We start from the raw sequence: 55,487 nt of genomic DNA on the forward strand, positions 1-55,487 counted from the left end.
TAGCAGGATTTCGGGCATGTCAGAAGCCCGCTCACCCCCCCCCTCGCACAATGAAAAAGCCCCGGCGCAAGACCGGGGCTTTCCAGATTTCACTGTCCGGGTGTTCAGGCCCGGCGACGGCGCCGTCCACCGCGTCCGCCACGTCCGGCCTCTTCTTCGCCGGCTTTCGGCGGGGCCTTGTTGAACTTGATCCACTCGCCGCCATGCGGGTCGTTGTTGGTCAGGAAGTTGGCGGCGCGGATGGCCTCCATCTCCTTGCCCGCGCGTGGCTTCGTGCTGCCCAGACCGAACAGCTGGCAGAATGTTTCGTCATCCATATCCTCGGGGATGATGATCCCCGCCGCCTCGGCCTCGGCCCGCTTGGCGGCCTTGTCGGCTTCCTTAACGGGCAGGGCGATCGGGTTCATGATCGCGCTGGTCATGCCCGCGCCCATCGCCATAGGCAGAAACGCGTTGTTGATCCCGTGCCGGTTCGGCAGGCCAAAGCTGATGTTGGACGCACCGCAGGTGGTGTTCACGCCCAGTTCCTCGCGCAGGCGGCGGACAAGCGTAAAGACCTGCTGACCGGCGGTACCCATGGCGCCGATCGGCATGACCAGCGGGTCGACCACGATGTCATGCGCCGGGATACCGAAATCGGCGGCCCGTTCCACGATCTTCTTGGCCACGGCAAAGCGCACGTCGGGGTCTTCCGAAATGCCCGTGTCGTCGTTGGAAATCGCCACCACCGGCACGTTGTATTTCTTGACCAGCGGCAGAACCAGCTCCAGCCGCTCTTCCTCGCCGGTGACCGAGTTCAACAGCGGGCGGCCCTCGCAGGTCTCAAGCCCCGCCTCCAGCGCGCCGGGCACCGAGCTGTCGATGCACAGCGGCACATCCACCAGCCCCTGCACCAATTCCACGACCTTGCGCATCAGCGGCGGCTCGGTCTGGTTGGGATCGGGGTTCGAGTTGTAGACAACGCCCGCGTTGATATCCAGGACCGTCGCGCCCGCCGCGACCTGCGCGATGGCGTCTGCCTCCACGGTCGAGAAATCGCCCGCTTCCAGCTCGGCGGCCAGTTTCTTGCGGCCGGTCGGGTTGATCCGCTCACCGATCACGCAGAACGGCTGGTCGAACCCGATGATGGCGGTCTTGGTTTTGCTTTCGACGATGGTACGCGTCATGACTTATCCTTGTTTCGCGGCGGGCACGGTCGAGGCGCCGCCGTTTTCGATCGCCCACTCGGCGTTGGTCTTGATGCCGCCCAGCGGGAAGAAGTGCACGTTGGTGATGTTGAAATCCGGGTTGGCCGCCTTGTGCGCCGCCAGCTTGGTCAGCACGTCGGTCGGCTCGTAGGGCAAGAGCAGCTTCGACACATCCATCGCGCGCTTCTGCAGCACCTTCAGCGACGGGCCCACGCCACAGGCAATGGCGAACTTGATCAGCGTCTGCAGTTTGGCAGGCCCGGCGATGCCGATATGGATGGGCAGGGTGATACCGGCGGCCGACAGGTCGTTGGCCCACTTGATGATCGGGTCGGCGTCGAACGCGAACTGCGTGGCCAGCGCCATCTCGGCGTCGGTCCGCTCGGAAAACTTCTGTTTCCACTGCATCGCGTCGTCGACGTTCCTGCGCCCGCCATCGGGGTCGATGTCCTTGTTGCCCTCGGGGTGGCCCGCCACGTGCAGCCGCTTGAAGCCCGCGCGGTCGAACGCGCCCGATTCCAGCAACTGCATCGAGCTGTCGAAATCGCCATGCGGCTCGGTCACGCCACCGGCCAGCACCAGCGCCTGGTCGACGCCCGCCTCGCCCTGGTAGCGCGCGATCCAGTCTTCCAGCGTCGCCCGGTCCTTGATGATCCGCGCCGGGAAGTGCGGCATCACCTTGTAGCCCTCTGCGGCCACGCGCTTGGCGGTCACCACCATGTCCTCGATCGGCGTGCCTTCGATATGCGCGATGTAGACGCGCGTGCCCTCGGGCAGCAGGTCGCGGAAATTGTCCACCTTCTCGGCGGTGCGCGGCATCACCTCGATGGAATACCCGTCCAGCAGCGCCTCGACCTGCGGGTTCACGGTGCGTGCGCCCGGGGCTTCACGTTTCTTGAAGTTCAAAAGAGCCATCGCGGCCTCCCAGAAAGATTTGCGGGCACCGCTCACTGCGAGCCGGCCCAACCGTCATTCGCGATCAGCTGCTTGATGCGGTCCTGATCGTATTCCTTGTCCAGCCGCGCCGCCTCGGCCTCGGCCACCGCGTCGGCATCGCCCTCCACCTCGTAGGGCGCGGCCTTTCGCCACTCGGCGAGATAGGCATCGGTATCCTCGGCGCCGACCTTCATGGCGGCACGGTCGATGGCCTGCTCGAACCGCTCGGGCAGGGGGCGCTTGGACCCGCGCCGGCCCTTGCCGACGATCACCTGCGCGGGGATATCCCGCCAGTATACCACAGTCACATCGACCATCGCTGATTCCTCTACCTCGATTGACTCTCTCTAGTTCACCAGCCGGGTCCGAAAGGGTCGTTTTTCGACTTAACGGCATCTTCCAGCGACGTCACCCTAACCGGGATGTCGTTTCAAGACCACTGCAAGCCACCGGAAAATGATTCAAGTTTATCCCGCGCATGGCTCAACGCCTGCGGCACGAGGCCGAGCGGTAACAGCCTGAGCCGGTCTTGACCTCATCCGGCTCGTCAGGCGGTCACGATCGAGATGAAGTCCTGGGGGGCAAGTCCCGGCGTGCCCGTCAAGGCACCAAGGTTGATCGTGCCCGAAACACTGTCTCCGGCCTCGTTCAGAAACGACACGACGATCTCCAGAGTGTCGCCATCCTCGCTGTCGCGGATTTCGGTCTCGACCGTGTCGGCCGACCCGGCATTGTCGCTCAGGTCGATCACGATCTGGTCTTCCGCGGGATCGAAATCGCGCAGGTCGAGAATGCGCGCCGGATCCGCGTCTTCATCCGCGCCGTCGCCATAGGCCGGCATGAAGGTCAGGGTATACGTATCGGCCCCGTCACCGCCATAGGCCTGCAATCCGATCTGCGGGCTCTGGTCGGGCACGGCAAGGTCGAGGTTCAGGCTGTCGTCGCCATCGCCCCCCTCAAGGCGCGTGAACTCCTCGTCATAGCTCTCTTGCTGGACTTTGATCTCGTCGTTCCCGTCACCGCCCCGCAGCAGCGAGGCCGACGGGTCGCGGGCCGTGATCACGTCATCTCCCGCGCCGCCATCTGCGTTGACGTTGTAGACGATGGGCTGATCGTCCCCGATGGTGATCGTGTCGTTCCCGTCCTGGCCCAGGATGTCGATGTTATTGACCCGCGTCGCGATGGAATCGTCCCCGCCACCCGCTTCGACGGTTTCGACACGTCCATCGATATCCTCGGCTGCGATCGTGTCATCACCGTCGGTGCCCATGAAAACGGTCTCGGCTCCGGGCATATCGGTCTCATCCTCGGGCGGCACGTCCCCGATGTCTTCCCCCGTGTCTTCGTCGGGGTCGTCCCCCGAGCTGTCCCCGGAGTCTTCGCCGTCCGTCGACGGGTCCTGCGCACCATCGTCACCCTCACCAGGCGTGGACACATCCCGCGCCGGTTCGTCGTCATCGTCGTTGACGAACTCATCAATGATAAACGCACTGGCCCCGATACCCAGCAGCGACAAGGCGATAATCGTAAACATGGCACCCCCCAATGGCCTGAGCAGACCGCAGCCTTCAAAGGCTACGGGCAAACATCTGCCGAAGTCAAACGCGACCCGGCCCATCAACGCCGAGGGGAATGTTGATGAGTAGCAAGTATTGCGTGACGGCCTTGGAAGGACTACCTTTATATCAACTCGAAATGGAGGGCGTGAGTTATGGCGCCCAAGCGTCCCGAAAGTGCGGGCGCGGTCCCTCGTTCACCAGAACGGCCAAAGGTCGAAAGCCCCGCACTGATCTCGCCCGAATCCCGCCCGCTCTACGCGGCGCTGGATCTGGGAACGAACAGTTGTCGTATGCTGATCGCCCGACCCGACGGCGCTCAGTTCAAAGTCGTGGACAGCTTCTCGAAATCGGTGCAGCTGGGGCAGGGGCTGGAACAGACCGGCAAGCTGTCGCGCGCCTCGATCTACCGTACCATCCAGGCCCTGCGCGTCTGCCAGCAAAAGCTAAAGCGCAACAAGGTGCGCCGGATGCGGCTTGTGGCGACCGAGGCGTGCCGCCGCGCCTCCAACGGCACCGCCTTCATGAAAAAGGTCGAGCGGGAAACCGGCCTCAGGCTCGACATCATCGAACCGCAGGAAGAGGCGCAGCTTGCCGTCGTCTCCTGCGCGCCCCTGGTCGGCAAGAAGACCGAGCAGTTGCTTGTCGTCGATATCGGCGGCGGCTCGACCGAGCTTGTCTGGATCGACCTGACCAACGTGCGCCCCCGCGACCGAGCCTCGGCCATCATGCGGATGCATGGCGGCTTTCCCGACGCCCGCCGCAGCGACGGCCCCTCGGCCCGCGTGGTCGACTGGATCAGCGTGCCGCTCGGGGTCGCGACCCTGCGCGACCAGTTTAACGATGTCGAGGATGACGCCGCCCGCTTCGCTTTGATGAGCTGGTTTTTCGAGGAAAACCTCGCCGAATTCGCCCCCTACAAGGACGAACCCCCGCGCGACGGCTTTCAGATCGTCGGCACCTCGGGCACGGTGACGACCGTGGCGGCCAGCCATCTCGGGCTCAAGCGCTATGACCGCAACAAGGTCGACGGGCTGCGCATGACCTCCGAACAGATCGACAAGGTCATTCGCGACTACCTCGCCATGGGCCCCGCCGGCCGCCGCCGCGACCCGCGCATCGGTCTTGACCGGCAGCCGCTGATCATGTCTGGCGCGGCGATCCTCCAGGCGCTTTTGCGCTGCTGGCCCACCGACCGGCTGTCGGTGGCCGACCGCGGCCTGCGCGAGGGCATGCTCTACGCCCAGATGGCCGCCGACGGCGTGTTGATCGAAGGACAGGACTGATGGCCAAGAAACCAACCGGCAAGGGCCCCACGGGCAAGAACACCTCCGGCCGCGGCCAGCGCGACCTGACCGTCAAGGTCAAGACCGCCAAGGGCCGGCGCAGCAGTTCCACCCGCTGGCTGCAACGGCAACTCAACGACCCATACGTGAAACGCGCCCAGGCCGAGGGCTATCGCGGCCGTGCCGCCTACAAGATCATGGAGCTTGACGACAAGTTCCGCTTCCTCGTCCCCGGCGCGCGTGTGGTGGACCTTGGCTGCGCCCCCGGCGGCTGGTGCCAGGTGGCCGTGCCCCGCGTCAACGCCCTGGGCGAGAAATCCGGCAAGGCGCAGGGCTCCATCCTCGGCATCGACCTGCAGGAGGTCGAGCCCATCGCCGGCTGCGAATTGCACGTGCTGGACTTCATGGAAGACGACGCCGACGACAAGGTGAAGGAATGGCTCGGCGGCAAGGCCGATGTGGTCATGTCCGACATGGCCGCCGCGTCTTCCGGCCACAAGCAGACCGACCACCTGCGCATCATCGCCCTCTGCGAGGCCGCGGCTTACCTCGCCTTCGACGTCCTCGAAGAGGGCGGCACCTTCGTCTCCAAGGTTCTCGCCGGCGGGGCCGAGGGCGACCTGCAGAAACTCCTGAAACAACGCTTCACCAAGGTCGCCAACGTCAAGCCGCCCGCGTCCCGCTCCGACAGTTCCGAGAAATTCGTGGTGGCCACGGGCTTCCGCGGCTAAAGCCTCGCCGACCCCCCGATCAGCGAGCGCTCCGCCGCCTGGCGAAACCTCAGGGCCGCCTGTCGATCATTCGGTCTCGGGGCAGGGGGCATGGACCGTATTTTCAGCGCCATGTTCTCCTGCCGCAGCAGTTCGAACAGGCGCGCATGGCGGGCCATGGACATTTGATCGGGGCTGGTCTGCATGTGGCCTCGATGGGGGATTGCGACATTCTCCTGCAAAAAACCTGCCATCCCATTAAGGCAATTCTGGCCCGGACATCGTTCGATTTGCGGGCACCGGGACGCAAGGGCGTCCTCGGGCAAAGATCCCGGATCAAGTCCGGGAGTCCGCGCGACCGGCCGCATAGGGTGGGTGAAAACCCACGCGCCGCCGGGGCCGTTGGCTTCACCCGATCTTAACGCTCTCCTGATCGCGCGGGTCGCACCGCACGCCCGGTTAATCCCAGGATCTGGGCAGAAATCGCACCGCCGCGATACCACCTGGATACCGACGCGATACCGACGTGCCGAATCCGGTCGAGTCGCAATCCTTAACCGTCCAGTGCCCTCAGGCCTCGCGCCCGTGCCGCACCAGCCGCGAATGCAGGCTCCGAGCCGCCGGCGCCCCGGCCTCCAGCGCGAACACATATGCATGTGTCAGGTAGAAACACGACGCGTCCAGGTCATTCGCCGTATCCGCCGCCTGCGTGTAAAGCCGGATCAGGGCGGCACTGTCATACGCCTCGTGCGCCGCGATCATCGCAGTGTCCAGCGTCCCGCTCATTCCGCGGCCTTTCCCATGCCGCGGTAGGCCTCGACCTTGCCGGCAACCCAGTCATGAAAACAATGGGTTGGGCTGTCCATGACGGGCGAGAACCGCCCCCCGTCGAACTGGTCCGCATGGCGCCCGCGCTGCATGCCTTCGACCACGAAGAGATCCTCTTCGAAGACCGTCTTCCAAAGCTGCGTGTTGCGCATCCGCAGCCCTTCGTCGCTGTCGGGAACGGAATAATACAGATGGATATGCTCGACCGTCTTCTCGGGGCCCTTCGGCTCCAGGATGATGGCGAAGGCGTGGTCGCGATGCACGCCCAGAAGGACGTTGGGGTAGACCGCGATATATTCCGCCTGTTCATTCCACTTGGCGCCAACCCCTTCAAAATCAGGGAACTTTTCGCCGTTCTCGTTGGTCAGCTGACGATAGACCATCGTGCCCTGACCCGAGAACGCGCCGGGCTTTTCGATGTTGTAATGGTCCTCCAGCTTGGAATAGCTGTTGAGGCCCGGATGTACCCACGGCAGGTGATAGCTCTCGCAATAATTCTCGACCGCCAGCTTCCAGTTGGTGTTGACCTCGAACTCGATCTTGCTGTCGAATCCACCGTGATAGACGGGCAGTTCAAACTCCGACCAGCGTTCCATGACCTCGCTCATGGCCTCCTCGAAGGCCGGCGCATCGCCCGACACGTTGACCCACACGACATCGCGCCACACATGGCTGCGCACCTCGATCAGGCCAAGGTCGTCGCGCTTGATGGCCTCGTGCGTGTTGTGCCCCGGCCCGCCCACATGCGGGGTCGAGACCAGCTTGCCCTTGGTGGAATAGCACCAGGAATGGTAGGGGCAGCGGATCGCGCCCTCGATCTTGCGCGGCTCTTCCACCAGGATCATGCCCCGGTGGCGGCAGATGTTCTGGAACACCCGGACATCGCCATCCTTGTCCCGCAACAAGAGCAGCGGCATGCCCAGGAACTCGATCGGCTTGGCATCCCCCGGCTCCGGCACGTCGGCGGCCACGGACAGCCCGGCCCACTGCGTATAAAGCAGCGCCTGACGCTCCTCGGCATAGACGGCGGGGTCGATGTAATGGGCGTTGGGCAAGCCGTTGGCCTGTTCCACACTGGTGCGAACGGCGGAAAGATCGGAAATCGTTGCGGACATCGGTGGCGCATCCCCTTGGCTGGTTACGCGTTCCGATTGCCTGAAATCCGCGTGCCGTAACCGACAAATCCCGACATGACCTCACGAAATGCGACGCGCGTGGCGCTCGGTTTGGAAGGCGCTCTAGCGAAAGGTCTCGTTCAGGCGCAACAGCCTTGCATGGAACAGGGGAATATCCTCCAGCGCCGCCAATCCCGCACGGCGCGCGACCGGCAGTGCCCGTTGCAGACCGGGACCGAGATACTCGTAGACCATGCGCGCCGCCCGTCGCCCGGTGACCTTTTCGCGCACCGTCCGCGTGGCGTAACCTTCCCAGATATTGGACTGGAAGGAGGTCTCCCGCGTCAGGAAGTTGAAGGAACAGGCCAGCGAACTGCGATGCGTGACAAGCGCCATCACACCTTCCTCCTGGCGCATGACAAGGCCGCGGTATTCGCGACTGCCAGCCGCGGTGGACAGGCCCTGGCTTCGCAGGGCGTCGCGCGGCTCGAACCCCCGTAGGAAGGTATAGGGCTCTTCGCGATGCACATAAACAAGACCTATGGTAAACAGCGCGTCGTCGATAAAGGACCGCCGGACGAAACTGTAGAATCCACTGGGAAAGGCATCCTCCGGCACCGCTGTAGGCCCGCTGCCGAAGAAGCCCGACAGAAACGGATGGCTCAGCAGTTCGGGAGAGGTTGTGTAGATCGCCTCGACAGGTTCGAGCAATATCCGCGCATCGACATTGAAGAACCGGCAAATCTGATGCAGCACGTCCGGTCGTGGAAAGCTTTCGCCCGACAGGTAGCGATTGAATTGCGTGCGGTTGATTCCCAGTTCTCGGCACAGCGCCGAAACCGACCCGTACGGCGCGGTAAGGGTTTTTAGGTTCTGTCCGAATATTCCTCTCAGCGCGGCCGGGTCCTCGGGATGATGCGGACTTGCGCCTGTTGCGGTTTTTTTTGTCAACTTGGCATCGTTTCCGTTTCCAGCCGACACGCCCCGCAGGGTATCGGATACATGATTTGGCAACTGATTACACGAACCCGAACAGTTCTGTCCAGAAAATGACGCGAATTAGCGTCAGGCCAAGACGCATCTGACACAAATGGATGTAGCCGATGCGTCGATTTTACAGTGAATGCAGCGTGGCACTGTCCTATCCTTAATTCAGGATAGTTGCGGGGACGCTATGTACGGTGCTGTATTGTGGACTGATCGATGCACGAAACGGGCGCTGATCTGGTGCGAGGACCACGGAAGCCTGGCCTTTTTCGACGGCGACCAATCGCAGCTCTCCGAAGCGCCGAGCTTCGAAGAAGGCGATCTTGTTTCATTCAAGATACGTGACGGGCGCGGTGTGCGCATCGCCTACGAGATAGAAATTGTGTCAAGCGAGCAGTACCCCTTTCTGGCCGCAGATCTGCGCGGCATGACCGAGACGCAACTACTCGCGCCCCAGTCAGGCCAGGCAGGCGCTGCCAGCAATATCCTGCCCTTCATGCCGGGCCGCGACCGCCGCAACGTCGCGCCCCCGGCGGGACCGGATACCAAGCAGGCGATCGTCAAGTTCAGCTAGGCAAGACCTCCGCGAGGCTCAACTGCCGCGCGACAGGGCCGCGACCCCGGTGCGGGCAATCTCTTCCAGCCCGAGGGGGCGCATCAGGTCGGCGAACGCGTCGACCTTCTCGGACGTGCCGGTGATCTCGAACACGAAACTGTCCAGTGTGCTGTCCACCACGTTCGCTCGAAAGATATCCGCCAGCCGCAGCGCCTCGACCCGCTTGTCGCCTGTCCCGGTGACGCGCAACAGCGCCAACTCGCGCTCGACCGTGCGCCCCTCGACCGTCAGGTCATGCACTTCGTGGACCACCACGATACGGCCCAGCTGGGCCTTGATCTGTTCGATGATCTGCGGTGTGCCGGTGGTGACGATCGTGATCCGGGACATGTGCCCCGTATGATCGACCTCGGCCACGGTCAGGCTGTCGATGTTGTAGCCGCGCCCCGAGAACAATCCGATCACGCGGGCCAGCACGCCCGGTTCGTTGTCCACGATGACGGCAAGCGTGTGACGCTCTTCGGCATCCGAAAAGGTCGGGCGCAAGTTGTAGGCCGAATGGCTGGACGCGCCTTTTTTGATTTTGAGAGCTGACATGAGCTTCTGGTCCTTTGAAGTTTGCCGGGCGACAGTGCTGGTCTACACCAGCACCGCGCCGCCTGCGTCGATGGCATCGGCCGTGGACGCATTTTCGCCCAGCAGCATCTCGTTATGGGCCTTGCCCGACGGGATCATCGGGAAGCAGTTCTCGTGCTTCTCGACCAGGCAATCGAAAATCACCGGCCCGTCGTAGTTCAGCATCTCCATGATCGCATCATCCAGATCGGCAGGATCCGAGCACTGGATTCCCTTCGCCCCGAACGCCTCGGCCAGCTTGACGAAATCGGGCAGGGCGTCGGACCACGAATGCGAATAGCGCTCGCCATGCAGCAGTTCCTGCCACTGGCGCACCATGCCAAGGCGTTCGTTGTTCAGGATGAACTGCTTGACCGGCAGGCGGTACTGTACCGCGGTGCCCATCTCCTGCATGTTCATCAGCCATGACGCCTCGCCCGCGACGTTGATCACCAGCGCCTCGGGATGCGCCACCTGCACGCCGATCGAGGCCGGGAAGCCATAGCCCATGGTGCCCAGCCCGCCGGAGGTCATCCAGCGGTTCGGGTCCTCGAAGCCGAGGTATTGCGCCGCCCACATCTGGTGCTGGCCTACCTCGGTGCAGATGTAGCGATCATGCCCCTTGGTCAGCTCTTCAAGACGGTGCACCGCGTGCTGCGGTTTGATCGTCTTTCCCTTCTGCGTGAACGCCAGGCAGTTGATCTTCTTCCATTCCTCGATCCGGCTCCACCAGTTGCGGATGGCCTCGCGGTTGACCTTGGCCCCGCGTTCCTTCCAGACCGAAAGCAACTGGCGCAGCACTTCCTTGACGTCGCCCACGATGGGAAAGTCGGTGCGGATCACCTTGTTGATCGAGGACGGGTCGATGTCGATATGCGCCCGCTGCGAGCCGGGTGAGAACGCATCAAGCCGTCCCGTGATCCGGTCATCGAACCGCGCGCCGATATTGATCATCAGGTCGCAGTCATGCATCGCCATGTTGGCCTCGTAAAGGCCGTGCATCCCCAGCATCCCCAGCCAGTTCTTGCCCGAGGCAGGATAACAGCCCAGACCCATCAGCGTGGAAGTGATCGGGATGCCCGTGGCCTCGACCAGCTCGCGCAGAAGCGCGGTCGCCTCGTCGCCCGAATTGATGACGCCGCCACCTGTGTAGAAGATCGGCCGCTCGGCCTGTTCCAGCGCCTCGACCAGCTCGGTGATCGTATCGATATCGCCGGTGGTCTGAGGCTGGTAATGCGAGGTCTTCGTCTGCGCCGGCTCCAGATACTTGGCCGAGGCGAACTGCACGTCCTTGGGAATGTCGACCAGCACCGGCCCCGGACGGCCCGAGGTCGCCACGTGAAAGGCCTCGTGGATGGTCTGGGCCAGCCGCTCGGTTTCCTTGACCAGCCAGTTGTGCTTGGTGCAGGGGCGGGTGATGCCCACGGTGTCGGCCTCCTGGAACGCGTCGGAGCCGATCATGAACGTGGGCACCTGGCCGGTCAGCACGATCAGCGGTATGGAGTCCATCAGCGCGTCGGTCAGGCCCGTGACCGCATTGGTCGCGCCGGGCCCCGAGGTCACCAGAACGACGCCCGGCTTGCCGGTCGAGCGTGCGTAACCTTCGGCGGCATGGACCGCGCCCTGCTCATGCCGGACAAGGATGTGCCGAATGTCATTCTGCTGAAAAATCTCGTCATAAATCGGTAGCACGGCACCGCCGGGGTATCCGAATACGACGTCCACACCCTGATCCTTCAAGGCCTGAACCACCATTTTCGCTCCGGTCATCTGACGTGTCATCTTGTTGCTCCGTTCATGACATATGTCTCATTGCGTTACGCATAAAAAAGCCCCCGGAGGGTTCCGAGGGCGCATGGGGTACCGTTATGGTGTCCGTTACCGGCCCATGCGCCATTCACCTACGATTACGATTAGCGATGCCATTCTTGGCGACTCCTTGCTGCGTTTGGGGACCTTATGTGCGGCTTTCGGGAGCGTCAACAGGATTTTGAGCGAAAAATGTCGCTCGAAGGGGCTGTTTCTTTGCATTTGTTGCGCAGAACGCGGCGCGGCAAAGACGCGCAGGGTTGAGGGACTGTCACCAACCCGTCCGAAGGTTGTTACAGTCACGTGGCAATCTTGGGATGTCCAAACGCCACCGCCTGCCGGAGACCTGCCATGAATGACGTCGACCTCACTCGCCTTTCCGCCGACGATTGGGACGAACTGATAAACCCGCGTCCGGTCGAAAACGACTTCGACCGGGTGGTCGAGGCCGCGATTTCGCGGCGGGGTTTTCTGGGCGGGGTGCTCGCCTTCGGCTCGGGTGCTTCGGCGATGGGCACAGGTGTGATGATCCCTGCGACCTCGGCCCAGGCGCAGGCCACCAGCCGGTTCGCCTTTGATCCGATCGGTATCCAGACCGATGCCACCGTGCACGTTCCGGGTGGCTATCGCTGGGACGTGCTGATCCGCTGGGGTGATCCGATCTTTCCCGACGCGCCGGAGTTCGACCACGAAACCGGCGGTGACGCCGACAGCGCCGACCGCATCTTCGGCGAGAACACGGACGGGATGGAAAGCTTTCAGGTGGGCGGGCGACAGCTTCTGGCGATCAATCACGAGTATACCAACCGTGAGATAAACCTGCCCCATGCAACGGGTGGCGTTCCGACAGGACTGGATGACGTGCGCAAGCTTCAAAGTCTGCAAGGCGTCGCCGTGATCGAGGTGGCCGAAGACGCGGAGGGCTGGCATGTGGTCAAGGACAGCCCCATGAACCGCCGCATAACGCACCTGACGCCGATGAAGATCGCCGGCCCGGCCGCGGCGCATGACCTGCTGAAGACCGAGGCCGATCCTACCGGCACCGAAAGCCTCGGCACTTTCAACAATTGCGGTTCCGGCAAGACGCCCTGGGGCACGTACCTGACATGCGAGGAAAACTTCAACGGTTACTTCGGTGCCACAGGTGCCGTCGAGGTGTCGGACCCGGTCGATGCAGGCTACGAGCGCTACGGCATCGGCGCGGACGGTTGGGGCTATGACTATCACAAGTGGGACGACCGTTTCGACATTTCGAAACATCCGAACGAGCCGCACCGAGCCGGCTGGGTGGTCGAGATCGATCCGGCAGACCCCGACAGCACTCCGGTCAAGCATACTGGCCTAGGGCGCTTCAAGCACGAGAATGCCGAAGTGGTGCTGGCTTCTGACGGACGGGTCGTGGTCTACATGGGCGACGACGAGCGGGGAGAGTTCCTCTATCGTTTCGTGTCGAACGGCACCTACACGCCCGGCGGCCCGACCGAAGGATTGCTGGACGAGGGCACGCTTTACGCGGCGAAGTTCCACGATGATCAGAGCGGCGAATGGCTGGCCCTGACGCCCGAGACCACCGGGATGGCCAGCCTGGCCGAAGTCCTGATATTCGCCCGGCAGGCCGGTTCGGCGGTGGGGGCCACGACCATGGACCGCCCCGAATGGATTGCCGCCAACCCGCACGCGGTCGAGGCCTATTGCTGCCTGACCAACAACAAGAACCGCGGCGTAAAGCCCAATGCGGGCGGTGACGAGACGCCGGTCAACGGCCCCAATCCGCGCGAGACCAACAATTACGGTCAGATCGTGCGCTGGCGGCCGGAAAACGACGATCATGCCAATGATCGTTTCACCTGGGATCTTTACGTGATGGCGGGCAACCCGGAGATTTACGACAATATCTACGGCGGCTCCGAGAACATCACCGCCGGGAACATGTTCAACTCTCCCGACGGCATGGCCTTCGACAGCGCCGGGCTGGTCTGGATCCAGACCGATGGCGACGACAGCAACGAAGGCGAGTTCGAAGGCATGGGCAACAACCAGATGCTGGTCGGAGACCCGGTCACGGGCGAAATCGCCCGGTTTCTCACGGGGCCCAAGGGCTCAGAGGTCACGGGCCTGACATGGTCGACCGATCGGCGCACGATGTTCGTGGGCATTCAGCATCCCGATGCGCCGTTCCCTGATGGCGAGGGCAAGTTGCCCCGCTCGGCGATCGTGGCCGTCAAGCGCGACGACGGCGCGCCGCTGGGTTGAAGAAAATTCGTACGAATTTTCTGACACAAGAATCTTTGGACGAAGACTCTTGGGTCACAAGCCCTACATCATGTGGCCCAACGTACCCATCATGTAGTCGCGGTTGTAGTGCAGCGACTGAACCCGCGGATCATCCTGCGATTTGCGCATCACCGTGTCGTAATCCGCGAAACAGATCAGCTGCGCCTCGTTCTGGATGATGCGGATGTTCAACTCGTTGAGATAAGCCGTGCGAAACCTGTCGGCCAGCCGCTCGGAGGAGAAATTGATGATCGTCGTGGTGCCGCCGGCGTTGTTCTGAAGGCCGTAGCAAACGGCTTTCTGGCGGTCGAAGGTGAAATCGGCGAACTCGACCGTGCTTTCGCCATAGTCTTCTTGAACGTCCTGCATGGTGTCCCCCATGGCCAAGAATGTCTTAACGATGACAGAATTTCGAAATTATGGAAGGGGTGCAGCATAAATTTTTCTGCGCCGCGGCATGTGGTGCCGCAAAATTGGTCCACGACCGGCCGGCGCTACAGGGAAACGCCGGTTCCCTGCAGCACCCCGTGCTCCAGTGCGTAACGCGTGAGGCCGGCGGTAGAACTGATTCCAAGCTTTCGCTTGATGTTCTTGCGATGGGTTTCCACCGTGCGGACCGAGATATCCAGAGCGAACGCAACAGCCTTGTTCGACTTGCCTTGCGCAAGTTGCAGCAGAATTGTCTGTTCGCGGTTGGTCAGCTGCGGGCGGGTTTCGCCCGTGTCCGGCGCAAGCGAGCCTTGTGCCCCGGTGCAGAGATATCTTTCGCCAGCATTGACGGCGTCGATGGCGCGCTTGATCTCTTCCGTGGGTACATCCTTCAGAACGTATCCGCTGGCGCCATGACTGAGAGCAGAGCTGATGTATTCGGGGCTGTCGTGCATCGACAGGATCAGGATTCGCGTATCGGGCTGCCGTTCCAGCAGGATTTCCGTCGTCGACAGCCCGCCAAGGCCCGGCATGTTTAGATCCAGCAGGATGACATCGGGCGTCAGGTCGGGGGCTTGCTCGATGATCTCCCGACCCGAAGACAGGGTCGCGACCACCTCGATATCGTCGTAGCTTTCCAGGATCGCTTCGATCCCCTCGGCGACCATGGGATGGTCATCGACAATGGCGATACGGATACAATCGGTCATGCGCTGGCCTTGGTCTGTTTCGGGGACCCGGTGCCGCCTTCGGGTTGCAGTATGTGGGTGAGCGGTACGTTGGCCTCTATCACGGTTCCGCTTCTGGAACTGAGTATGCGCAACGTGCCGGCCAGTTGCTCGATGCGTTCCTGCATGTTCCGAAGGCCCAGACCCGAAGAGGGCGACGCTGCGGCCCGGTCCTGGTCCAATCCCCGTCCATTGTCCGAAATGCGCAAGGTGGCGCCGTTCTTGTGGCCGCGAATATCGACCGAGATGCGGCTGGCACCAGCGTGGCGTTCGATATTTGTCAAGGCTTCCTGGGCAACGCGGTAAAGGGCTGTCTTGGCATCGTCGTCGAGCCGGTTGCGAAACGGCACGGTGCTGAACTCGGTCTTGATGCCAGTGCGGTGTCCGAAATCCTCTACCAGGGATTTCAATGCCGGGCCCAAGCCGAGATCGTCCAAGACCCCCGGACGCAGGTCTCGCGAAATGCGCCGGACCTCATGAATCGCACCGGAAAGATGCGCGATGCCACGATCCAGCGTCTCACCGGCGCGGGCGTCGTCAGACGCGAACCGTCGACGGGCACTGTCCAGCGCATAGCGGACCCCGACAAGGATCTGGCTGATCCCGTCATGCAATTCGCGCGCGACACGACTGCGCTCTTCCTCTTGCGCGTCAAAGACCCTTTGGGTGAGTTTCTTGAGTTTGGCATCCGCTGCGCGGCGTTCGCGCAGGTTGATGAACATGCCTGAAGTGAACACGAGCAAGAGCGCGGCCATCGTCAGCCCGCCGATATAGAGGAACGTTCTTTGGATGCGGCTTTCCACCGTGGCACGGGCCGAACTGACCGCAGCGATCACGTCGTCGATGAAGACCCCTGTGCCGATCACCCACCGCCAGTCCTGCAGGCCTATGACATACGTCACCATCTGGGCCCTCTCGCCAGTGGAGGGTTTGGTCCACTCGTAACCGTGATATCCGCTGCCGGTCCGCGCGATGCGAATCAGCTCGTCGGTGATGGGGGTGCCGTTCGGGTCCTCCATGCCTGTCCAGTTGCGCCCGATAAGCTGGGTGTATCTGGGGCTGACCAGGTTGTTGCCGTCGTAATCGTAGACGAAGAAATATCCGTCCTGGCCATATAGCATACCGGCGAGGATCTGCGTGACCGCGAGTTTCGCCTCTTCGTCATCGGGTGCAGCGCGGCCATATATGTTGATGATGGCCGTTCTGGCGAGCGACAGATAATTTTTCAGCTCGTCGCGCTTGGCTGCGATCAGCTTTTCTTCGAGCGTGTGGATCTCTTGTTCCGCCATCTGGCGCGACTGCAATGTAACCAGTACGGAAATGGTGACCACCGCCAGGACAAGGGGCAGGGTGGCCGTCAAGAACAGTTTCTGACCGTAATTCATCTGAAGTCTGATCATCGATTCTCCCGATGCGAATCGTTAATGCCAATTGGGCTCGAAGCCCAGAGCCGCGGCAAGCCGGTTTTCCGGCGCACTCTCCCCGAGTTGCCCGAAAAGTAAGCACCGTCAGCGATGTCCGCGACGCATCGGGGCCAAACCTACGCATTACTCGGTATTTCCTTTGATCGAGGTCCGCGATAGTGTCCCGGCACCTGCAACGGTCCGCGCGCAGGCTGATAGGGACGGCATGCGCGCTTCATCAATTGGGAGGATTTACCGAATGGATCGTCGTTCATTTCTGAAGAATACCGCATTGGGCGGGTCGGCTGCGGCCGCCACGTCGCTGGCCGCACCGGCTTATGCCCAAGGCAACCGCACGCTGACCATGGTCACGACCTGGGGCCGTGGCCTTGCCGGTGTGCACGATGCCGCGCAATACTGCGCCGAGCAGATCACCGCGATGAGCGACGGTCAGCTGACCGTGGACCTGAAAGCCGCTGGTGAACTCGTTGGCGCGTTCGAGGTTTTCGACGCCGTCACCGCCGGTCAGGCCGACATGTACCATGGCGTGGACTATTACTTCCTGGGTCAGCATCCGGCTCTGTCGTTCTACTCGCAGATCCCGTTCGGCATGACCTTCCAGGAATATTCGAACTGGTGGTACATCGACGGCGGCAAGGAACTGGGCGACGAGCTCTACTCCATCTTCGGCCTCAAGGCATTTCCGTGCGGCAACACCGGCCCGCAATCGGGCGGATGGTTCGCCAAGGAAATCAACTCGCCCGAGGACTTCCAGGGCCTGCGTTTCCGCATGCCCGGCCAGGGTGGTGAAGTGCTGGGCAAGCTGGGCGCCAGCGTCCAGAACCTGCCCGGATCGGAAGTGTACCAGGCGCTGTCTTCGGGTGCCATCGACGGCACCGAGTGGATCGGCCCCTGGGCGGACGAGAAGGCCGGTTTCCAGGAGATCACCAAGACCTACTACACCGCCGGCTTCCACGAGCCCGGCCCGAACCTGAACTGCGTTGTCGGCCTCGAAGTCTACGAGAGCCTTACCCCGGCGCAGCAGGCGATCGTCTCGGGCGCGGCGCAAGCCACCAATATCTGGAGCATGTCGCAGTTCATGGCCAACAACGGTGCGGCGCTGCAGCGTCTGCAGTCGTCGGGCGTAACCTTGCGTGAATTCCCCGACGAGGTCTGGGACGCGTTCGGTGCGGCGGCACAGGAAGTGCTGCAACAGAACATGGGCGACGAGCTCTACAAGAAAGCCTACGACAGCTACCGCGAGTCGCTGGAAAGCTCGGCCTCCTGGATCAGCCGGTCCGAAGGCAGCTTCCGCTCGCAGCGCGACCGCGTGCTCGACATCTGATCGCCGGGCGACTGATACCTTCGCACCCCGCGCCCTTGGATGGCGCGGGGGCATTTTGCACATAGACGTGTAATTCCTGTTCAGGATCGACCAAGCTTGGATATGCATCAGAGCCCTTGTGACGCTGACATGTTCCGGGTGGTCTGAACACAGGATTTGGGGGAACAGACATGGGCGAGACGGAAGCGACCGGAACAGGGTCCGCCTTTGTGGATGCAATCATTTGGTTTTTCGGTGGAATATTCGGGTCTTTCTACGACCTGGCGTATGCGATCACGCATCCCGGGCTGTGGCTGAACTGGGCCGACAAGGAAGCGATCATGCGGTTCGTCTACTACGGCGGATCGATCGAGTTTTTCTTTGTGGTATTCACGTTCGTGCTGGTCCTGACCGCGGTCGGGTTGTGGCGCAACAGCTTCATGTGGGGCTGCGTGCGTGTGATGGAAGGCTTCGCCAACATCACGGGCCGCCTGTTCGCCTGGGCCGGTCTGATCATGGTGCTGCAGCAGATCATCATCGTGTTCGTGCAGCGCATCTTCGTAAGACCGGATATCTCTTTCGGCTTCGGTATCCCGCTGACCTATGACATCAGCTGGTGGGCGGAAGCGCTGAAGTTTCACAATGCCCTGGTCATCGCGCTGTGCTGTACCTACACGTTTGTGCAGGGCGGTCACGTGCGGGTCGACCTTGTCTACGCTGCGGTGAAGTATCGGACGCAGAAGCTTATCGACATGATCGGCTGCGTGATCTTCATGGCGCCAATGGCCGTGCTGGTCTGGATGTATGGCTGGTATTTCATGTGGCGGCACCTGATCACGCCAAAGCCTTCGGCATCGGAGTCGCTGGACCGGCTGATGATGAAGGCGCGGGCGGTCCGCTGGAACGTCGAAACCATCGGGTTCAGCCCGAACGGGTTCAACGGCTACTTCCTGTTCAAGGTTTTGATGGTGGCCTTTGCGGGCATGGTCTTCATCCATTCGGTCGCCTTTTTCTACCGCTCCTACCTGGAATGGAAGGAAGGACCGGAGAGCGAAGGTAAATACCTTGACAAGGACAGCCTCGGGGAAGGCGAAGAAGCCTATGAGGGGACGCACTGATGTTGTTTGGACTTGATGGCGTCGAGATCGGCCTGATCATCGTGTTCCTGTGCCTCTTTGGAGGCATCCTGTCCGGCTTTCCGGTGGCGTTTGCCATCGGCGGTGCCGGGGTGATTTCCTTTGGCATCATTGCCGGCCTGGACAGCGCCGGCCTGTTGATCCACCAGGCGATCGACACCGGCAGCGAGGCGTATCGCACCTTGCTCAGCACCGGGGTAAAACCGGACAGCGTTTCGATTTTCCGATATCCCGATCTGCCACGGGTGGGCGAGCCGGTCTTCCCGCAGGGTTGGGAAACCGCGCTGGACCGCAATATCAGTTTCATCGTCAACCGAATGAACGAACGCGTCTTCGCGGGCCAATCGATCGAGACCTTGCTGGCGGTTCTGATGTTCGTGCTGATGGGGATCACGCTGGAACGTTCCAAGGTCGCCAACGATCTGCTGACGACGATGGCGCGCGTCTTCGGCCCGTTGCCCGGCGGCCTTGCCGTTTCCGTCGTGGTGGTGGGCGCATTTCTCGCAGCGTCAACCGGCATCGTGGGGGCCACAGTGGTCACCATGGGCCTCTTGAGCCTGCCGACCATGCTGCGCAACAATTACAGCCCCGAGATCGCCACGGGCGTGATCGCAGCCTCCGGCACTTTGGGGCAGATCATTCCCCCTTCGATCGTGATCGTTCTTCTGGGCACGCTGGCCGGCGACCTCTATGCGGTGGCGCAAGAGGCCCGGGCACAGGAAGCTGGGTGCACCGATGCCCTGACCTATCTGGGCGAGCCTGCGGTCGTGTCCGTGGGCACGCTTTTCCAAGCGGCCTTGTTGCCCGGTATCCTTCTGGCTCTGCTCTATGCGCTCTATGCTTTTGGCTACGCGCTGGTTAATCCCAGCAAGGCCCCCGCGGTCGAACTGGGCGCTACGAATGCCGAGGCAATCACGCGCGGCGAGGCCTTCACCTGGTTCCTCGGCATCCCGGTTGCGCTTGTCGCTGGCATGTTGGTGCTGGGGCAGATGAACGTCATAGGCAGCCAGAGCACCACGATCGACAGCTTCAGTGAACAGGGCGAGTCGGCCAGCTTGCGGACCGCCGTCGGGTCTGAATGCAAGGACTCCATGATCGAACTGCACGGGCAGGCCGCCTGGGACCGGGCGGTCGCCGAACAGCAGGCCATCGACGAGTCAGGTGGTGTGACCCAAAGCGTGCGGCTGTCCGAGGAAGAGCGCGCCGAGATGCTGGCCCGCAAGATCGAGAACGCGGCGCCTGTCGGGACCGGCATTGCCGTGATGATGCTGATCTTCGCCTTGATCCTGACCTTCGCCCGCGGCGTTCTTCCATCGGAAAGCCCGACACCGCTGATTGTCGGAGGCGTAGGGATTGTGCTTGGCCTGATCGTCGATATCTTGCTGATCGGGCCGCAATGGAGCTCCGGCGCGACATTCGTGATCATGGCCATTCCGGTAGGACTTGCGCTTTACGGCTGCACCCACGCCGCGGCGCGGCTGGCGCAGAATGAGCTGATACGGGTGGTCTTCCCCCCGCTCGTGCTGATCGTAGCGGTTCTGGGGTCCATCCTGGGCGGTATCACCAACCCGACGCCCGCCGCGGCTTTGGGGGCAGGCGGCGCGATCATGCTCGCGGCCTATCGCAAGCTGAAGGACGAAGAACGGTCGGGCAAGATCATCATCTTTGCCACCTTCGCAATTCTCATCGCCATCATCATCGGCGTGAATTTCGACCTGCGGGTCAATGTCGAAGGCGCGGGGGCCGAGAACTGGATCGCGTTCCTGGTGGCTCAGGCCGCCTACCTTTACGCTCTTTTCGGGCTGCTCTTCGCCTGCTGGGTGCTTTTCGCGGGCGGCGTGCTGTCGCCTGTGGTGCGCGAGACGGCGAAAGTGACCAGCATGGTCTTCACCATCCTGATCGGCTCTCAGCTTTTGAACCTCGTGGTCATCTCCTTCGGTGGCGAGCACTATATCCAGCAGTTCCTGCGCTCGTTCGACAACGAGTACAAGGTGTTCCTGATCGTGATGCTGGTGCTGTTCATCCTGGGCTTCGTGCTCGACTTCCTCGAGATCATCTACATCGTGATCCCGATCGTGGGGCCGGTGATCTATGGCGGAACATTCGACCCCAAGTGGGTAACGATCATGATCGCGGTGAACCTGCAGACCTCGTTCCTGACGCCGCCCTTCGGATTTGCGCTCTTCTATCTAAGGGGCGTCGCACCGAAAGAGGTGACCACCGGACATATCTACCGCGGTGTCGCGCCTTTTGTTCTGATCCAGGTGGTTGGACTGGCCATTCTGTGGTTCTTCCCGGACATCGTCACGATCTTCCCGGATCTGCTCGGGGGGTGAACGCTTGGGCCTGAGTTCTGAACAGGCCTGGTTCGGACCGGGTCTGTGTCCTTTCCGTGCAGCGGGCAGTCCGGTCTGATGAGTCCCGTCGCGCGCCGGCATGTAATCGTGTCAGGCTGTTCAGGGGGTGGGAAATCGACGCTGCTGGCGGCACTCGACCGCGCCGGTTACCGCGTTGTCACCGAGCCGGGCAGGCGGATTGTCGAAGCCGAGATGCAGGGCACAGGTGCGGCGCTGCCGTGGATCGACCTTGAGGCCTTTGCCCGACGTGCTGTCGAGATGGCGCTGCGCGACAGGGCGGGTGTGCAGGATGACGGGTCTTGGGTGTTCTTCGACCGCGGCCTGATCGACGCGGCGGTGGCCTTGGAGCACGCCGCGGGGATTTCCCTGAGCGACAGCCTCGCAGGTGCCGCCCCGTTTCATCGGACTGTCTTCATGGCCCCGCCCTGGCCTGAACTTTACCGGAACGACGCGGCGCGCCAACACGGCTTCGATGCAGCCGTCGACGAATACCATCGGCTGTGCGCGGCCTACGACCGGCTCAATTATCGCCTGGTTCACCTGCCCAAAACCAGCGTGCGTGAACGGGCAGCCTTCGTTCTGGACACTCTCGGCTAAGCTGCAGCGACGCGCGCCTAATGTGCCGACACAGCGGCGACCCGCCCGGCGCCTGGGGCAGGGGTGCGCCCCGATATCTCGAGCACCAGTTTGCGGCGCACGGTTCGGGCAAAGCTGTCGCGCCCTTCGGCCGTCACCATGAAGGCCCCGGGCCCGCCGATGATCCGCTCGGCATATTCGTCTTCGAGGTTGGCCCCGGCGCGACGTCCGTCTTCCGGCCGCAGGATGGGCAGCGCATTGATCACGATCCCCGCAGCCAGAACTTCGGCGCGTGCCGCCGCGATCGGCGGGCCGGACGAATTTCGGATGCTGTCGCCGGAGAAGTCGATAACGGCGCGGGGCGCGACGATGTCGTTGGTCTCGATCAGGCGCTTGGCTTCCAGAAGCGCACCACCGATGGCGTTGCTGCCGTAGGCCTGACGTGGCGGGCCAGCCAAGGCGTCCGCAAAAGCCCGCGCCGAGCTTTCGCCATCGATGACCGTCCACGGGACGACCACGGCGGCGTTGGTTGCCCACTCGACATAGGTGACGGCGACATTCCCGTAGAGCGAGTCCTGAATGGCCTCTATCACCTCGGGGTCGGTGATTGCGCTTGCGTAGCCCTGTCGCTGAAACGAGAGTTCCATGTCGTCGATCGAGCCCGACGCGTCCGCAAGCAGAACCAGTTCAAGACCGACCTCCTGCCGCGTTTCGGCAAGGGCTGAGCCGGCGAGGAAGATCGCGCAAATGAAAGTGAGAACCCGCATGGAACGAGTTTTCGCTCGGTGGCGCAACATGACAAGGCAGACGCGATCAATTCCGCGTGTGTGGGCGGCAATTGGGGTCACTTGCCGAAAAACCACGCGGTTCCGTCTGGACCGTTCAGGTCGTATCCTTGCGCGCCAGGGGCAGGATCGTGCCTTCGATCAACCGCATCAGGTCGCCGAAATACCCGGCGCTGCGGGCAGGCTGTGTCGAATCCGACGTGATTGCGATGGTCAATCCCAAGCCGGGAACCACGCATATGATCTGTCCGCCATACCCGCGCGCAAGGGCGTAAGCGTCGCCCTCGGATTGCCCCAGAAACCAGCCGTAACCGTACCGTAGTCCGGACCAAGGTGAGCGCGTGACCGGCTCGAAGGACCGAGAAACCCAAGCCTCGCTGAGGACGTGTGTGTCGCCCCACATGCCTTTGCGCCGATACATTTCTCCGAAATGTATCATCGCCGGAAGGCTCAACGACATTTCGTTTCCGCCCAGATAGCGCCCTTGCGGATCGCGGGTCCATGGCGGGATTCTGATGCCGAGCGGTGCCCCCAGCCGGTCGCGGGCTTGGTCGAGCAGGCTTTGGCCGGACACTTCGGACAGGATTGCGCCGAGTACGTGAAAGGAGCCAGTCGAATACAACATGCGCGCGCCGGGATCCGTCTCGAACGGGCGCGAGAGCGCATTGGCGACCCAGTTTTCGCTGCTGACCCAGCCGCCGTAATTCGGCCCTGACGTCCGCTCCAGCCCTGCCTGCATCGTCACGAGGTTTTCGATAGTGATGTCATGAACGCGTGGGTCGGCGTCATCCGGAATGAGGCCGGGAGCCAGTTCGCCAATCGTGGCGTCGACGGAGGAAATTTCGCCACGGTCAATTGCTGCGCCCGTCAAGGCGGCAACCACGGTTTTCGAGACCGACTTTATCGGCGCCGGAGTTCCCATCTCAGGGCCACGGAATACCTCGCCGAAAACCTCCGCGCCGTGTTGGTGGATCAGGACTGCATGAAGCTGGTCGAGCGCCTGGCCTGCGTCAGCCACGGTGCGCCACGAAGCGGGTTGAGAGTGAGCCGGAGACCCGACAAACGCGGCAGAAATCGCAAGAAAATGGCGGCGGTCAAGGCAGGGCATGGAACCTCGTTCGATCGGGTCAGGCAACAGATATCACGCAAGCCGCCCATGGCCACAGAAGGGTGACAAGAAAGAGTTGCCCCACACGCGAACGTGTTGTCGTCAGGGCGCGCGATTGCAGAAAGAAGCGACAACGATCTAAGGCAGTGCGGTACCCGAGCCTATCAGTACTTCTTGGTCCGTAACGGCTTGCTGTCGGGAAGCGAGATATTTGCGACCTGTTCCGCAATGGGATCGTTGGACAGCGGATGGCAATGTGCCTCGTAATCGGCCGGGTCGCGCATTTTTTGCCATGTCCCGCCTGAATAGACCTCGAGCCCAGAAAACGCGGCCTTGTAGCCCATTTTGGCGCTGCCCGGCACCCAGTACCCCAGGTAGACATAGGGCAGCCCCGCCTCGCGCGCGATCTCGATGTGGTCGAGGATGATGTAGGTTCCAAGGCTGTTACGTTGACGATCCGGGTCGTAGAACGAGTAGACCATGCTGATACCGTCGTCGAACACGTCCGTCAGGCAGACCGCGACCAGATCGCCGCTTTCTCGGTCCGCATATTCGACGACGCGCGTCCGGATTGGCGTCTCTTCGATCATCGCTGCAAATTCGAACGTATCCATATCGGCCATGCCGCCATTGGCGTGCCGGTCCTCGAGGTACTTGCGGAAGAGCTCGTACTGTTCCTCTGTGGCCCAGGGCGAGGTCGCGCGACGGTCCAGGTGGTCGTTGCGTTTCAGCGTCCGGCGCTGGCTGCGCGAGGCGGAGAAATTCTCGACACTGACCCGAGCCGACAGGCACGCGGCGCAATCGGCACAGGACGGACGGTAAAGCACGTTCTGCGAGCGGCGAAACCCCTGCTTGGAAAGAGTGTCGTTCAGACGTTGCGCGCCGTCGCCCTGAAGCGCAGTGAACAACTTACGCTCCATCCTGCCTTCAAGGTAGGGGCAGGGCTGAGGCGCCGTCACATAGAATTGGGGCGCGATGGGGAGAGTGTGACGCATGACAGGCTTTGCAACTTCCAAAGGTGACGATAACAATGATGCATCGCTGCGCCAAGAGGTCAAATCCGGCTATGACCGGGGCGGCGTCAACTGGTCGCGCGACGATTCACGGCCACGGTTGCGAGAACGTGATCGGTAAGGCCCTGGCCCCTTGGTCCAACCAGCATCAATAGCATCGAGGCCAGTTGCACAAGCGGGACGGCGCAGGAAAAGGTGAAGCCGAGCGAGTGCAGGAACGCCGTGGCTGCATCGAGACGTTGGCCCGATGCGCTGCGGAACTCTATGGCCATCAGCCGCATCCCCCAAGTTGCCGACCCTTTGGCGATGGTCGCGGTCCGGTAGATCAACCCGGCGGACAGGAACAGCATGGGCAGGAAAAAGAGGCCCGTAAAAGCTGTAAAAGGCAGGATCAGAACACAGATCACGATCACAAGCACGCTATCCACCACCCAAGCCAGGAACCGCTTGAGCGGCACGTCGGCGTAAAAGTCGGGTTGCGTGTCGGGGTCGGGAGTATGCCAGGTGGTTTCGGTCATGGTGTGCATATAGGCCTGTACCCCGCGCCTTGAAAGGTGCGGCACGGGGATCGAGGCGTGTCCGTGGTCAAGCGTTGCGTGCTGCTTCGCGATCTTCGTCCTCATGGTCCTCGTCAGAGCCTGCCTTGCGAGCGCGTTCCTCCATGAACTGGTCGAACTCTGCCTTGTCCCGGGCGGCGCGCAGCCGATCGAGGAACGCCTCGAAGTTCTGTTGCTCCTCTTCGAGGCGGCGCAGCGTTGCATCGCGGTAGGCGTCGAAGGCGGAATTGCCGGAAGACCCCCGCAAAGCTCGTGACGATTGGCGATGCGTCACGCGACCCGAGGGGCACGAAAACTTGTTGGCCCAGATCATGTAGGCAAGCAGTACGAGGCCCAGCGGCCAGAAGACAACGATCGACGCCACGAGCGCGGCGATCCATGCGACCTTGCCTTTTTCGTCGAGCCACGTTTCGGCCCTTGCGAACACGCCGGGAATGCCACCGGAGCGCGGAGTGTAGGTCTGCGTATTCATCCTTGGTTCCTTTTCTGAACGTTGGTTTCGGCTGGATGTGAATTCCATTTACATCTCCCAGATGGGAAGCCACCGCCGCTGTGACAAGGGGTGATGTTAATAATTTTCACATTTGCAGCGGTGGCACGCATTGACCGGCCATCTTGAGGGTGTATCACTTGGCGCATGAGCTTTTCCGCCCGCATGTCCCGTTGTCCGCGACCCCACGATCCTGAACCCGGGCAGGAGGCCAGACAGGCCATGCCAGGGCTCTCTGAGGATCTGGGTGCCCTGGTTGAGGGGACGGCAGGGTGTAGCCCCTACTTGCATTCACTCTGCCTGAAAGAGCGGGAGTGGTTGCCGGAGGTTTTCTCGAATCCAGAAGCGGCGTTCGAAGCATTGCTGAAGGATGTCGATGACATTCCGTTTGACGAGGCGCCGCCGCGTTTGCGGCGGCTCAAGGCGCGTGTGGCACTGTTGGTTGCAATGTGCGACCTCGGCGGTGTCTGGGACTTGGAAGAGGTGACGCATGCCTTGACCCGCTTCGCGGACCGGGCGGTCAGGATAGCCTTGCAGGCGGCGCTGCTGCCCGAGCTTCGGCGCGGCAAGATCCCGGGCCAGGATGAGAGCATGCTGGAGGAAGCCGCCGGCATGGTGGTTCTGGCCATGGGTAAAATGGGCGCATACGAACTGAATTACAGTTCCGACATCGACTTGATCTGCCTCTTCGATGAGACTCGTTTCAATGGCGACGCTTATCATGAAGCACGAACCGGCTTTGTGCGCGCAACACGGCGGATGGCGGCCACGTTGAACGACCGTACCGCCGATGGCTACGTGTTCCGGACGGATCTGCGCCTGCGGCCGGACCCGAACGTGACGCCCGTCTGCATGGCGATGGGGGCGGCAGAAACCTATTACGAAAGCCTGGGCCGGACATGGGAACGGGCCGCCTACATCAAGGCCCGCGCCGCGGCAGGCGACCTGGAGGCGGGGGCGCGTTTTCTGGATACCTTGCGCCCGTTCGTCTGGCGCAAACACCTCGATTTCACCGCGATCGAGGACGCGCACAATATGCGCCTGCGCATCCGCGAGCATAAAGGGTTGCATGGGCCGATACGTCTGGACGGACACAACATGAAGCTCGGGCGCGGCGGCATTCGCGAGATCGAGTTCTTCACCCAGACCCGCCAGTTGATATCGGGCGGAAGAGACCCGGATTTGCGGGTGCGCGGCACGGTCGAGGGTCTGGCCAGACTTGCGGAAAAGAACTGGGTGCCCGGGGACGCGGCAGGCACGTTGACCGAAAACTATCGCTTTCACCGCGAAATCGAGCATCGTCTACAGATGCTGCGGGACGCGCAGACCCAGATACTGCCCGATCAGGCCGACGGATGGACGCGGCTGGCGAACTTCTGCGATCATGACGAGAAGGAATTTCGGGACGAACTGACCGAGCGCTTACAGACCGTGCATGACCTGATCGAAGGATTCTTCGCGCCTGAAGGCACAAGCGAAAGACCCGCTAAGGTCGAGGGTCTGGATGAAGAAGTGATTGCACGATGGCGCAACTATCCGGCGCTGCGCAGTGAACGGGCCAACACGATATTCGATCGGTTGAAACCGGATCTGCTGGAACGGCTCAGCCGCTCTTCCACGCCGCAAGACGCACTTATTGCATTCGATGGATTCCTGGCGGGTCTGCCCGCAGGCGTGCAGGTCTTTGCCCTGTTCGAAGCTAATCCGCAGCTGATCGACCTGATGGTGGATATTGCAGGGATATCGCCTGCTCTGGCGTCGTATCTGTCGCGCCATGCCGGTGTTTTCGACGCGGTCATCGCCGGCGATTTTTTCGCCCCTTGGCCCGGTGAGCAGCATTTGCGCAAGGAATTGGCCGCGCGTCTGGATCGCGAAGAAGACTACGAGCGCAAGCTGGATGCGGCGCGTCGGTGGCAGAAGGAATGGCACTTTCGCACAGGCGTACATCTGTTGCGCGGCCTGATAGATGCCGACAAGGCAGGTGCGCAATATGCGGATCTGGCACAGGTGATCCTGGCAGAAATCTGGAAAGTCGTGTGCGCCCATTTCGCCGAGAAGCATGGGCTGCCGCCGGGGCGTGGTGCCGTCGTGCTCGGCATGGGCTCGCTCGGGGCAGGGAAGCTCAATGCCGCCTCGGACCTGGACCTGATCGTCATTTATGACGCGGAAGGCGTCGAGCGGTCGGAAGGTCGTCGCGCTCTGGCAACGAGACCTTATTACGCGCGGTTGACACAGGCCCTGATTACGGCCTTGACCGCCCCCATGTCCGAAGGGCGCCTTTACGAGGTCGACATGCGCCTGCGGCCCTCGGGCAACCAGGGGCCGGTGGCGACCAGTTGGACCTCTTTCCAGACTTATCAGCAGGAAGAGGCGTGGGTGTGGGAACATCTTGCCTTGACGCGGGCGCGGGCCGTCGCCGGTCCGGACGCTCTGGCCGGGGATGTCGAGGCGTTCCGCTGTTCCCTGCTGCAATCAAGGGGTGACAAGGCTAAGGTGTTGTCTGAAGTGGCCGAGATGCGCGCGCGGATCGCCGCGACCAAGAGTTCGGCCGGCGCATGGGACACCAAGCTGGGGTCCGGACGGATGCAGGAGATCGAACTGGTGGCGCAGGCAGGATGCTTGCTGGCAGGCCAACCCGAACGCTCGGTCGAGGCCGGATTGACGGCCGGTGTCGCCGCCGGGTGGTTAAGTGACGCAGACGAGGCGGCATTGAAAGCGGCATATCGGCTTTGCTGGCAGGTGACGCAGGCCGCACGGTTGCTCGGCGACAAACCCATCGACGAAGAGTCGCTTGGTGCCGGGGCGAAATCTTTCATTCTGCGCCAGACGGGACATGACAGCATGTCCGAACTGAGAGATGATCTGGACGCAAGGACACGCCAGGCTGGTCTGGTGATCGACGCCGCATTGAACAAAGGTTGCGAGAATGGCTGACGCTCTGGACCCCAAGGGCTTGATACGGGAAGCCTATCGTATCGAGGGCATAACACCGGGGGAATGCCGGTCGATATTTCTGGATTGGGCGTTGTCGGTCGATGGCGAGGGAGATACCCACGCGCGGCTGGAGCGGTTGCTTGAACGCCACGGCGATGCAGGTCCGGATCATCCGATGACGTCTGTATTGCGAGAAGGACTTCAATCGTCGCAGACACCGAAACGGCGTGGGGGGGCGCGCGCTCGTGAGCGTTGAGTGAACGAGTGCCGCCGGGTCACACCTTCGTAAAGTGCTGAATTTGCCTAAAACCTGCCTCAATCCAATTGCATCTTGCCTCCGAGTTCCGCGCGACGACCGCGCCGAGGAGGAAGACAATGAAGACACGTCGAGCCATCTGCGCCCTGATCGTCGCCCTGACAGCGGCGGGCTGTTCCGCGCCTGAAACAGCGACGCGCAACGCCCCGCTGGACACGACACCGGCAATCATCTCCGTGCCGTCCTACGATATCCAGGACATCCGTGTCAGCGTACCCAAATCGCTGAAGGTGTCCGAGGCCAACCGCTATTATCCGGGCGGCGACATCGTGTGGCGAGAGGATCCTGCTGGCGACCGGCACGCCCAGGTCAAGGCAATCTTTGAAGATGCAATGCGGCAAGGAGTCGATGCGATGCGGCCGGGCAAGGTGCCCGCAATCCTGGACATCCAGGTGACGCGCTTTCATGCGTTGACCGAAAAGGCGCGCTACACGGTGGGCGGCGTCCATTCGCTTCAGTTCCACATGCTGCTGCGCGATCCCGAAACCGGCCTGGCCTACGGCGAACCGCAATTCGTGAAGGCCGATTTCAAGGCGCTTGGCGGACAGGCGGCGATCAAGGCCGAATCGCAAGGTCTGACGCAGAAGTACCGGATCACGACACATCTGGCGTCGGTCATCCAGAGGCAGCTGGGCAGCCCGAACGGATATCAGGCGGCCAGTCTGGGACTGATGGGCGCACTGAACCAACTGGGTGCTTCCCACACCAACTGAAACGGCTTAAGGGGGACGGCATGACGACGTCCTCCTTGCCAACGATCCGCTTGAAGCCAAAGACGCAGGCCCGTGCAATACGGCACGGGTTTCCTTGGGTCTACGACAACGAGCTGGTGGCCGACCGCCGGACAAAGGCAATTGCGCCCGGCACCATCGCATTGCTCGAAGACTCGGACCGCGCGCCAGTGGCGACGGTCACCGTAAATCCCAGCTCGCGTATCATGGCGCGCGTGCTGGACCGTGACCCGAATGTGCAGATCGATCAGGCTTGGATAGCAGCCCGGTTGCAACGGGCCCATACGATGCGCGAGAGGGTCTTCGACACACCCTACTACCGACTCGTTCACGCTGAGGCGGACGGGCTGCCCGGCGTGATCATCGACCGTTTCGGCGAGATTGCCGTGGTTCAGCCAAACGCGGCGTGGGCCGAGACCCTGCTACCGCAGATCGTTGACAGTCTTGTTACCGTGACGGGCGTGACCTGCGTGATCAAGAACGCCTCCGGGCGAGCGCGGGTCCTGGAAGGGCTTGACGACAGCTCGGGCGCCTTGCTCGGGGATATGCCTGCATCACCCCGCCCCGTTGTCATTAACGGCGCCACTTACATGGCGGACCTGACTGGCGGCCAAAAGACCGGGCTTTTCTACGATCAGCGTCCAAATCACGCTTTTGCCGCCACTCTCGCTGCTGAAAGCCGCGTCCTAGACGTCTTCAGTCATGTCGGGGGATTCTCGCTTGCGGCCCTGGCGGCAGGCGCTGCAAGTGCACTGGCCGTCGACGGTTCGCAACCGGCCCTGGAGCTGGCGCAGGAAGGAGCAGGGCGCATGGGAGCGACCGACCGCTTTTCCACGCGGAAGGGAGACGCCTTTGAGGTTATGAGCGCTTTGGCGGAGGAAGGAGAGACCTTCGATGTGGTCATCTGCGACCCTCCGGCTTTTGCCCCCAACAAGCAGGTTCTGGAAAAAGGCCTGCGCGCGTACGAACGTGTGGCCCGGTTGGCGGCCCCCCTCGTCGCGGAGGGCGGGTATCTTGGCCTTTGTTCCTGTTCACACGCGGCGACGCTGGACAAGTTCCGTGCCGCTTGCGTCAAGGGTATCGGCCGGGCCGGACGCGACGGGGCGCTGATCCATACAGGGTTTGCCGGGCCCGACCATCCGCTGCACCTGCAACTGGCCGAAAGCGGTTACCTGAAGGCGCTGTTCTTTCGGTTATGAAATGCGTTCTGGACACGTGCGTGATCTATCCCACGGTAATGCGCCAGATGCTCCTGGGTGTCGCCGCCGAGGGTATTTTCCAACCTCTCTGGTCTAAACGCATCATTGAAGAGTGGCAGCGATCGGTGGTGAAGCTTGGCCCGGAAGGCGTCTCGCAGGCGCGGACCGAGGCGGTGATGATTGCGCAGCAATGGCCGGACGCAGAAGTCGAATGGCCTTCGTCACTGGAAACGCGCCTTTGGTTGCCCGATCCCGCGGACGTGCATGTTCTGGCTGCGGCAATCGCGGGCTCTGCCGACCTGATACTGACGCTGAACGCCAAGGATTTTCCTAGGGGCGTCTTGGCCGAAGAGGGTGTGAGCCGGGCTGATCCGGACACTTTCCTGTTGGGGGTCTTCGAGGCGACGCCGGATCCGGTTCGCAGCATTGGCAAGGCGGTTCTGGAGGAAGCGCGGCGTCTCTCCGGCGAAAGTTGGGAGATACGTGCGCTGCTCAAGAAGGCGCGTCTTCCGCGATTGGGAAAGGCGCTGGCAAACGGCTGAGCGCCTGTTTCTCGGAAAAACGCGAAGTCGGATCGGATGTGCCCGACATAGATTAACCGTCGGGATGCGCGTATTTCCTGCCAATGTGAAGAATGGCGGCGTGCTTCGGTTACCGAGGTTCTTTCGAAAGGCCCGACCAGCGATTTTCAAGTGTTTGAATGGCCGCAATGCGCTCGGCCGTTTTGGGATGGCTCATCAACCAGGCCGGCATTGCACCCGATCGAGATTGGGTCAGGGCCTCGAGCTTCTCGAAAAGAGAGATTTGCGGTGCGGTGCCGATCCCGGCCTTGGTCAGAAGCGCTGCCGCGTATTCGTCCGCTTCATACTCGTCCGAACGTGACAGGCGCGCGGCAAGCAACGAGGTCAGGCCATTGGCGATCCATACACCGATCCCCGGGATGAACCTGGAAAGCACCATGGCCAGCGCCGTCCGCAAGGCATTTTGACCCGAAAAGTCGATCATCCTGCGGCGGGAATGCCCGAGAGCGACATGACCCAACTCATGGGCGATCACGCTGGCCATTTCCTCGGCAGAAACCTCGCCCTTGAGGAACTTGCGATAAAAGCCCCGGGTGATGAATATTCGCCCGTCCGGAGCGGCAAGGCCGTTTACAGGATCGATTTCGTAGATGTGGACCTTGATTTTCTCAAGGTCGAGCGCCTTGGCCAGACGCGAGAAAAGCGGCGTTAGCATGGGATCGACAAGTTCGGTCGACCGGGCGTCAAGCTCCCGCTTGGTGCGCCAGACCGAAAATCGGTACATCACTACAGCATAAAGGATCGCCAACAGGATGGGGGTAAACTTGATCATGGCGCATGATATGGGGTTTGGCGCGTCGTGTGGCAAGCGAGGGTTTGCAGGAGAACAAGAAACCGTGGCCTGCCGTCAAAGCGAGCCACCGTTTTGCCTTCTACATAGGGGATGTTCATCGTGACCACGCCTGAGTAGAGCTAGATACTGGAAATGATTTACTGCCCTCGGCGCCGGGGGCAGGGCGGATGGCTGAAGGGTTGCCTTGTCGGTCAGGCTGCCCCAGTTTCTGATCACGCAAACGGAAAGGAAAGCCTATGCAAAAACTTGGTTTGCCCTTGGGTTTCGCGCTCGTGGGCGCCGTGGCCGCGCTGATAGGGTATGTATTGTCGCTTCTGGTGGGATGGGACCTGGGAGCACCCGGCTGGTTGATCGTGGCTTCAGGCGCGGTCGGCGGGTTCATCGGCGGGACGATCCGGAAAAAGCGCGGCAAAAAATGATCTGAGCTCAGCCGGAGCAGCTGGCGCCGCCCAGGACGCAGAACTTGGCGCAATGCGGGTGGTTCAGGGCGACGTCTCTCTCGGCATCTTCCAGCGTGGTGCCAAGTTCGAACTCTTCGTCGTAGGGCAAGAGCGTACACGCCCGTACCGCAGGTTGGTCGGCCCCCTTGCGCTTGACCACCATGCGCGACGACGCACACATCACGCTGTCCGGCGATTTGCCCAGTATCTCCCAGCACGCGGTGGTGATCTCTGGTACTTCGACGGTTTCGTCCATTTCTGGAAAAAGCACCGTCATTGCGGGATCGTATGCGTCGATGTCGAACCCGTTGGACGCGAAAAACGCCTGATACCCTGCGCGCGACTGCGCTTCGGTGTCTCCCCATACGCTTCGGCCTGCCACGGCCATGCGGATACCCTGGTCGCGCAACCATGACATGCCTATCAACGTACGCGCAAAACTGCCGCTTCCGCGTTCTTCGTCATGCAGCGCCTCGGAATGATGATCGACGGAAATCCGCAATGTCAGCAGCGCGCCGAATTCCGCGTTCAGGGCGCGCAGTCCATTTTGCATCTTCGGACGCATCATGGGGCGCATCGCATTCGTCAGGATAAGGACCTTGAAACCGCGATTCAGGCACGCCCGCGCCATTTCGATCATTTCGGGGTTCATGAAAGGCTCGCCGCCGGTAAAGCCTATCTCCGTCACCGGCCAGTCGCGCTCGGCCAGTTGATCAAGGTACTCTTCGACCTCGGCCGTGGTGATGTAGACAAGACGGTCGTTTTTGGGTGAGCTTTCGATGTAGCAGTTGGCGCAAGTGATGTTGCACAGCGTACCGGTATTGAACCAAAGCGTCTGGGGCCGTTTCAGCGCCACACGGGCGCGCGCCTGTCCGTCGGCGGTAAAGTCCGGGTCGATGAATTTCCCGCCATTGGCGCTTGGGACTGCTGTATCTTTCATCCGTCTATCACCCGAATTTCATTTACCTTTCTCGCATAACCTGTCGTTTCTTGCCTATAAAGTCGATATCGGGCAGGTGACACCTTCGTGATCGCCGCATAGTCTCATGTCGAATGCAGGAGAACACCATGGTTTCGCGCGTCATTCCGGTAGACCCTTTCGACCTCGTGATCTTTGGCGGGACGGGCGACTTGGCCCGGCGAAAGATCCTGCCGGGGCTTTTCCGCCGGTTTCGGGCGGGTCAGATGAACGAGGATGCCCGTGTGATAGGCGCGGCGCGCAGCGACATGGACGCGGTCGAATATCGCGAATTCGCAAAAGAGGCCGTGACCGAGTTCGAGCCCGAGGCGGCGCGCGATACCGAGATTCTTGACGGTTTCCTGCAGTGCTTGGACTTCGTGACAATCGATGCAAAAGGCGATGCGGGTTGGTCCGAATTGAAGGGTTTCTTGCGCGATACCGAAATTCGCGCTTTCTATTTTTCAGTTGCGCCCACCCTGTTCGGCGACCTGGCCGATCGACTGCATCAGCATAGTCTGGATTGTCCCAATTGCCGGATTGTCGTGGAAAAACCCTTCGGTCGTGACCTGAGCACCGCGAAAGCGCTGAATGCGACCATCGCCAAGTACTTCGACGAGCACCAGATCTACCGAATCGATCACTACCTCGGCAAGGAAACGGTGCAGAACCTGATGGCGATCCGGTTCGGCAATACGCTGTTCGAACCGCTGTGGAACAGCCAGTATGTCGATCACATCCAGATAACCGTGGCCGAGAAGGTCGGGGTTGGCGGCCGTGGCGATTATTACGATCGCTCCGGCGCGATGCGCGACATGATGCAGAACCACATCATGCAGCTTTTGTGTCTCATCGCCATGGAGCCGCCCGCAAAGTTCGATCCCGATGCGGTGCGCGACGAGAAGCTGAAAGTCATTCGCGCACTGGATCCTGTCGCCCCTGAAGACGCCGTGCGCGGTCAGTATGAAGGTTCGGGAGAGACCGGAAGCTATCGCAACGAAGTCGGCAACCGCGACAGTACGACAGAAAGTTTCGTGGCCCTGCGCGCGACGATCAGCAACTGGCGATGGGCCGGTACCCCGTTTTACCTGCGCACCGGAAAGCGCTTGCGCGACCGGGCCAGCGAGATCGCGGTCGTCTTCAAAGACGCGCCGCACTCGATCTTCGGGGCAGATGCGGGCCGGCATCGCAACATCCTCACGATCAAGTTGCAGCCCAACGAGGGGATCGAGCTGGGCGTGACCATCAAGGAGCCCGGTCCGGGCGGTATGCGCTTGGTAGATGTGCCTCTCGACATGACATTTGCAGAGGCTCTTGGACCGGAAGAGGCGGATTTCCCGGATGCCTACGAGCGGCTGATCATGGATGTGATCCGAGGCAATCAAACCCTCTTCATGCGCGGTGATGAGGTCGAGGCCGCATGGGCGTGGATCGATCCCATCATATCGCAATGGGAGGAGTCGGGGCGCGCACCGCTCAGCTACGCGACAGGAAGTTCCGGCCCCGACGACGCATTGATGTTGATGCATCGCGACGGGCGCCGCTGGCGGGAGATACGCGCATGAGAGTGATCGAATATGCGGACGAGGAGATGCTGGCGATCAATCTTGCGAACCAGTTGGCAGGTGATTTGAACACGGCACTGGAGCACGAAGATAGGGCGCTTTTCGTCGTCCCCGGCGGTAGCACCCCCGGCGGCGTCTTCGACGTTCTGTGCGACGCTGATCTAGACTGGTCCCGCATCGACATCTGCCTCAGCGACGAGCGCTGGGTCCCGGAGGTGCACATTCGATCGAACACGAAAATGGTGCGCGAACGTTTGCTTGTGGGCCGGGCGGCCAAGGCGAACTACCTCCCGCTCTATGCAAGGGCCGAAGCGCCCGAACCTGTGTTGGCCGAGCTTGAATCTAGGGTCCAGCCCTATCTGCCGATCGACGTTTTGTTGCTGGGCATGGGCGCAGACATGCACACGGCTTCGCTTTTTCCGGGCACCGAGGGCCTTGAACTCGCACTGGCCCGCAACGCACCGGTGCTGATGCCGATGCGCCCCACGAAAGTGGAGGATGTGCGCGTCACGCTATCCGCGCGGGTTCTGAATGCGGCGGTGGCCAAGCACATCGTCATTACCGGCCCAGAGAAGCGAAAAGCACTGGAGCGGGCCAGGACCTGCCAACCGGAACAAGCCCCTGTCGTGGCGATCCTCGATGAAACGGATGTCCATTGGGCACCGTGATGGATGCAATCGGTCCGGGGCGTGTGAAGCAAGGGGAAGACGGATGATCTGGGCCGAGTTGCGAACAGAGGCGGGCGCCTCGATAAACGAACTCATGAAGGCGCCGGATCGGGCGGCGTGTTTCCAGGTGTCTGCGGACGGCATGCTCTTCGATTATGCCAAGACGTCGATGACGGAGGACGCCCGCGACGGGCTGCTGACACTCGCGCAGACGCGTGGGGTCGAGACCCGGCGCAAAGATATGTTCGGCGGCGCGGCCATCAACCGCACCGAGGGACGTGCGGTGCTGCATGTCGCGCTGCGCGCCGGCAAGGATACCGTCATCAAGGTCGACGGCGCAGACGTCATGCCCGGCGTGCGCGACGTTCTGGGACGTATGCGTGCCTTTGCCGATAACCTTCGTGCAGGGCGGCACAGCGGGGCAGGTGGCGCGATAACCGACGTCGTGAACATCGGGATTGGCGGCTCGCACCTTGGTCCCGAAATGGGCACCCTGGCGCTGCGCCCGTATCATGATGGCCCACGCTGCCATTTCGTCTCGAATGTCGACGGGGCGGATATTTCGGATTGCCTCCAGGGGCTGAACGCCAAAACCACGCTTGTTATCGTGGCCTCGAAAACATTCACCACGATCGAGACCATGACGAATGCCTGGACCGCTAGGCACTGGATGGAGCGGCATGGCGGAGATCCATCGGCGCAGTTCGTTGCCGTATCGACGGCTGAGGACAAGACATCGGATTTCGGCATCGCACCAGAGCGGGTCTTCGGCTTCGACGATTGGGTCGGGGGGCGGTACTCTATGTGGGGGCCGATCGGGCTTGCGCTGATGCTGGCGATCGGGCCGGAACGGTTCGACGAATTCCTTGCGGGCGGCGCGGCCATGGATGCCCATTTCCGCGATGCGCCACTGGATCGCAACATGCCGGTGATGCTGGCCTTGACGGGCTTGTGGCACAGCCACGTGTGCGAACATCCAACCCGTGCGGTATTGCCCTACGACCAGCGCCTGTCGCGCTTGCCGGCCTATCTCCAGCAGTTGGAGATGGAGAGTAACGGCAAACGCGTCCAAATGGATGGCAGCCTCGTTCAGACCGGCTCCGGTCCGGTTGTCTGGGGCGAGCCGGGGACGAACGGTCAACATGCGTTTTATCAGTTGATCCATCAGGGAACGCAGGTTGTCCCGTGCGAATTCATGGTTGCCGCGCTCGGGCATGAAGCCGAACTGGACCATCATCACCGTCTTCTTCTCGCCAATTGCCTCGCGCAGTCCGAGGCCTTGATGCGCGGTCGGGATATCGCGACGGCGCGTGACCAGATGCGCAAGGCCGGCTTCACCGGGCAAGAGTTGGAGATGCAGGCGGCACACAGGGTTTTTCCCGGCGACCGGCCGTCAACGACGCTCGTCTATGACAGGCTGACGCCATACCGGCTTGGCCAGATCATCGCGCTTTACGAGCATCGCGTCTTTGTCGAAGGTGTCATTCTCGGAATCAATTCCTTTGACCAATGGGGCGTCGAGTTGGGAAAAGAGCTTGCAAAGGAAATGGAACCGCTCGTCGCGGGAGACGTCGCCCCCGACGACAAGGATGAGTCGACGCAGAACCTACTAGCGTTCGTGAAGGCCCTGCGCGACTAGCGTGGGATATCGAAGTCGTCAGGCGCCAATGTGAATCCTTCGAACGTGAATCCCGGGGAAACGGTGCAGCCAACCAGCGTGTACTCGCCGGTCGACCGGGCCATTTGCCAGCAATCCGGTGGCACTATGACCTGTGGGCGCTCTCCGGCGGCAAGGTTGGATCCCAGCCGCGCGTCCTGCACGGGCCCCGCGTCATCGCCGGACATCGACAGGACAAGCGGTGCTCCACCGTAGAAATGCCAGATCTCGGTGGCGTCGACCTTGTGCCACCGATTGCGGTCCTGTTCGCGCAGCAGGAAGTAGATCGCGGTCCCATGGGCCCGGCCGTCGTTTACCGCGCGCCACGTTTCTCGGTAATATCCGCCTTCGGGATGCGGGATCAGCTGAAACGCCGAAATGATGTCTTCGGCGGTCACGTCAAACCCGCAGGATCGAGCGACCTGCGTAGATCGCTGTATCGCCGAGCGCCTCCTCGATCCGGATCAGTTGATTGTACTTCGCAAGCCGGTCGGACCGCGCCAGCGAGCCGGTCTTGATCTGACCGCAGTTCGTGGCGACAGCAAGATCTGCAATGGTGGCATCCTCGGTCTCGCCGGAACGGTGGGACATGACGTTGGTATAGCCCGCGCGATGCGCCATTTCGACCGCTTGAAGCGTCTCGGTCAGGCTGCCGATCTGGTTCACCTTGACCAGCATGGAGTTCGCGACGCCGCGCTTGATTCCGTCCAAAAGGCGCTCGGGGTTGGTGACGAAAAGGTCGTCGCCCACCAGTTGCACCTTGTCCCCGATCTGGTCGGTCAGGGTTTTCCAGCCGTCCCAGTCATCTTCGGACATGCCATCCTCAATCGAGATGATCGGATAATCTGACACGAGAGACGAAAGATAGGCGGCGTTCTCTTCCGGCGAGAGGGACTTGCCTTCTCCCGCAAGCTCGTACTTCCCGTTCTTGAAGTATTCCGTCGCGGCGCAATCGAGCGCGAGATAGATGTCCTCGCCGGGCGCGTAGCCGGCCTTCTCGATCGAGCGAAGGATGAAATCCAGCGCATCGCGCGTCGAAGCGATGTTCGGAGCAAAACCGCCCTCGTCGCCGATCCCGGTCGACAGACCTGCGCCAGAGAGTTCCTTCTTCAACGTGTGAAATACCTCCGCGCCCATCCGCACGGCATCGCGGACATTGCCCGCACTGACCGGCATGATCATGAATTCCTGGATGTCGATCGGATTGTCGGCATGTTCCCCGCCATTGATGATGTTCATCATGGGCACAGGCAGCGTGCGGGCCGAGGTGCCACCCACATAGCGAAAGAGCGGCTGCATCGAAAAATCGGCAGCGGCCTTCGCCACCGCGAGGCTGACTCCAAGGATTGCATTCGCGCCGAGGCGTGCCTTGTTCGGCGTTCCGTCAAGTTCGATCATTGCTTCGTCGATTGCGACCTGCTCGCTCGCATCGAAACCGGCTAGGGCATCCGCGATTTCGCCGTTCACGGCGGCCACGGCCTCAAGCACGCCTTTGCCCATGTAGCGGGATGCGTCACCGTCACGTTTCTCGACGGCCTCATGGGCGCCGGTGGAGGCGCCCGACGGCACCGCGGCGCGGCCCATGGTGCCGTCTTCGAGTATCACGTCCACCTCGACCGTCGGATTGCCGCGGCTGTCCAGGATTTCGCGTGCGTGGATGTCGAGAATGATGCTCATGTGAGACCCTTTGGCAAAATGATGTTGCCGGTGCCATAGCAAGAACCAAAGCGAATGGGAACTGCGACGCGTGGCGAATGCGCGGTCTTCGTCAATCCCGGCCGAGAGCGGTCAGGATGCGCTCAGGTCTTGTCGATACGCATGGCGGGCAGGCCGGTTTCGGGACACTCGAAAAAGGTGGCACCGTGTCTGGTGCGCATATGCTCCATGAACGTGCGGGCCGCTGCCCGTGTTTCCGCCGTCTTTGGATGTGCCGGGTTAAGGACCAGTCCAATTGAGCAGCGCGCAATCCGCAACATTTCGTCAATCGCGTCATACCAGTACTGGACGGGTCCGTAGGCGTCGATTGCCTGATGGCACAGAACAATGTCGAAACTGTCGTCAGCAAATCCGTAGGGCAGGCTACGCCCGTCGAAATGGCGGCACTCGATGCCCAGAATCTCGTGTATCGCGGCATAGGAGTCACGAACATTGTTGAACCCATCCGGTTGATAAAAGTCACAAACCGTCACGTCATGGCCGAAGTGACTGAACACTTCGTAGGTTCCGCAGGCGCCCGCCGAAAGATCTATGATGGTTCTGGGTTCGGCCGAACCGTCGACAAGTTCTGGAAAGAGTATGTTGGCACGAACCAGTTCCCTCAGGTTGTTGAGAGCGCGGAAATGGTACTTCAAAGGTATGCCCGCTCTCACGCGTGCGAGAATGTCGATCTCGTAGGACCGCACCAGTTCTTTGGAAACCGCCACATCATTTTCGTCGAGCCACCGTGCCAAGGTGCCGACCCGGCGCAGCCAGATACCGCGCTTTCCCTTGGCGAACTTGCGCTCTGCGACGCGTGGTGCCTGCAGGTTTGCCAAGTTGTAGCCCTCGGTTTCGGTGGTGACAAAAGCTTCCGCGAGTTTTTGAGCCTGCATCGATTTTCCATTATTTTTGTTTACTGCTTCGCAGAGAATAAGCGCTGCCTTGGGCGCCGTGAAAATTCAAAATGCGTGGGAGTCCAATTATCCTGCCGGGCGTTGCATTCTTACGCAGCCAGCCGTGCCTGCCTGGCGAGCCGCCGTTCGCGCAGAAACGTGTAGAGGCCGGTAGAGATAATCAATGCCGCGCCAAGTATCGTCAGCATGTCGGGCCGTTCGGAAAACACCACGACGCCGACAAAGAGGGAAAACAACAGCCGCGTATAGCGAAAGGGTGTCACGACCGCGGCGTCGCCCATGCGCATGGCCGCCACGATACCGTAATACCCGAATGCGCCAAAGACGATGCCGCCGCCGATCATGGACCAAAGCGCGGGCGTCAGCGTGGAAACGCTTTGGGGACCGAGCGTGACAAGAAACAATCCCGCCGGGACAACCGCGGCAAAGCCCTGGAACGAGACGACCGTGGAGGAAACCTTCACATCAATGCGCCGCGTAATGAGGTCTCGCGCGGCGACGCAAGTCACCGACACAAGCACCAGCAACGCCGCGGGGTCGAACCCCTCCAGGCCTGGCCTAATGATTAGCAGCACGCCCATGAACCCGATCAGGATTGCGCTCCACCTGCGCCAACCGACATCTTCTTTCAGGAATATCGCGGCGCCCATGGTGATGAAGAGAGGCGTGGCCTGAAAAACCGAAGCAACGACGGAAATGTCGACGAGTGATAGCGCCGTGGTGAAGGCCAGCGCCGCACCCGCCTCGCAGCAGGCGCGCACAATCAGCGGCGTACGCCAGGCGTCGCGGGCGAACAAGTTATGCCCGCCAAGACGCGCCATGATCGCAAACACCGTAGCGCTGCCCAGCCCCAGGAAGAACAGGATTTGCCCAACGGAGATATCCGCGGACAACTTCTTGATGAACATGTCCTCGACGGTGAAAGCCGCCATGGACAATACCACAAGAAGTATTCCGCGAATGTTGTCCATAATCTCCGCCCGACAGCCCCGCCGGAGCGATAGGCGGCTTTCAACGCAGAGACAAGCCGATAGCGGCCGCCAACTACTCTTTGCGGATCGGCACGCCGTAGAGTTCGAGCTTGTGACCTTTTAACTCGTAGCCCAGCTTGGCGGCGATCTTTTCCTGCAATTGTTCGATTTCGGGATCGACGAACTCGATGACCTCACCCGAGTGCATGTCGATCAGGTGATCGTGATGATCGCGTTCGGCATCTTCGTAACGTGCGCGCCCATCGCCGAATTCCAGTTTCTCGATGATTCCGGCTTCTTCGAAAAGTTTCACTGTCCTATATACCGTGGCGATCGAGATTTTTGGATCGCGGCCGCTCGCCCGCGAATAAAGCTCTTCTACATCCGGATGATCATCCGAATTTTCCAGAACCATGGCAATGGTGCGTCGCTGGTCGGTCATCCGCAGGCCCTTGGCCTCGCAACGGTCGATGATGGTCTCTGTCATGCCGGCCTTCTGTGCGTATCCGGGGCGTTGGATAACGGGAACGCTTCTGGAAATCCAGAGTTTTGACGGCCCGATCACTGCGACTGTTCGAGGTCGGCCCAGACCGGCAGGTGATCAGAGGCGATATGCGCGGGCTTCTCGCGCAAGGTGCCAGTCGCCACTGTCGCAAGCGTGGCCGAATGCGCGATCCGGTCAAGCCGCGCCAAGGGGCGCGGGGCGGGGTAGCTGGGAGGCGTCAGGGCAAACGAGACACCGCGTGCCGCAGAATCGATGGCGGCACGATTCCCCCACTCGTTGAAGTCCCCGGCAAGGATAAGCGGCATCGAGGGACGCCGGGCGACGTGACGCAGCACGGCCTTGATCTGAAGAAGGCGATAGCGGCGCACCAATCCCAGATGCACCCCGACAACGCGTAAAGGTCCAAGTCGCGTTTTCATCTCGGCCAGTATCGCGCCACGCGGTTCCAGACCGGGCAGATCAAGATGCTGGGTGTGTAGAACGCTCAGGTCCGCGCGCACCAGCATCGCATTGCCATGCCATCCCAAAGACCCACCGGGTGCGCCGAATGGCAGGATTTTCCATCCATCTCGCTCGACCAGGTCATGGGGCAGGGCCGCGGGGCGCGGCGGCAGGCGCTTGTCTACCTCCTGCAACACCACGATGTCCGCCCCGAGGGAATTGATCACCTGAAGGCTTCGATCCGGCCGGCGGCGCATGTCCAGACCCACGCATTTCTGCAGATTGTAGGTTGCAATTCTCAGGCGCGGCATTTTCATGCTAACACGTTGGCAGGAGCCGTGACGGAGCGTACCCCATGTTTGCAGATCAGACTTGGCTGGCGCGGATCATATGGCTGGCACTGGCCGGGGCAGTCATATGGGCGGTGGCTTTGCTGCGTTTCGAACTTGCTTTCGTTGCGTTGGCAACTTTGGGCCTGTCGATGGCTCCGGTGGTCGTGGCCAACTGGGCCCAGGTGCATGTTCCTCCGACATTCGTCGCGGTCGTGGTCATCTTCGTTGCGGCAACGCTTTTTCTTGGCGAAGTCTTCAATTTCTACGAACGGTTCTGGTGGTGGGACATCGCCATGCATGGCACCTCGGCCGTCGCGTTTGGTCTGATCGGCTTTGTGCTCGTCTTCATGATGTTCCAGGGCGATCGTTTCGCCGCACCGCACCTGCAACTCAGTTTTCTCGCATTCTGTTTTGCCATGACCATCGGGACTGTCTGGGAAATCTTCGAATTCGCGATGGATCAGGCTTTTGGGCTGAACATGCAAAAGTCTGGCCTGGACGACACGATGGGCGACCTCATCATCAACACGGTAGGGGCGCTTTTGGGCGCGGCAGCCGGGTATGGTTATCTCAAAGGCCGTCATGTCGGTATCGGATCCTTCATCGACGAATTCGTGCGCCGCAATCCGCGATTTTTCCGCAGGCTGCGCCGAAACCGCGACAAGAACCGCTCAAGCTAGGCTCAGGTTCCACAGAACGTCTGCTGGACCACCTCGGACGGCTCGGGCGGGCGCGCCAGATCCCGAGCGTCGTCCCGGGGTTGGTACGGGTCCGACAAGACGTCAAGCATCCGATGGAAGGGAGCGAGATCCTCGCCCAGTGCCGTCTGGATCATCTGCTCGACCCTGTGGTTGCGCGGGATGTAGACCGGATTTGCCTCCTTCATGGAGCTTACCGGATCCTGTTCCTGTTCCTGTTCCTGTTCCTGCTCCAGGCGCCTGGACCATTCCGTTTCCCAGGTATCGAAGTCACCGGGATCAAGGAACTGATCCCGCGCCTTGCCGTCACTCAAGGCGCGGAAGGTATTGGTGAAATCGGCCCTGTTGGCGGCCATCTTGTCCAGCAACGATACGATCAGCGGCTCGTCCTCGACCGAAGCGTCCGCAAGTCCGATCTTTCGGCCGAAGCGCTTGCGCCACGCTATGTGAACTTGCTCCGGCATTGCATGCACGGTCTTGGTGAATTCCTCCACAGCCTCGTCCTGGTCCGGCATCAGGGGCACCAGCGCAGTTGCCAGCTGCGCCATGTTCCAGACGATCACATTGGCTTGGTTGGCAAAGGCATACCGGCCGTGCATGTCGATGGATGAAAACACCGTGTCGGGATGGTAGGTGTCCATGAAAGCGCACGGGCCATAATCGATTGTCTCACCGGACAGCGTGGTGTTGTCGGTGTTCATGACGCCGTGAATGAAACCAAGCGACATCCACTGCGCAACAAGTTCGGCCTGCCGCGCCATTACCGCCCGAAGTAGCTCGTGGGGGCCTTCGACATCCGGATAATGCCGATTCACGACATACTCGAAAAGGTCCTTCAAGCCGGCAATGTCGCGGCGCGCGGCAAAGAACTGAAACGTGCCGACGCGGATGTGGCTCCGGGCCACGCGGGTCAGCACGGCACCGGGCAGGGCGCCGGTTTCGCGGAAAACCTGCTCTCCGGTCAGGGTGGCGGCCAACGCGCGGCTGGTGGGGACGCCGAGCGCGTGCATGGCCTCGCTCACGACGTATTCCCGCAGAACCGGACCGAGCCAGGCCCGCCCGTCTCCCATGCGGGAATAGGGTGTCGGACCCGAACCCTTCAATTGTATGTCAAAGCGGTCGCCATTCCGCGCGACCTCGCCCAGCAGATTTGCCCTGCCGTCGCCAAGCTGTGGAGAGAACCCGCCGAACTGGTGACCTGCATAGGCCTGCGCCAGTGGATCGGCCCCGTCCGGCAGGGCATTGCCCGAGAAAATCTGCGCCATCTCCTCGTCGGATCCCGGTGTGATCCCAAGCTCATGCGCAAGAGCTTGGTTGAAAGCGATCAATTTGGGTGCCTTGACCGGCGCCGGGTCTTGGCGCGTGTAAAAGCGTTCGGGCAGGCGGCTATAGGAATTGTCGAAAGGAATCTGCAGGGTCATGCCTGAAACATAGGTGCATTTTGCCCCGACGCTAGAGCTTGCGCGTCATCAGCATGTAATTCTCCCGCGACTCGAACCGCAGTTTTTCATAGACCCGGCGCGCGGCTTCGTTGCCCCGGTCGACCTCCAGATGGATTGCTTTCATGCCTGCCTTCGCCAAGGTCTTGGGCAACGCCAAAAGGATTTCCGATCCGATACCACGGCCTCGCACACCCGGCCGGATGAAGATTTCGTCCACGAACCCGTCGAGGCCGCCGAACTCCACGGACCAGCCAAAAGTGACGATCACGTATCCGATCGGCGCGCGTCTCGGTCCGGCCAGATAGACGCAACCGTGGGGCGATCCTTCCAGCAGCGGCGTAAGCGCCGCCCGACGGGTCGCCTCGTCCTGGGCAATCCCTTCTTCGGCATGGAACGCCGCCACCAAAGGCACCAGACGATCCAGGTCTTCCAGCGCGGCAAGGGTCAGTTTGGTCATAGACGTGCAAGCCTTTCGGTCAGCAGCGAAAAAAAGCCATCGGCGTCAACGTCCCCGATGAACAGCGCGTTGGGCGCGCGATCTGTCACGCCCCACCAGTCGGCGACGGTCATGCCCAGGGTCAGGTCGGACGTCGTCTCGATCTCGACATTGATATGCCTGCCGGAGAACAATTCTGGCCTCATGAGGTAAGCCGTGGTGCAGGGATCGTGCAGCGGCGCGCCTTCCGAGCCGTATTTTTCGCGGTCGAACCGTTCGAAGAAATCGGTCATCTCGGCGACCGCTTCGCCCACACGGTTCCCGATGGCTCGAAAGGCATCGTTGCGCGCCCGGGTGACCAGCGCCTTGTGCGTGACGTCAAGCGGCATGACCACAAGTGGGGCACCCGAGCCAAAGACACGTGCCGCGGCCTCCGGATCCACGTGGATGTTGAACTCCGCTGCGGGCGTGATGTTGCCCACCTGGAAATAAGCGCCGCCCATCAGAACGACCTCTGCGACGTTGCCCGCCACATCCGGTGCCTGCTCGAAGGCCGCCGCGATATTCGTCAGCGGTCCGATGGGAACAAGGGTAACGCTGCCTTTCGGTTCGGAGCGCAATGTTTCGATGATGAAGTCCACCGCATGTTTTTCCTGCAACGGCATGACGGGATCGCTCAGAACCGGCCCATCCAGCCCCGTCTTGCCGTGCACATGTTCGGCCGTGATCAAGTCACGCTTCAGGGGGCGGTCGCAGCCTGCAAAGACCTTGATATCCCGTCGCCCGGCAAGCTCGCAGACGATGCGGGCGTTTCTGGTCGTCAGGCCCAGCGGCACGTTACCCGCCACGCAGGTAATGCCAAGCACCTCGATCTCGTCAGGGCTTGCCAGCGCCAACAGGATGGCGACGGCGTCATCCTGCCCCGGATCGGTGTCGATGATGATCTTGCGCGGAGCCATGCGCAGTCCCTGTCACGCCGGGCTGCCCTTGTCCACTGGCCTTGCTTTGGTTGGCAGAAATACTCCGGATGAGACGCGGAAGAACCCGCGTATCGACCTTGTGGTCAGCGGCCCAGTTCCTTCATGCCGTTTTCGATGCCGGCCAGTGTCATCGGCACCATGCGGCCCTCGAAGATATCGCGGATCATGCCGATAGAGTGCGTATAGTCCCAGTATTTCTCGGGCACCGGGTTGATCCAAAGATGTTCGGGCCATTGGGCACGGGCCCGGTTCAACCAGACCTGACCCGCTTCGGCGTTCCAGTGCTCGTTGGCGCCGCCAGGATACGCGATCTCGTAGGGCGACATCGAGGCATCGCCGACGAAAATGCACTTATAGTCCGGGCCATAGGTTCGCAGCACTTCGTCGGTCGGTGTCTGCGCGTCCCAGCGGCGGCGATTGTCGCGCCAGACGCCTTCGTAGAGACAGTTGTGGAAATAATAGTATTCCAGATGCTTGAACTCGGCCCGCGCGGCGGAAAAGAGTTCTTCCACCAGCTTGATATGCGGGTCCATGGAGCCGCCCACATCGAGAAACAAAAGTACCTTGACCGCATTGCGCCGCTCGGGCCGCGTCTTGACGTCGAGATAGCCATGCTCGGCGGTGGCGCGGATTGTTCCGTCAAGGTCCAGTTCCTCTTCGGCCCCGTCCCGCGCCCAGCGTCGCAGGCGCTTGAGCGCGACCTTGATGTTGCGCGTGCCCAGTTCGATCGTGTCATCGAGGTTGCGGAACTCACGTTTGTCCCAGACCTTGACCGCCCGCCGGTGCCGGCTTTCCTTTTGCCCGATCCGAACGCCTTCTGGGTTGTAGCCATAAGCGCCGAAGGGCGATGTGCCTGCCGTGCCGATCCACTTGTTCCCGCCTTGGTGGCGGCCCTGCTGCTCTTTCAGGCGCTCTTTGAGCGTCTCCATCAGCTTGTCGAACCCGCCTAGCGCCTCGATCTCGGCGCGTTCTTCTTCGCTCAGGTGCTTTTCCGCCAGCTTCTCCAGCCATTCCTGGGGGATTTCGACCGCGTTCAGAACGTCGCTCGCGCTGATCGCTTCAAGCCCCTTGAAACTGGCGGCGAAAGCCTGATCGAAGCGGTCGATCAGGCGCTCGTCCTTCACCATCGCGGACCGTGCGAGGTAATAGAACCCCTCGATGTCATAGGTCACAAGCCCGGCGTTCATCGCTTCCAGGAACGTCAGGTATTCGCGCAGCGACACAGGCAGGCCCGACTTCCGCAGATTTTCGAAGAAGGGCAGGAACATCGTTACCTCAAATGGACATGCGGTGGATGACCAGTGTCGCGAAAAGTCCAAGCAAGGTAAAGATCAGGCCATAGATCGTGGCATAGAGCAAGATGTCCGCCACGCGCCCCTTGCGCCGCCACGCGGTGAATGCACCCAGGCTGATGCCCAGGATGGCCCCGAAAACTACGATCATGTTTTTTCCCGTCAGATCACTTCAAAGGGCTGAGCGACGAGATTTCGCGCAGTTTGGCCCGCACCGCCCAGTCCGCGCCGAAGCCGTATCGCGCCCAGCCGATACTGTCCAGCCGTACGGACTGCGCCTCCGCGACGCGGCCTTCGAGGTCAAGCGCCTCGGCCCGCAGCAGCATAAGCGTCGACAAAAGCGCTGCATTCTCGTGACGTTCGGCAATGGCCAGGTGAGGAGACAGGATGGCGAGCGCCAAAGTGCCGTTGCCTTCGCCGATCGCGAACGCGGCGAGCTGGGAGGCGGAGTAGGCACGATGCAACTCCGTACCCGGTGTCTGGCTGTAGAACCTCTCCGCAAGTCGGAAATGCTCGAACGCGGTGTCGGGCTGGCTGTCTTGGGTCAGCCGCCCCATGGCGAAATGCGAGAAAGCCCGGCGATGGTCGTGCCATCCCATGGCGTCGGCGATGCGCAACGCCTCGCCCGCGGCCACGACCCGCTGCGAATGTCCGGCTCCCGGGCCGAGCGCGGTTTGAACCGCTTTGACCCAGGCGCGGGGAGTCGAGGAAACTTGGCGCGGCGGAATGCTGTCACCCCGTGGATTGAGCCGCGACAGGATCGAGGGCAGGCGTGCCGCAACCTGCGCGCGGGTCATCCCCGAGTGCAACTCGGGCGCATAATAGGTCCGCAAGATCAGCATGTCGAAGCCGGTCAGGACGGTATGCACATTGTCATCGTTGAATACGCTGTCAGGCAGGCGATAGAGGTCGTTCAGAGGCCCGAGCGCCTGCGCCACTTCCTCATGCAGGCAGTCGCGCACTTCCTGAGGAGACGCATCGTTGGGAAGAAAAATCGCGATCTTCTCGCGCTTGATCAGCTTGCTCCAGTTTGTCAGGCGTTTGTTTCTTGCCGCGCGGTAGTCGGACAGGCGGCTGATGTTCGGGACGACAAAGCAGGCTGCTTTGGGCAGATGCCGGCGAATTTGCGCGCGGGGAACGGCTTCGATGGTGATGTTGGCGGTCTCAGATCGCACCCGCGCGATGTCGATCTGCGCCTCGGTCCGCAACCGATGGACCAGCCGATTGAGGTCCGGGATCAGTGTCGATGGCGGTTTGCCCGTGACGCGAATGGAAATCGGCCCCTCGAAACGCGAGAAGTTCTGCAATTTGCGACCGGATTCCAGCTGAAAGGACAGTTCGAGAAAGTCGCGCCCGATGTCCGTGTTCGAACGTGTCGGTGCAACTGGCCTGGGCGCAGAGAACGACTTGAGTGCCGGCAATGACGCCGTGGATTGTGTTGCGGCTCGTGACGGCATTTCGCTGGACGGACTGGGGACGCATGCGCCCAGCATGAGGAACAGTGGAAGTATGACGCGGCGCATGTGGTCCCCGATGCCTGTAAATTCCCAAGTGGCAGAGAACCCCGTCGCGGAAAGCCTGCCGTCCTTCGATGTCTTCCCAAGGGCTGATGCGTGTCGTTTCCCGCACGCGAATGTGCCCTGCTGCTGAACAAACCTACCGGACGGTACTGGAAATCGCCTCCTACTTCGTCTCGGGTGAGGAGCAAAAAAGGTAAAACTGTGGCCTAATCGCCAGTCAGCGGCGCCTCAGCCGAAAGATCGCCGCCAGTTTTTCAAGCAAGGTGCCGTGAGAATGATCTGCGCGTTTCACGTACCTTAGGCGTGGGACACGTATCTGACGGCAACGTCTGCCACGGCTTTCGCGAGGCGGCCCTACCTTTGGCGTCGCGCCATGAAGGCCAGCCGCTCGAAGAGATGCACATCCTGTTCGTTCTTCAACAGCGCACCGTGTAGCTTGGGCAGGGCGTCGGCGCCATTGCGTTTCAGGTCCTCGGCGCTCAGGTCTTCGGCCAGGATCAGCTTCAGCCAGTCGAGCACTTCCGATGTCGATGGCTTCTTCTTCAACCCGGACTGTTCGCGAATGTCATAGAACTGGGTCAGCGCCTCGGTCAGGAGCTTCTCTTTGATGCCCGGATAATGCACTTCGACGATCTGCTTCATGGTCGCGACGTCGGGAAAACGGATATAGTGAAAGAAGCAGCGTCGCAGAAAAGCATCCGGCAGCTCCTTTTCGTTGTTCGACGTGATGATGACGATCGGGCGCTGTGCCGCGCGAACAGTTTCGCCAGTCTCGTAGACGTGGAATTCCATCCGGTCGAGTTCCTGCAGCAGGTCGTTCGGAAACTCGATATCCGCCTTGTCGATTTCATCGATCAACAGAACGAGCTTCTGGTCGGCCTCGAACGCCTGCCATAGCTTTCCCTTGCGGATGTAGTTGCGCACGTCGTGCACGCGTTCTTCGCCCAGCTGGCTGTCGCGCAGGCGTGACACCGCGTCGTATTCGTAAAGACCTTGCTGCGCCTTGGTCGTGGACTTGATGTTCCACTCCAGCATCGGCACCCCAAGCCCTTTTGCGACCTGCCGGGCCAGCTCGGTCTTGCCCGTCCCCGGTTCTCCCTTGACCAGAAGGGGCCGCTCCAGCGTAACGGCGGCGTTCACGGCGACGGTCAGGTCGTCGGTGGCGATATAGGCATCGGTGCCTTCGAATTTCATGGGCTTCCCTTTTCTTGAGGATGTCGGCGTAACGCATGGTCTGCATGGAATTTTCGCTGCACCCTAGTGTCTTGGAGAATTCACATCAATGGCGGGCAATTGTGTAGTGACAATCCGGCAAGGCGCGTGTAATTGCACGCCACAAGGTGGATTTCTTTGGGGGAAGTTGGGTGACCGACGCCGACCTGAAAGAGGGAATGGACATGAAACAGGACGTTGTTCTGTCGGAGGACTATACTCCGGCCGAAGACGAGCCGTTCATGAATGAACGGCAAGTCGAGTATTTTCGTCGCAAGTTGCTGAACTGGAAGAGCGAACTTCTGGAGGACAGCCGCGACACCATCGAAGGGCTTCAGGACGGCACCCGCGCCATTCCCGACGTGGCGGACCGCGCCAGCGAGGAAACCGATCGTGCGCTGGAACTTCGGACGCGAGATCGTCAGCGCAAGCTGGTGGCGAAGATCGATGCGGCGCTGCGCCGGATCGACGAAGGTGAGTACGGGTATTGCGAAGTGACCGGCGAACCCATCAGCCTCAAGCGCCTCGACGCCCGCCCGATCGCCACGATGAGCCTCGAAGCGCAGGAACGCCACGAGCGGCGCGAAAAGGTCCACCGCGACGACTGAAGCGCTGGAATTTTCCTGAAGACCGAGCGCCGGAGCCAAGCTTCGGCGCTTTGCGCTTTCAAGGGGCGGCCATGAACATCACGACTTTGAAATCCGTCGTTATCGGCGGCGGGATCGCAGGCCTCGCGGTGGCACTTGTTTTGCGCCGCGCCGGCGCCGAGGTCCGTGTGCTGGAGCAGGCGCCTGAAATCGGCGAAGTCGGAGCCGGCCTGCAGATCAGCCCGAACGGCTTTGTCGTCCTGGAGAAGCTTGGGCTTGGCAATGCCCTGCGCGCCAAATCGGTACGCGGCCAGGCGGTGCGCCTTCGGGACTACAAGGGGCATGACGTGGTTCGGCTCGACCTCGCCCGGCTGCCCTGCGGAGACTACCATTTCGTTCATCGCGCGGATCTGGTGGATATCCTCGAGCGCGCCGCGCGCAATGCAGGGGTCGAGATCGCGCTTGGCCAGCAGGTCGCATCGGTGCACACGGGGCAGGGGGCGTCCGCGACCCTGGGCGACGGGACAGTGGTCGAAGCTGATCTTCTTGTCGGCGCGGATGGATTGCAATCGCATGCACGCCAAGCCCTGAATGGAACGGTTGCACCGTTCTTCACACGGCAGGTGGCGTGGCGTGCCCTTGTGACCGAAACCGGCGCAGAGCCCGAAGCGCAGGTCTTCATGGGACCGCATCGTCACCTCGTGACCTACCCCCTGCGCGGCGGACGGTTAAGGAATATCGTGGCGGTTCAGGAACGCGCGAACTGGCACGAGGAAAGCTGGCACACTGAGGACACTCCCGAAAACCTGCGGGCTGCCTTCGGAGATTTCTGCCCCGACGCCTTTGCTCTGCTCGAACGGGTCGAGCGCGTGCATCGCTGGGGGCTGTTCCGGCACCCCGTTGCCGGCAAATGGTTTGCCGGTGGCGTTGTTCTGTTGGGCGACGCGGCGCACCCGACGCTCCCGTTCATGGCGCAAGGGGCCAACATGGCGCTCGAGGACGCGTTTGCGCTTGGTCGTTGCCTGCAGGAAGGCGAGGACTTGAACCGCGCTCTTGCGGCGTATCAGCAGATGCGGGCGGACCGTGTCCGCCGTGTCGTCGAGACGGCCAGCGGCAACGCGTGGAAGTACCATCTCAGCTTTCCGCCGCTACGGCTTGCCGCACATACCGCACTCCGGCTTGGAGGAGCGCTTCTGCCGGGGCGCGTGGTCGGCCAATTCGACTGGATCTACGGCTACGATGTGACCACGGACGAAATCCAAAGCGATTCGCGATAAACCTGGATCACAGCTTACCCGCCAAACGCGGCACAACAGCCAACCGTTGCACGCGTTTCGCTGATGGCTCAGGTCAAAAGCAAAACACTTTACACGTCCAGTTCCACCCAGATCGGGACGTGATCCGAGGGCTTTTCACGTCCGCGGATGTCCTTGTCTATTGCGGTGTCGGTCAGCCTGTCGGCGGCTTGAGGGCTCAACAGGAAATGGTCGATGCGTATCCCGTCATCCCGGTTCCACGCGCCAGCCTGGTAGTCCCAGAACGTGTAATGTCCGGGACCCTGCACGCGAGCACGGAACGCTTCCGTGAATCCCATGGCCACAAGTTCGCGAAAGGCCGCGCGGCTCTGAGGAAGCGCCAGGGCATCTTCACGCCAGGCCTCGGGACGTTTGGCATCTTCGTCCTGAGGAATGACGTTGTAGTCACCGGCCATCAGGAATGGTTCCTCGGTCGCCAGCAATTCGGCCGCGCGCGCTTTCTGACGCGCCATCCAGGCCAGCTTGTAGTCGTATTTCGGGCCCGGTGCGGGGTTTCCGTTGGGCAGGTACAACCCGCAAATGCGCAGCGACGTCGCCTCGCCCATCACGGTCGCTTCTATCCATCGGGCCTGCTCATCCTCATCATCCCCTGGCAGGCCGCGCTGGACGTCCTCCAGCGGATGTTTCGACAAGATCGCGACGCCGTTGAACCCTTTCTGACCGTGGGTTTCGACGTTGTATCCACGCTCTTCGAAAGGCGCGTGGGGAAAACCTTCATCGACCGTCTTGATCTCCTGCAGCACCGCCACATCCGGCTGAGCCTCGTCCAGCCAGTTGGTCAAGGCGTCGAGCCGCGCCTTGATGCCGTTGATGTTGAAACTGGCAATCTTCATTCAGGCCTCCTGATCTGGCTTGATCTATCGCGCAGCGGCGCGCGGGAGGCAAGCGGGCTTGGTCATTTCGTTAGCGTAATTTCCGGGGGGTGATTCGGCTCAGTTTGGAAACAGAAAGCAAGATATCCACAGCTTTGTGGCCCTGTGGAAAACAATTTTTTACGGGCGCTGCAAAGCAGCGCCCGTAAATACAGGCAAGGCTGTCCTAAAAAAGTTAACGGACAAGGTCGCCTGTGGATAACTCGCTTTCCGAGAAAATCTGTTTGAAAGTCCCGTTTTGCGTGTAACCGTTTTAGGTGTTGACCAAACAAGGAGACTACCGATGGTTGCACTGCTCAAAGCTCAAACCGCCTTCGAAACAAAGCCCAACGAGACCAGCCTGCACGACGGCGGCGCGGTCGAGGCGTTCACTTCTTCGCTCCACGCCTCCGGCGACATGCTGGACGGTTCTCAGACCGAAATGTTCACGTCCAGCCTGGCCCCGGTTGCCGAGACCAGCCGCATGACGGGCGACGCCGTCGAGGCGTTTACGTCCAGTCTTGCGCCGCGTGCGACGTCCGACGCAGGTGCCGGCGACTCGGTGGAACTCTTTACCTCCAGCCTTGGCCCGGTACGCGCCGCGCGCGCGGATGAAGGCGAGGTTGTCGGCGCCTTCACGTCGAGCCTGTAAGCTCCGGGCGGAACGGAACTAGAACACAAGGATATCAGACCCATGGGATCCGTCGTACACCTCGATATTCCGTTCCGCCAAACCACGCGGCAGGCGCGACAAAGCGCACTGATCCAATGCTTCGCCCGTGAGCGCCGGCCCGAGACCGATGTCTTCTGGCTCAAGGAGAACGCCGAAGTCCTGAACATCATGGTCAGCACCGGCACGACCTTGCCGCGCGAGGCGTTGAGTCCGTTCGATGCCGTCTACGACTCGCTGGACCGGCGCCTGGGCTTTTTCCCGCAATACTACAGATTTCTGCTGTCGCTTGGCCTGGACCTTGAAGACCTGGGCCTTGCCGGGACAAAGGCATCCCGGGCGGCCGAATGGGTGGCGTCCGAAGGATTGGTCGGCGCGGAACTTTCGGACCTTCAGCGCGCCGAGGCCCGGCGGCTGTGCTTGCGCCGTGGCGTTGATCCGGTGTCGGGTGATGCCGGGCTTGACGACCGCCTGCGGGCTTTCGGAAGCCGTAGGGCGACCTTCGCGCTGCCGAACAAGAAAGCGGCGTACGAACTTACGCATATCGTGTTCTACCTTTCAGAGTATGGCCAACGCGACCCTGACTTGCCCGCGGCCTTCGTCGAAAGCCTGACATTCGCCGGCACGATCGCCTTTCTCGAAATGAACCTGGACCTGCTCGCCGAGGTTTGCATCGCGCTGCGGTTCGCGGGGCAGGTCCCTCCCCAGACATGGGAGCGTTGGCTTGCCGCTCAGGCCAGGAATTTCGTACTCGAGGCCGACGCGACGGGCTGGATGTCGGACGACTATCACCCGTACCTGATGGTCCAATGGTTCCTGACGACCGCAGGCTTGGGCGGTTTTGGTGCTGCCTTGCCGGAAGGTGGCGTGCGCTTCACGGCGCCAAAGCCCCACGCGGCCCCGCTGAGAGAGCTGTCCGAATGCATCTATCGCCTGGACGGTGTGCGCAATAGCGACTGGTCCGCGATGCGCCACCTTGTCGACCCACATCTGTCGCTGGAGGCGCGCGACGTTGTCGAGGCCGCCGAAAGTGCCATCGACTTCGATGCATTCTTTCACGATTTCTCGCGCGCGTCGGCGCAGGAGCTTTTGGCGTGACGGGGCGCGCAACCGAAGTTGTGGCCCTCGGGGTCGTATTGACTGTCGCGTATACCCTGCTGATCACCGGCGCCGACGCCATAACCAAGCTGTTTTCGGCCAATTATGCAGCTCCGCAGATGTTCGCCTTTTCCGGTGGGCTGGTGGCACTGTTCTGCCTGCTTGTAGGTCGGAAGTCGGCAGGTACGACCGTTCTGAAAACGCGATGCCCCCGGGTGATGGCCCTGCGGGCCGTTGCGACGGTCATTGGCACTTGTGCCTTTTTCTATGCTTTCAAACTCTTGCCCTTTGCCGAGGTCTTCCTGTTCATCGCCATCATCCCGATCCTCGCCGCCCTGCTGTCGCGTCTCGTGCTGCAAGAACGGCCGGGCGGGCAGGTCTGGGGAGCGCTGCTGTTGGGTCTGGTAGGCATGACAACGCTGTTCCCAAGCGGCTTTCACAGCTTCGGAACAGGCCATCTGGTTGCGTTACTCGCGGTGACGATGGGGGCGATCTCAATGGTCTCGTCGCGATACATCGGACAGCGTGATCCGGCAGGATTGTTGTCACAGGTCTTCTATCCAAACGCCGCCTTGATGGCAGTCATGGCCTGTGTCTTGCCCTTCGTGTTCGTGCCGATGGGATGGGGCGACGTGATGTGGATCGTCTGCTATGCCTCGCTTCTCTTCGCTGCGAGGTGGGTGCTGGTGGCCGCGCTCAGAATACTGCCGGCTTATGTCGTCACGCCACTGATGAACCTGCAATTCCTCTGGATGGTGGCACTCGGCACGGTAGCTTTCGGAGAGCCGACCGGAGCCGGCGTGTTCTTTGGCGCGTCACTGCTCATCCTCGCGGGGGCCTGGTTGGTGTGGGATCAGGTGCGAACGCCGCTGCCGAAAGCGGCGGTGCCCGCCGAGTAGGTCACATCGAGAACGACG

General features: G+C 61.5%; 57 protein-coding genes (1 of these 57 only partly in view). 23 read left to right on the forward strand and 34 right to left on the reverse strand.

From position 1 onward, the window contains the following. Positions 1-104: 104 nt before the first annotated feature. The 4 genes from FIU85_RS00300 to FIU85_RS00315 form a co-directional block, all read right to left on the reverse strand. Positions 105-1,166 carry a methyltetrahydrofolate cobalamin methyltransferase gene (locus tag FIU85_RS00300; RefSeq protein ID WP_152495445.1) on the reverse strand — a complete coding sequence of 354 codons (1,062 nt, stop codon included), beginning with the start codon at positions 1,164-1,166 and terminating at the stop codon, positions 105-107. Between the two features lie 3 nt (positions 1,167-1,169). Then, entirely contained in the window at positions 1,170-2,102 is a 933-nt protein-coding gene (locus FIU85_RS00305; RefSeq protein WP_152492595.1) for a methylenetetrahydrofolate reductase, read from the reverse strand. A 32-nt stretch (positions 2,103-2,134) separates the two neighbouring features. Beyond that, the gene (locus tag FIU85_RS00310; RefSeq protein ID WP_152492594.1) at positions 2,135-2,440 is read right to left on the reverse strand and encodes a virulence factor; all 306 of its coding nucleotides are present in this window, start codon (positions 2,438-2,440) and stop codon (positions 2,135-2,137) included. Between the two features lie 230 nt (positions 2,441-2,670). Beyond that, positions 2,671-3,657: a hypothetical protein gene (locus tag FIU85_RS00315; RefSeq protein WP_152495446.1), complete on the reverse strand. Its 987-nt coding sequence runs from the start codon at positions 3,655-3,657 to the stop codon at positions 2,671-2,673. A 177-nt stretch (positions 3,658-3,834) separates the two neighbouring features. On the opposite strand from FIU85_RS00315, the gene FIU85_RS00320 reads away from it, so the two are divergent. Both FIU85_RS00320 and FIU85_RS00325 read left to right on the forward strand, forming a co-directional pair. Continuing rightward, a complete protein-coding gene (locus FIU85_RS00320; protein ID WP_152495447.1) occupies positions 3,835-4,965 on the forward strand; it encodes a Ppx/GppA phosphatase family protein in 1,131 nt (376 codons plus the stop codon). Then, a complete protein-coding gene (locus FIU85_RS00325; protein ID WP_152492591.1) occupies positions 4,965-5,696 on the forward strand; it encodes an RlmE family RNA methyltransferase in 732 nt (243 codons plus the stop codon). Before FIU85_RS00320 ends, FIU85_RS00325 begins: the two co-directional genes overlap by 1 nt. A 549-nt stretch (positions 5,697-6,245) precedes the next feature. Here FIU85_RS00325 and FIU85_RS00330 read toward each other — a convergent pair. The 3 genes from FIU85_RS00330 to FIU85_RS00340 all read right to left on the reverse strand — a co-directional run bounded on the left by FIU85_RS00330 (position 6,246) and on the right by FIU85_RS00340 (position 8,569). Then, complete coding sequence (locus FIU85_RS00330; RefSeq protein WP_152492590.1) at positions 6,246-6,461, reverse strand: hypothetical protein; 216 nt, start codon at positions 6,459-6,461, stop codon at positions 6,246-6,248. Further along, the gene (locus FIU85_RS00335) at positions 6,458-7,618 is read right to left on the reverse strand and encodes an aromatic ring-hydroxylating dioxygenase subunit alpha (RefSeq protein ID WP_152492589.1); all 1,161 of its coding nucleotides are present in this window, start codon (positions 7,616-7,618) and stop codon (positions 6,458-6,460) included. Before FIU85_RS00335 ends, FIU85_RS00330 begins: the two co-directional genes overlap by 4 nt. 123 nt (positions 7,619-7,741) lie before the next feature. Further along, complete coding sequence (locus FIU85_RS00340; protein ID WP_152495448.1) at positions 7,742-8,569, reverse strand: helix-turn-helix domain-containing protein; 828 nt, start codon at positions 8,567-8,569, stop codon at positions 7,742-7,744. A 223-nt stretch (positions 8,570-8,792) separates the two neighbouring features. Here FIU85_RS00340 and FIU85_RS00345 point away from each other — a divergent pair, with 223 nt between their 5' ends. Then, positions 8,793-9,179, forward strand: a complete 387-nt coding sequence (locus tag FIU85_RS00345) for a hypothetical protein (protein ID WP_152492587.1) — start codon at positions 8,793-8,795, stop codon at positions 9,177-9,179. 18 nt (positions 9,180-9,197) lie between these two features. On the opposite strand, the gene ilvN is transcribed toward FIU85_RS00345, so the two are convergent. Further along, positions 9,198-9,758, reverse strand: a complete 561-nt coding sequence (gene ilvN, locus FIU85_RS00350; protein ID WP_152492586.1) for an acetolactate synthase small subunit — start codon at positions 9,756-9,758, stop codon at positions 9,198-9,200. A 42-nt stretch (positions 9,759-9,800) separates the two neighbouring features. Then, on the reverse strand, positions 9,801-11,558 hold the full coding sequence (locus tag FIU85_RS00355; RefSeq protein WP_152492585.1) for an acetolactate synthase 3 large subunit: 1,758 nt from the start codon (positions 11,556-11,558) through the stop codon (positions 9,801-9,803). A 378-nt stretch (positions 11,559-11,936) separates the two neighbouring features. Here FIU85_RS00355 and FIU85_RS00360 point away from each other — a divergent pair, with 378 nt between their 5' ends. Then, complete coding sequence (locus FIU85_RS00360; RefSeq protein WP_152495449.1) at positions 11,937-13,838, forward strand: PhoX family phosphatase; 1,902 nt, start codon at positions 11,937-11,939, stop codon at positions 13,836-13,838. 63 nt (positions 13,839-13,901) lie between these two features. On the opposite strand, the gene FIU85_RS00365 is transcribed toward FIU85_RS00360, so the two are convergent. The 3 genes from FIU85_RS00365 to FIU85_RS00375 form a co-directional block, all read right to left on the reverse strand. Next, complete coding sequence (locus FIU85_RS00365; RefSeq protein ID WP_152495450.1) at positions 13,902-14,228, reverse strand: hypothetical protein; 327 nt, start codon at positions 14,226-14,228, stop codon at positions 13,902-13,904. A 125-nt stretch (positions 14,229-14,353) separates the two neighbouring features. Further along, the gene (locus FIU85_RS00370; RefSeq protein WP_152492582.1) at positions 14,354-14,998 is read right to left on the reverse strand and encodes a response regulator transcription factor; all 645 of its coding nucleotides are present in this window, start codon (positions 14,996-14,998) and stop codon (positions 14,354-14,356) included. Beyond that, positions 14,995-16,416, reverse strand: a complete 1,422-nt coding sequence (locus FIU85_RS00375; protein WP_254702962.1) for a cache domain-containing protein — start codon at positions 16,414-16,416, stop codon at positions 14,995-14,997. The genes FIU85_RS00370 and FIU85_RS00375 overlap by 4 nt, the downstream gene beginning before the upstream one ends. A gap of 262 nt (positions 16,417-16,678) precedes the next feature. On the opposite strand from FIU85_RS00375, the gene FIU85_RS00380 reads away from it, so the two are divergent. The 4 genes from FIU85_RS00380 to FIU85_RS00395 all read left to right on the forward strand — a co-directional run bounded on the left by FIU85_RS00380 (position 16,679) and on the right by FIU85_RS00395 (position 21,833). Further along, the gene (locus tag FIU85_RS00380) at positions 16,679-17,764 is read left to right on the forward strand and encodes a TRAP transporter substrate-binding protein (protein ID WP_152492581.1); all 1,086 of its coding nucleotides are present in this window, start codon (positions 16,679-16,681) and stop codon (positions 17,762-17,764) included. Positions 17,765-17,934: 170 nt separating this feature from the next. Then, the gene (locus FIU85_RS00385) at positions 17,935-18,861 is read left to right on the forward strand and encodes a TRAP transporter small permease subunit (RefSeq protein WP_152492580.1); all 927 of its coding nucleotides are present in this window, start codon (positions 17,935-17,937) and stop codon (positions 18,859-18,861) included. Beyond that, on the forward strand, positions 18,861-21,215 hold the full coding sequence (locus tag FIU85_RS00390; RefSeq protein ID WP_152492579.1) for a TRAP transporter large permease subunit: 2,355 nt from the start codon (positions 18,861-18,863) through the stop codon (positions 21,213-21,215). The genes FIU85_RS00385 and FIU85_RS00390 overlap by 1 nt, the downstream gene beginning before the upstream one ends. Positions 21,216-21,293: 78 nt before the next feature. Then, a complete protein-coding gene (locus FIU85_RS00395; RefSeq protein WP_152495451.1) occupies positions 21,294-21,833 on the forward strand; it encodes an AAA family ATPase in 540 nt (179 codons plus the stop codon). A 17-nt stretch (positions 21,834-21,850) separates the two neighbouring features. On the opposite strand, the gene FIU85_RS00400 is transcribed toward FIU85_RS00395, so the two are convergent. The 5 genes from FIU85_RS00400 to FIU85_RS00420 form a co-directional block, all read right to left on the reverse strand. Beyond that, the gene (locus FIU85_RS00400) at positions 21,851-22,579 is read right to left on the reverse strand and encodes a DUF1194 domain-containing protein (protein ID WP_152495452.1); all 729 of its coding nucleotides are present in this window, start codon (positions 22,577-22,579) and stop codon (positions 21,851-21,853) included. A gap of 115 nt (positions 22,580-22,694) precedes the next feature. Beyond that, a complete protein-coding gene (locus tag FIU85_RS00405) occupies positions 22,695-23,705 on the reverse strand; it encodes a serine hydrolase (protein WP_152492576.1) in 1,011 nt (336 codons plus the stop codon). A 164-nt stretch (positions 23,706-23,869) separates the two neighbouring features. Next, a complete protein-coding gene (locus FIU85_RS00410) occupies positions 23,870-24,700 on the reverse strand; it encodes an arginyltransferase (protein WP_152495453.1) in 831 nt (276 codons plus the stop codon). An 86-nt stretch (positions 24,701-24,786) separates the two neighbouring features. Beyond that, the gene (locus FIU85_RS00415) at positions 24,787-25,236 is read right to left on the reverse strand and encodes an RDD family protein (RefSeq protein ID WP_152495454.1); all 450 of its coding nucleotides are present in this window, start codon (positions 25,234-25,236) and stop codon (positions 24,787-24,789) included. Positions 25,237-25,303: 67 nt separating this feature from the next. Then, positions 25,304-25,747 (reverse strand): DUF2852 domain-containing protein, encoded by a 444-nt coding sequence (locus tag FIU85_RS00420; RefSeq protein ID WP_152492573.1) that lies wholly within the window; start codon positions 25,745-25,747, stop codon positions 25,304-25,306. A gap of 165 nt (positions 25,748-25,912) precedes the next feature. Here FIU85_RS00420 and FIU85_RS00425 point away from each other — a divergent pair, with 165 nt between their 5' ends. The 5 genes from FIU85_RS00425 (at position 25,913) to FIU85_RS00445 (ending at position 31,487) form a co-directional block, all read left to right on the forward strand. Further along, positions 25,913-28,699: a glutamine-synthetase adenylyltransferase gene (locus tag FIU85_RS00425; RefSeq protein WP_152495455.1), complete on the forward strand. Its 2,787-nt coding sequence runs from the start codon at positions 25,913-25,915 to the stop codon at positions 28,697-28,699. Next, positions 28,692-28,955: a hypothetical protein gene (locus FIU85_RS00430; protein ID WP_152492571.1), complete on the forward strand. Its 264-nt coding sequence runs from the start codon at positions 28,692-28,694 to the stop codon at positions 28,953-28,955. The genes FIU85_RS00425 and FIU85_RS00430 overlap by 8 nt, the downstream gene beginning before the upstream one ends. Positions 28,956-29,074: 119 nt before the next feature. After that, a complete protein-coding gene (locus FIU85_RS00435) occupies positions 29,075-29,728 on the forward strand; it encodes a DUF6778 family protein (protein ID WP_152492570.1) in 654 nt (217 codons plus the stop codon). Between the two features lie 20 nt (positions 29,729-29,748). Continuing rightward, a complete protein-coding gene (locus tag FIU85_RS00440; protein ID WP_152495456.1) occupies positions 29,749-30,945 on the forward strand; it encodes an RSP_2647 family RNA methyltransferase in 1,197 nt (398 codons plus the stop codon). After that, entirely contained in the window at positions 30,942-31,487 is a 546-nt protein-coding gene (locus FIU85_RS00445) for an RSP_2648 family PIN domain-containing protein (protein ID WP_152495457.1), read from the forward strand. The genes FIU85_RS00440 and FIU85_RS00445 overlap by 4 nt, the downstream gene beginning before the upstream one ends. Positions 31,488-31,596: 109 nt before the next feature. On the opposite strand, the gene FIU85_RS00450 is transcribed toward FIU85_RS00445, so the two are convergent. After that, positions 31,597-32,298, reverse strand: a complete 702-nt coding sequence (locus tag FIU85_RS00450; protein ID WP_152495458.1) for a M48 family metallopeptidase — start codon at positions 32,296-32,298, stop codon at positions 31,597-31,599. Between the two features lie 278 nt (positions 32,299-32,576). Between FIU85_RS00450 and FIU85_RS00455 the strand changes: the two genes are divergently transcribed. Then, a complete protein-coding gene (locus FIU85_RS00455; protein WP_172978755.1) occupies positions 32,577-32,738 on the forward strand; it encodes a hypothetical protein in 162 nt (53 codons plus the stop codon). A gap of 7 nt (positions 32,739-32,745) precedes the next feature. Here FIU85_RS00455 and FIU85_RS00460 read toward each other — a convergent pair whose 3' ends face one another. Next, entirely contained in the window at positions 32,746-33,699 is a 954-nt protein-coding gene (locus FIU85_RS00460) for a radical SAM protein (protein ID WP_152495460.1), read from the reverse strand. Positions 33,700-33,827: 128 nt separating this feature from the next. Between FIU85_RS00460 and zwf the strand changes: the two genes are divergently transcribed. The 3 genes from zwf to pgi all read left to right on the forward strand — a co-directional run bounded on the left by zwf (position 33,828) and on the right by pgi (position 37,589). After that, on the forward strand, positions 33,828-35,282 hold the full coding sequence (zwf, locus tag FIU85_RS00465) for a glucose-6-phosphate dehydrogenase (RefSeq protein ID WP_152495461.1): 1,455 nt from the start codon (positions 33,828-33,830) through the stop codon (positions 35,280-35,282). Next, complete coding sequence (gene pgl / locus FIU85_RS00470; protein WP_152492563.1) at positions 35,279-35,950, forward strand: 6-phosphogluconolactonase; 672 nt, start codon at positions 35,279-35,281, stop codon at positions 35,948-35,950. Before zwf ends, pgl begins: the two co-directional genes overlap by 4 nt. A gap of 94 nt (positions 35,951-36,044) precedes the next feature. Further along, entirely contained in the window at positions 36,045-37,589 is a 1,545-nt protein-coding gene (gene pgi, locus FIU85_RS00475) for a glucose-6-phosphate isomerase (protein ID WP_254703072.1), read from the forward strand. Here the strand turns inward: pgi and FIU85_RS00480 are convergent. From FIU85_RS00480 to FIU85_RS00505, 6 genes are all read right to left on the reverse strand, one after another. After that, positions 37,586-38,005: a cupin domain-containing protein gene (locus FIU85_RS00480; protein WP_152495463.1), complete on the reverse strand. Its 420-nt coding sequence runs from the start codon at positions 38,003-38,005 to the stop codon at positions 37,586-37,588. The two genes, pgi and FIU85_RS00480, sit on opposite strands and share 4 nt — an antisense overlap. Position 38,006: 1 nt before the next feature. Beyond that, complete coding sequence (gene eno / locus FIU85_RS00485; RefSeq protein ID WP_152495464.1) at positions 38,007-39,284, reverse strand: phosphopyruvate hydratase; 1,278 nt, start codon at positions 39,282-39,284, stop codon at positions 38,007-38,009. A 122-nt stretch (positions 39,285-39,406) separates the two neighbouring features. Next, a complete protein-coding gene (locus FIU85_RS00490; protein WP_152495465.1) occupies positions 39,407-40,198 on the reverse strand; it encodes a methyltransferase domain-containing protein in 792 nt (263 codons plus the stop codon). Positions 40,199-40,308: 110 nt separating this feature from the next. Further along, entirely contained in the window at positions 40,309-41,190 is an 882-nt protein-coding gene (locus FIU85_RS00495) for a DMT family transporter (protein ID WP_152495466.1), read from the reverse strand. A gap of 73 nt (positions 41,191-41,263) precedes the next feature. Then, the gene (locus FIU85_RS00500; RefSeq protein ID WP_152495467.1) at positions 41,264-41,677 is read right to left on the reverse strand and encodes a Fur family transcriptional regulator; all 414 of its coding nucleotides are present in this window, start codon (positions 41,675-41,677) and stop codon (positions 41,264-41,266) included. 74 nt (positions 41,678-41,751) lie between these two features. Further along, positions 41,752-42,453, reverse strand: a complete 702-nt coding sequence (locus tag FIU85_RS00505; protein ID WP_152495468.1) for an endonuclease/exonuclease/phosphatase family protein — start codon at positions 42,451-42,453, stop codon at positions 41,752-41,754. A 38-nt stretch (positions 42,454-42,491) separates the two neighbouring features. On the opposite strand from FIU85_RS00505, the gene FIU85_RS00510 reads away from it, so the two are divergent. Continuing rightward, positions 42,492-43,148: a hypothetical protein gene (locus FIU85_RS00510; RefSeq protein ID WP_152492556.1), complete on the forward strand. Its 657-nt coding sequence runs from the start codon at positions 42,492-42,494 to the stop codon at positions 43,146-43,148. A gap of 2 nt (positions 43,149-43,150) precedes the next feature. On the opposite strand, the gene FIU85_RS00515 is transcribed toward FIU85_RS00510, so the two are convergent. The 7 genes from FIU85_RS00515 to FIU85_RS00540 form a co-directional block, all read right to left on the reverse strand. Next, complete coding sequence (locus FIU85_RS00515) at positions 43,151-44,587, reverse strand: YdiU family protein (RefSeq protein ID WP_152495469.1); 1,437 nt, start codon at positions 44,585-44,587, stop codon at positions 43,151-43,153. 31 nt (positions 44,588-44,618) lie between these two features. Continuing rightward, entirely contained in the window at positions 44,619-45,065 is a 447-nt protein-coding gene (locus FIU85_RS00520; protein WP_152492554.1) for a GNAT family N-acetyltransferase, read from the reverse strand. Continuing rightward, positions 45,062-46,003 (reverse strand): nucleoside hydrolase, encoded by a 942-nt coding sequence (locus tag FIU85_RS00525; protein WP_152492553.1) that lies wholly within the window; start codon positions 46,001-46,003, stop codon positions 45,062-45,064. The genes FIU85_RS00520 and FIU85_RS00525 overlap by 4 nt, the downstream gene beginning before the upstream one ends. A gap of 104 nt (positions 46,004-46,107) precedes the next feature. Next, positions 46,108-47,292, reverse strand: a complete 1,185-nt coding sequence (locus FIU85_RS00530) for a VWA domain-containing protein (protein ID WP_152495470.1) — start codon at positions 47,290-47,292, stop codon at positions 46,108-46,110. A gap of 7 nt (positions 47,293-47,299) precedes the next feature. Then, positions 47,300-47,467 (reverse strand): hypothetical protein, encoded by a 168-nt coding sequence (locus tag FIU85_RS21845; protein ID WP_172978086.1) that lies wholly within the window; start codon positions 47,465-47,467, stop codon positions 47,300-47,302. 16 nt (positions 47,468-47,483) lie between these two features. Further along, a complete protein-coding gene (locus tag FIU85_RS00535; RefSeq protein WP_152492551.1) occupies positions 47,484-48,839 on the reverse strand; it encodes a DUF2927 domain-containing protein in 1,356 nt (451 codons plus the stop codon). Positions 48,840-49,190: 351 nt separating this feature from the next. After that, a complete protein-coding gene (locus tag FIU85_RS00540; RefSeq protein WP_152492550.1) occupies positions 49,191-50,030 on the reverse strand; it encodes a MoxR family ATPase in 840 nt (279 codons plus the stop codon). 203 nt (positions 50,031-50,233) lie between these two features. On the opposite strand from FIU85_RS00540, the gene dksA reads away from it, so the two are divergent. Both dksA and FIU85_RS00550 read left to right on the forward strand, forming a co-directional pair. Further along, entirely contained in the window at positions 50,234-50,656 is a 423-nt protein-coding gene (dksA, locus tag FIU85_RS00545) for an RNA polymerase-binding protein DksA (RefSeq protein ID WP_152494486.1), read from the forward strand. A 71-nt stretch (positions 50,657-50,727) separates the two neighbouring features. Continuing rightward, entirely contained in the window at positions 50,728-51,912 is a 1,185-nt protein-coding gene (locus FIU85_RS00550; RefSeq protein ID WP_152495471.1) for an FAD-dependent monooxygenase, read from the forward strand. Positions 51,913-52,001: 89 nt separating this feature from the next. Here FIU85_RS00550 and xth read toward each other — a convergent pair whose 3' ends face one another. After that, positions 52,002-52,784: an exodeoxyribonuclease III gene (xth, locus tag FIU85_RS00555; protein ID WP_152492548.1), complete on the reverse strand. Its 783-nt coding sequence runs from the start codon at positions 52,782-52,784 to the stop codon at positions 52,002-52,004. Between the two features lie 322 nt (positions 52,785-53,106). Between xth and FIU85_RS00560 the strand changes: the two genes are divergently transcribed. From FIU85_RS00560 to FIU85_RS00570, 3 genes are read left to right on the forward strand one after another with little or no spacing between them, the layout of a single operon-like run. Continuing rightward, complete coding sequence (locus FIU85_RS00560; RefSeq protein ID WP_152492547.1) at positions 53,107-53,454, forward strand: DUF6749 family protein; 348 nt, start codon at positions 53,107-53,109, stop codon at positions 53,452-53,454. A gap of 42 nt (positions 53,455-53,496) precedes the next feature. Next, complete coding sequence (locus FIU85_RS00565; protein WP_152495472.1) at positions 53,497-54,570, forward strand: hypothetical protein; 1,074 nt, start codon at positions 53,497-53,499, stop codon at positions 54,568-54,570. Continuing rightward, the gene (locus FIU85_RS00570) at positions 54,567-55,469 is read left to right on the forward strand and encodes a DMT family transporter (RefSeq protein ID WP_152495473.1); all 903 of its coding nucleotides are present in this window, start codon (positions 54,567-54,569) and stop codon (positions 55,467-55,469) included. Before FIU85_RS00565 ends, FIU85_RS00570 begins: the two co-directional genes overlap by 4 nt. A 1-nt stretch (position 55,470) precedes the next feature. Here the strand turns inward: FIU85_RS00570 and FIU85_RS00575 are convergent, their stop codons facing one another. Then, positions 55,471-55,487, reverse strand: partial view of an iron-sulfur cluster assembly accessory protein gene (locus FIU85_RS00575; RefSeq protein ID WP_152492544.1) — the 3' portion only. It continues 310 nt past the right edge of the window; only the last 17 of its 327 coding nucleotides appear in the window; its start codon lies off the right edge, out of view; its stop codon occupies positions 55,471-55,473.

The organism is Roseovarius sp. THAF8 (genome assembly GCF_009363735.1).
Taxonomy (GTDB): Bacteria; Pseudomonadota; Alphaproteobacteria; order Rhodobacterales; family Rhodobacteraceae; genus Roseovarius.

Bases quoted from the DNA above. Each gene is read 5' to 3' on its own strand.
- FIU85_RS00310 (WP_152492594.1), bottom strand. From the start codon at position 2,440: ATGGTCGATGTGACTGTGGTATACTGGCGGGATATCCCCGCGCAGGTG.
- FIU85_RS00345 (WP_152492587.1), top strand. From the start codon at position 8,793: ATGTACGGTGCTGTATTGTGGACTGATCGATGCACGAAACGGGCGCTG.
- FIU85_RS00530 (WP_152495470.1), bottom strand. From the start codon at position 47,292: ATGTTCCTGCCCTTCTTCGAAAATCTGCGGAAGTCGGGCCTGCCTGTG.
- FIU85_RS00515 (WP_152495469.1), bottom strand. From the start codon at position 44,587: ATGACCCTGCAGATTCCTTTCGACAATTCCTATAGCCGCCTGCCCGAA.
- FIU85_RS00550 (WP_152495471.1), top strand. From the start codon at position 50,728: ATGAACATCACGACTTTGAAATCCGTCGTTATCGGCGGCGGGATCGCA.
- FIU85_RS00500 (WP_152495467.1), bottom strand. From the start codon at position 41,677: ATGACAGAGACCATCATCGACCGTTGCGAGGCCAAGGGCCTGCGGATG.
- FIU85_RS00495 (WP_152495466.1), bottom strand. From the start codon at position 41,190: ATGGACAACATTCGCGGAATACTTCTTGTGGTATTGTCCATGGCGGCT.
- FIU85_RS21845 (WP_172978086.1), bottom strand. From the start codon at position 47,467: ATGATCGTAGTTTTCGGGGCCATCCTGGGCATCAGCCTGGGTGCATTC.
- FIU85_RS00305 (WP_152492595.1), bottom strand. From the start codon at position 2,102: ATGGCTCTTTTGAACTTCAAGAAACGTGAAGCCCCGGGCGCACGCACC.
- FIU85_RS00535 (WP_152492551.1), bottom strand. From the start codon at position 48,839: ATGCGCCGCGTCATACTTCCACTGTTCCTCATGCTGGGCGCATGCGTC.
- FIU85_RS00370 (WP_152492582.1), bottom strand. From the start codon at position 14,998: ATGACCGATTGTATCCGTATCGCCATTGTCGATGACCATCCCATGGTC.
- ilvN (WP_152492586.1), bottom strand. From the start codon at position 9,758: ATGTCAGCTCTCAAAATCAAAAAAGGCGCGTCCAGCCATTCGGCCTAC.
- FIU85_RS00435 (WP_152492570.1), top strand. From the start codon at position 29,075: ATGAAGACACGTCGAGCCATCTGCGCCCTGATCGTCGCCCTGACAGCG.
- FIU85_RS00540 (WP_152492550.1), bottom strand. From the start codon at position 50,030: ATGAAATTCGAAGGCACCGATGCCTATATCGCCACCGACGACCTGACC.
- FIU85_RS00315 (WP_152495446.1), bottom strand. From the start codon at position 3,657: ATGTTTACGATTATCGCCTTGTCGCTGCTGGGTATCGGGGCCAGTGCG.
- FIU85_RS00335 (WP_152492589.1), bottom strand. From the start codon at position 7,618: ATGTCCGCAACGATTTCCGATCTTTCCGCCGTTCGCACCAGTGTGGAA.
- FIU85_RS00440 (WP_152495456.1), top strand. From the start codon at position 29,749: ATGACGACGTCCTCCTTGCCAACGATCCGCTTGAAGCCAAAGACGCAG.
- FIU85_RS00365 (WP_152495450.1), bottom strand. From the start codon at position 14,228: ATGCAGGACGTTCAAGAAGACTATGGCGAAAGCACGGTCGAGTTCGCC.
- FIU85_RS00520 (WP_152492554.1), bottom strand. From the start codon at position 45,065: ATGACCAAACTGACCCTTGCCGCGCTGGAAGACCTGGATCGTCTGGTG.
- FIU85_RS00380 (WP_152492581.1), top strand. From the start codon at position 16,679: ATGGATCGTCGTTCATTTCTGAAGAATACCGCATTGGGCGGGTCGGCT.
- FIU85_RS00330 (WP_152492590.1), bottom strand. From the start codon at position 6,461: ATGAGCGGGACGCTGGACACTGCGATGATCGCGGCGCACGAGGCGTAT.
- dksA (WP_152494486.1), top strand. From the start codon at position 50,234: ATGAAACAGGACGTTGTTCTGTCGGAGGACTATACTCCGGCCGAAGAC.
- FIU85_RS00410 (WP_152495453.1), bottom strand. From the start codon at position 24,700: ATGCGTCACACTCTCCCCATCGCGCCCCAATTCTATGTGACGGCGCCT.
- FIU85_RS00320 (WP_152495447.1), top strand. From the start codon at position 3,835: ATGGCGCCCAAGCGTCCCGAAAGTGCGGGCGCGGTCCCTCGTTCACCA.
- FIU85_RS00430 (WP_152492571.1), top strand. From the start codon at position 28,692: ATGGCTGACGCTCTGGACCCCAAGGGCTTGATACGGGAAGCCTATCGT.
- FIU85_RS00395 (WP_152495451.1), top strand. From the start codon at position 21,294: ATGAGTCCCGTCGCGCGCCGGCATGTAATCGTGTCAGGCTGTTCAGGG.
- FIU85_RS00490 (WP_152495465.1), bottom strand. From the start codon at position 40,198: ATGCAGGCTCAAAAACTCGCGGAAGCTTTTGTCACCACCGAAACCGAG.
- FIU85_RS00425 (WP_152495455.1), top strand. From the start codon at position 25,913: ATGAGCTTTTCCGCCCGCATGTCCCGTTGTCCGCGACCCCACGATCCT.
- FIU85_RS00525 (WP_152492553.1), bottom strand. From the start codon at position 46,003: ATGGCTCCGCGCAAGATCATCATCGACACCGATCCGGGGCAGGATGAC.
- FIU85_RS00415 (WP_152495454.1), bottom strand. From the start codon at position 25,236: ATGACCGAAACCACCTGGCATACTCCCGACCCCGACACGCAACCCGAC.
- FIU85_RS00505 (WP_152495468.1), bottom strand. From the start codon at position 42,453: ATGAAAATGCCGCGCCTGAGAATTGCAACCTACAATCTGCAGAAATGC.
- FIU85_RS00560 (WP_152492547.1), top strand. From the start codon at position 53,107: ATGGTTGCACTGCTCAAAGCTCAAACCGCCTTCGAAACAAAGCCCAAC.
- eno (WP_152495464.1), bottom strand. From the start codon at position 39,284: ATGAGCATCATTCTCGACATCCACGCACGCGAAATCCTGGACAGCCGC.
- zwf (WP_152495461.1), top strand. From the start codon at position 33,828: ATGGTTTCGCGCGTCATTCCGGTAGACCCTTTCGACCTCGTGATCTTT.
- FIU85_RS00325 (WP_152492591.1), top strand. From the start codon at position 4,965: ATGGCCAAGAAACCAACCGGCAAGGGCCCCACGGGCAAGAACACCTCC.
- FIU85_RS00450 (WP_152495458.1), bottom strand. From the start codon at position 32,298: ATGATCAAGTTTACCCCCATCCTGTTGGCGATCCTTTATGCTGTAGTG.
- FIU85_RS00375 (WP_254702962.1), bottom strand. From the start codon at position 16,416: ATGATCAGACTTCAGATGAATTACGGTCAGAAACTGTTCTTGACGGCC.
- FIU85_RS00385 (WP_152492580.1), top strand. From the start codon at position 17,935: ATGGGCGAGACGGAAGCGACCGGAACAGGGTCCGCCTTTGTGGATGCA.
- xth (WP_152492548.1), bottom strand. From the start codon at position 52,784: ATGAAGATTGCCAGTTTCAACATCAACGGCATCAAGGCGCGGCTCGAC.
- FIU85_RS00300 (WP_152495445.1), bottom strand. From the start codon at position 1,166: ATGACGCGTACCATCGTCGAAAGCAAAACCAAGACCGCCATCATCGGG.
- pgi (WP_254703072.1), top strand. From the start codon at position 36,045: ATGAAGGCGCCGGATCGGGCGGCGTGTTTCCAGGTGTCTGCGGACGGC.
- FIU85_RS00565 (WP_152495472.1), top strand. From the start codon at position 53,497: ATGGGATCCGTCGTACACCTCGATATTCCGTTCCGCCAAACCACGCGG.
- FIU85_RS00355 (WP_152492585.1), bottom strand. From the start codon at position 11,558: ATGACACGTCAGATGACCGGAGCGAAAATGGTGGTTCAGGCCTTGAAG.
- pgl (WP_152492563.1), top strand. From the start codon at position 35,279: ATGAGAGTGATCGAATATGCGGACGAGGAGATGCTGGCGATCAATCTT.
- FIU85_RS00400 (WP_152495452.1), bottom strand. From the start codon at position 22,579: ATGCGGGTTCTCACTTTCATTTGCGCGATCTTCCTCGCCGGCTCAGCC.
- FIU85_RS00420 (WP_152492573.1), bottom strand. From the start codon at position 25,747: ATGAATACGCAGACCTACACTCCGCGCTCCGGTGGCATTCCCGGCGTG.
- FIU85_RS00360 (WP_152495449.1), top strand. From the start codon at position 11,937: ATGAATGACGTCGACCTCACTCGCCTTTCCGCCGACGATTGGGACGAA.
- FIU85_RS00445 (WP_152495457.1), top strand. From the start codon at position 30,942: ATGAAATGCGTTCTGGACACGTGCGTGATCTATCCCACGGTAATGCGC.
- FIU85_RS00390 (WP_152492579.1), top strand. From the start codon at position 18,861: ATGTTGTTTGGACTTGATGGCGTCGAGATCGGCCTGATCATCGTGTTC.
- FIU85_RS00405 (WP_152492576.1), bottom strand. From the start codon at position 23,705: ATGCCCTGCCTTGACCGCCGCCATTTTCTTGCGATTTCTGCCGCGTTT.
- FIU85_RS00460 (WP_152495460.1), bottom strand. From the start codon at position 33,699: ATGAAAGATACAGCAGTCCCAAGCGCCAATGGCGGGAAATTCATCGAC.
- FIU85_RS00510 (WP_152492556.1), top strand. From the start codon at position 42,492: ATGTTTGCAGATCAGACTTGGCTGGCGCGGATCATATGGCTGGCACTG.